This window comes from Curtobacterium flaccumfaciens UCD-AKU (assembly GCF_000349565.1).
Classification (GTDB): Bacteria; Actinomycetota; Actinomycetes; order Actinomycetales; family Microbacteriaceae; genus Curtobacterium; species Curtobacterium poinsettiae.
The window spans coordinates 75,195-116,687 of record NZ_KB714617.1; the positions used below are offsets into that span (position 1 = coordinate 75,195).

36 protein-coding genes are annotated in these 41,493 nt (G+C 71.1%); 17 read left to right on the plus strand and 19 right to left on the minus strand.

Going from position 1 to position 41,493, the window contains the following annotated elements; translation table 11 throughout:
- Window positions 1–42: 42 nt before the first annotated feature.
- Together H489_RS27850 and H489_RS27855 are read right to left on the minus strand one after the other, a co-directional pair.
- Window positions 43–3,297 carry an ATP-dependent DNA helicase gene (locus H489_RS27850; RefSeq protein WP_017887037.1) on the minus strand — a complete coding sequence of 1,085 codons (3,255 nt, stop codon included), beginning with the start codon at window positions 3,295–3,297 and terminating at the stop codon, window positions 43–45.
- Window positions 3,294–6,449, minus strand: coding sequence for a UrvD/REP family ATP-dependent DNA helicase (locus tag H489_RS27855; protein WP_017887038.1), 3,156 nt, complete (start codon window positions 6,447–6,449; stop codon window positions 3,294–3,296). The genes H489_RS27850 and H489_RS27855 overlap by 4 nt, the downstream gene beginning before the upstream one ends.
- A gap of 128 nt (window positions 6,450–6,577) precedes the next feature.
- On the opposite strand from H489_RS27855, the gene H489_RS27860 reads away from it, so the two are divergent.
- Together H489_RS27860 and H489_RS0118950 are read left to right on the plus strand one after the other, a co-directional pair.
- Window positions 6,578–6,802 (plus strand): DUF3107 domain-containing protein, encoded by a 225-nt coding sequence (locus H489_RS27860; RefSeq protein WP_031259670.1) that lies wholly within the window; start codon window positions 6,578–6,580, stop codon window positions 6,800–6,802.
- Window positions 6,803–6,806: 4 nt separating this feature from the next.
- Window positions 6,807–7,103: a hypothetical protein gene (locus H489_RS0118950; RefSeq protein ID WP_017887040.1), complete on the plus strand. Its 297-nt coding sequence runs from the start codon at window positions 6,807–6,809 to the stop codon at window positions 7,101–7,103.
- A gap of 87 nt (window positions 7,104–7,190) precedes the next feature.
- Here the strand turns inward: H489_RS0118950 and H489_RS27865 are convergent, their stop codons facing one another.
- Complete coding sequence (locus H489_RS27865) at window positions 7,191–7,904, minus strand: ferritin-like fold-containing protein (RefSeq protein ID WP_231564082.1); 714 nt, start codon at window positions 7,902–7,904, stop codon at window positions 7,191–7,193.
- A gap of 191 nt (window positions 7,905–8,095) precedes the next feature.
- Between H489_RS27865 and H489_RS27870 the strand changes: the two genes are divergently transcribed.
- Complete coding sequence (locus tag H489_RS27870) at window positions 8,096–9,601, plus strand: DEAD/DEAH box helicase (RefSeq protein WP_017887042.1); 1,506 nt, start codon at window positions 8,096–8,098, stop codon at window positions 9,599–9,601.
- Window positions 9,602–9,705: 104 nt separating this feature from the next.
- Here the strand turns inward: H489_RS27870 and H489_RS27875 are convergent, their stop codons facing one another.
- A complete protein-coding gene (locus H489_RS27875; RefSeq protein WP_017887043.1) occupies window positions 9,706–10,578 on the minus strand; it encodes a PHP domain-containing protein in 873 nt (290 codons plus the stop codon).
- Window positions 10,579–10,648: 70 nt separating this feature from the next.
- Here H489_RS27875 and H489_RS27880 point away from each other — a divergent pair, with 70 nt between their 5' ends.
- Both H489_RS27880 and H489_RS27885 read left to right on the plus strand, forming a co-directional pair.
- Window positions 10,649–12,133: an aminopeptidase P family protein gene (locus H489_RS27880; RefSeq protein ID WP_017887044.1), complete on the plus strand. Its 1,485-nt coding sequence runs from the start codon at window positions 10,649–10,651 to the stop codon at window positions 12,131–12,133.
- Window positions 12,134–12,142: 9 nt separating this feature from the next.
- A complete protein-coding gene (locus H489_RS27885) occupies window positions 12,143–12,619 on the plus strand; it encodes a GNAT family N-acetyltransferase (protein ID WP_017887045.1) in 477 nt (158 codons plus the stop codon).
- A gap of 399 nt (window positions 12,620–13,018) precedes the next feature.
- Here the strand turns inward: H489_RS27885 and H489_RS36825 are convergent, their stop codons facing one another.
- Complete coding sequence (locus H489_RS36825; RefSeq protein WP_017887046.1) at window positions 13,019–13,900, minus strand: general stress protein; 882 nt, start codon at window positions 13,898–13,900, stop codon at window positions 13,019–13,021.
- Window positions 13,901–14,004: 104 nt separating this feature from the next.
- Between H489_RS36825 and H489_RS27890 the strand changes: the two genes are divergently transcribed.
- From H489_RS27890 to H489_RS27905, 4 genes are read left to right on the plus strand one after another with little or no spacing between them, the layout of a single operon-like run.
- Window positions 14,005–15,324, plus strand: coding sequence for a magnesium transporter MgtE N-terminal domain-containing protein (locus H489_RS27890; protein WP_017887047.1), 1,320 nt, complete (start codon window positions 14,005–14,007; stop codon window positions 15,322–15,324).
- A 52-nt stretch (window positions 15,325–15,376) separates the two neighbouring features.
- A complete protein-coding gene (locus tag H489_RS27895; RefSeq protein WP_042539423.1) occupies window positions 15,377–15,874 on the plus strand; it encodes a DUF1003 domain-containing protein in 498 nt (165 codons plus the stop codon).
- The gene (locus H489_RS27900; RefSeq protein ID WP_017887049.1) at window positions 15,867–17,027 is read left to right on the plus strand and encodes a P-loop NTPase; all 1,161 of its coding nucleotides are present in this window, start codon (window positions 15,867–15,869) and stop codon (window positions 17,025–17,027) included. The genes H489_RS27895 and H489_RS27900 overlap by 8 nt, the downstream gene beginning before the upstream one ends.
- Before the next feature lie 10 nt (window positions 17,028–17,037).
- Window positions 17,038–17,886, plus strand: coding sequence for a class I SAM-dependent methyltransferase (locus H489_RS27905; RefSeq protein WP_017887050.1), 849 nt, complete (start codon window positions 17,038–17,040; stop codon window positions 17,884–17,886).
- A gap of 104 nt (window positions 17,887–17,990) precedes the next feature.
- On the opposite strand, the gene H489_RS27910 is transcribed toward H489_RS27905, so the two are convergent.
- The gene (locus H489_RS27910) at window positions 17,991–18,359 is read right to left on the minus strand and encodes a twin-arginine translocase TatA/TatE family subunit (protein WP_017887051.1); all 369 of its coding nucleotides are present in this window, start codon (window positions 18,357–18,359) and stop codon (window positions 17,991–17,993) included.
- Window positions 18,360–18,423: 64 nt separating this feature from the next.
- Here H489_RS27910 and H489_RS27915 point away from each other — a divergent pair, with 64 nt between their 5' ends.
- Window positions 18,424–19,056, plus strand: coding sequence for an O-methyltransferase (locus H489_RS27915; protein WP_017887052.1), 633 nt, complete (start codon window positions 18,424–18,426; stop codon window positions 19,054–19,056).
- Between the two features lie 27 nt (window positions 19,057–19,083).
- On the opposite strand, the gene H489_RS27920 is transcribed toward H489_RS27915, so the two are convergent.
- The 4 genes from H489_RS27920 to dapE form a co-directional block, all read right to left on the minus strand.
- Window positions 19,084–19,812: an AAA family ATPase gene (locus H489_RS27920; RefSeq protein WP_017887053.1), complete on the minus strand. Its 729-nt coding sequence runs from the start codon at window positions 19,810–19,812 to the stop codon at window positions 19,084–19,086.
- 113 nt (window positions 19,813–19,925) lie between these two features.
- Window positions 19,926–20,096, minus strand: a complete 171-nt coding sequence (locus H489_RS37355) for a DUF3117 domain-containing protein (RefSeq protein WP_017887054.1) — start codon at window positions 20,094–20,096, stop codon at window positions 19,926–19,928.
- A 148-nt stretch (window positions 20,097–20,244) separates the two neighbouring features.
- Window positions 20,245–21,489, minus strand: coding sequence for a hypothetical protein (locus H489_RS27925; protein WP_017887055.1), 1,245 nt, complete (start codon window positions 21,487–21,489; stop codon window positions 20,245–20,247).
- Window positions 21,474–22,556 (minus strand): succinyl-diaminopimelate desuccinylase, encoded by a 1,083-nt coding sequence (gene dapE, locus H489_RS27930; protein ID WP_017887056.1) that lies wholly within the window; start codon window positions 22,554–22,556, stop codon window positions 21,474–21,476. Before dapE ends, H489_RS27925 begins: the two co-directional genes overlap by 16 nt.
- Window positions 22,557–22,675: 119 nt before the next feature.
- Here dapE and dapD point away from each other — a divergent pair, with 119 nt between their 5' ends.
- Entirely contained in the window at window positions 22,676–23,641 is a 966-nt protein-coding gene (gene dapD, locus H489_RS27935; protein ID WP_017887057.1) for a 2,3,4,5-tetrahydropyridine-2,6-dicarboxylate N-succinyltransferase, read from the plus strand.
- Window positions 23,642–24,327: 686 nt separating this feature from the next.
- On the opposite strand, the gene H489_RS27940 is transcribed toward dapD, so the two are convergent.
- From H489_RS27940 to typA, 7 genes are all read right to left on the minus strand, one after another.
- The gene (locus H489_RS27940; RefSeq protein ID WP_017887058.1) at window positions 24,328–25,626 is read right to left on the minus strand and encodes a citrate synthase; all 1,299 of its coding nucleotides are present in this window, start codon (window positions 25,624–25,626) and stop codon (window positions 24,328–24,330) included.
- 164 nt (window positions 25,627–25,790) lie between these two features.
- Window positions 25,791–26,909: a succinyldiaminopimelate transaminase gene (gene dapC, locus H489_RS27945; RefSeq protein WP_017887059.1), complete on the minus strand. Its 1,119-nt coding sequence runs from the start codon at window positions 26,907–26,909 to the stop codon at window positions 25,791–25,793.
- 11 nt (window positions 26,910–26,920) lie between these two features.
- The gene (gene fdxA, locus H489_RS27950; RefSeq protein WP_017887060.1) at window positions 26,921–27,238 is read right to left on the minus strand and encodes a ferredoxin; all 318 of its coding nucleotides are present in this window, start codon (window positions 27,236–27,238) and stop codon (window positions 26,921–26,923) included.
- 35 nt (window positions 27,239–27,273) lie between these two features.
- Window positions 27,274–28,458 (minus strand): PIG-L family deacetylase, encoded by a 1,185-nt coding sequence (locus tag H489_RS36830; protein ID WP_017887061.1) that lies wholly within the window; start codon window positions 28,456–28,458, stop codon window positions 27,274–27,276.
- Between the two features lie 19 nt (window positions 28,459–28,477).
- On the minus strand, window positions 28,478–29,026 hold the full coding sequence (locus H489_RS36835; protein WP_017887062.1) for a hypothetical protein: 549 nt from the start codon (window positions 29,024–29,026) through the stop codon (window positions 28,478–28,480).
- Between the two features lie 117 nt (window positions 29,027–29,143).
- Complete coding sequence (locus H489_RS27960) at window positions 29,144–30,337, minus strand: amidohydrolase (RefSeq protein ID WP_031259685.1); 1,194 nt, start codon at window positions 30,335–30,337, stop codon at window positions 29,144–29,146.
- A 100-nt stretch (window positions 30,338–30,437) separates the two neighbouring features.
- Window positions 30,438–32,360, minus strand: coding sequence for a translational GTPase TypA (typA, locus tag H489_RS27965; RefSeq protein WP_017887064.1), 1,923 nt, complete (start codon window positions 32,358–32,360; stop codon window positions 30,438–30,440).
- Window positions 32,361–32,481: 121 nt separating this feature from the next.
- Between typA and H489_RS27970 the strand changes: the two genes are divergently transcribed.
- The 3 genes from H489_RS27970 (at window position 32,482) to H489_RS27980 (ending at window position 34,600) form a co-directional block, all read left to right on the plus strand.
- The gene (locus tag H489_RS27970) at window positions 32,482–33,231 is read left to right on the plus strand and encodes a CPBP family intramembrane glutamic endopeptidase (RefSeq protein ID WP_017887065.1); all 750 of its coding nucleotides are present in this window, start codon (window positions 32,482–32,484) and stop codon (window positions 33,229–33,231) included.
- Between the two features lie 145 nt (window positions 33,232–33,376).
- Window positions 33,377–33,856, plus strand: a complete 480-nt coding sequence (locus H489_RS27975; protein ID WP_017887066.1) for a peroxiredoxin — start codon at window positions 33,377–33,379, stop codon at window positions 33,854–33,856.
- A gap of 192 nt (window positions 33,857–34,048) precedes the next feature.
- A complete protein-coding gene (locus tag H489_RS27980) occupies window positions 34,049–34,600 on the plus strand; it encodes a PH domain-containing protein (protein WP_017887067.1) in 552 nt (183 codons plus the stop codon).
- A gap of 80 nt (window positions 34,601–34,680) precedes the next feature.
- On the opposite strand, the gene H489_RS27985 is transcribed toward H489_RS27980, so the two are convergent.
- Window positions 34,681–35,136, minus strand: coding sequence for a hypothetical protein (locus tag H489_RS27985; RefSeq protein ID WP_152427246.1), 456 nt, complete (start codon window positions 35,134–35,136; stop codon window positions 34,681–34,683).
- Window positions 35,137–35,326: 190 nt separating this feature from the next.
- Window positions 35,327–37,045 (minus strand): ABC transporter family substrate-binding protein, encoded by a 1,719-nt coding sequence (locus H489_RS27990; RefSeq protein WP_017887069.1) that lies wholly within the window; start codon window positions 37,043–37,045, stop codon window positions 35,327–35,329.
- Window positions 37,046–37,300: 255 nt separating this feature from the next.
- On the opposite strand from H489_RS27990, the gene H489_RS27995 reads away from it, so the two are divergent.
- Genes H489_RS27995 through H489_RS28005 form a run of 3 tightly spaced genes read left to right on the plus strand, consistent with a single transcriptional unit; the run spans window position 37,301 to window position 41,360 of the window.
- On the plus strand, window positions 37,301–38,281 hold the full coding sequence (locus H489_RS27995) for an ABC transporter permease (RefSeq protein ID WP_017887070.1): 981 nt from the start codon (window positions 37,301–37,303) through the stop codon (window positions 38,279–38,281).
- Between the two features lie 3 nt (window positions 38,282–38,284).
- Complete coding sequence (locus H489_RS28000) at window positions 38,285–39,223, plus strand: ABC transporter permease (protein ID WP_017887071.1); 939 nt, start codon at window positions 38,285–38,287, stop codon at window positions 39,221–39,223.
- Entirely contained in the window at window positions 39,216–41,360 is a 2,145-nt protein-coding gene (locus H489_RS28005) for an ABC transporter ATP-binding protein (protein WP_017887072.1), read from the plus strand. The genes H489_RS28000 and H489_RS28005 overlap by 8 nt, the downstream gene beginning before the upstream one ends.
- Window positions 41,361–41,493: the final 133 nt, after the last annotated feature.

The following is a 41,493-nucleotide window of genomic DNA, read 5'->3' on the forward strand; positions in this document are numbered from 1 at the left end:
GAGCCTGCCGTGTCGCGCGCGCCTTCCGCCCGCCGCGGGACGTCAGGTGCCGATGGCCTCGGACCACGCGCGCTCCAGGCCGGCGCGGTCCAGCAGCTCGGACGGACGGACCTCGAGGTCGTCGGCGACGAAGTAGAACACCGCGTCGACCTGGTCGAGCGGCCGTCCGGTGAACTCGGCGTACGCGACGCGGTACAACGCGAGCTGAAGGGTGCGACGAGCCAGGTCGTCTGCCCCCGAGGGAGCCTTGCCCGTCTTCCAGTCGACGACCTCGGCACGCCCGTCGATCTCGTAGACGGCGTCGAGCTTGCACACGACGCTGTGCCCGAGGAACGGGATGTGGATCTCGCGTTCGACCTCGATCGGTGTCAGCCCGGCCCACCGTGAGCGGGCGAACGTCGCCTGGAAGTCCGCGAGTCGGCGGGCGTCGTCGTCGGTGACCACGGCGTCCGGCGATGCGTCGACGAGGTCGTCGGCGTCGAGGTCGAGCTCGCCGTCCCAGACGTCGAGGGTCTCGAGCCTGCCACCGCTCCGCGCCCGTTGCTCCACCCACTGGTGGAAGAGCGTGCCGAGACGGGTGGCACGGTACGGTCGCTCGGGCATCGGCCGGCGGAGCCGCTCGGCCACGGAGTCGGGTTCGGTCAGGTAGTCCTTGAAGCCCGACGCCGGGACGCGGTGCGGGACGGCGACCGCGTGCTTCGTGTTCCGGGTGGCGTGCCGTTCGGCGAGCAGCAGGTCGATGTCGGCGGCGAAGCGCCCGGCGGCTCCGGGGTTCGCGTTCCGCACCCGCTCGGCCGCGGCCAGGACCCGCGGCGCCCGCTGCCCGAACGGCACGTGCGGCCAGGTCTGGGTCGCGCCGCTCTCCCCCATCGGGTTCTCGTCGTGCACCGTCGTCTCCGGGATCGCCGCGCCGTCGATGACGTCGGCGTCCACCAGGTCGCGCAGGTAGCGGCTCGGTTCAGTGGGTCGGACCCCGCCGGCCCAGAACGAGCCGGACACCAGCAGGTCGTGCTTGGCGCGGGTCAGGGCGACGTAGGTGAGCCGGCGTTCCTCGTCCTCGTTGCGGGCCTTCACCTGTTCCTTGAAGGCGTCGATCGCCGTGGTGACGTCCTTCTGGGTCTCCTGTCCGCGCCAGGCGAGCCGGGGCAGCTCCGCGGCGTCCCCGCGGAACTCGTACGGCAAACGGCCGAACCCGAGCCAGCCGGACGAGCCCTCCTGCGGACGCGCGGGCAGACCGCCCTCCACCATCCGGGGCACCGCGACGGCGTCCCACTCGAGCCCCTTGGACCCGTGGATCGTCAGGATCTGCACGGTGCCGGCCTCGGGCTCCTCGGAACGCGGGCCCATGTCGTCACGCCGGGCTGCGGCGTCGATCCAGCCGAGGAACGAGCCGAGGTCGGCGCGGTCGTCGGTCGACACGAAGCCGGCGAGCTCGTCGATGAAGGCGTCGAGGTACGCGCCGCTGCCCTGTTCGTGCGCGGCGACCTCGATGTCGAGTCGCATCTCCTGCACGACGAGCGTCACGAAGTCGACCAGGTCACTCCCCGCGCGTGAGCGGAGCATCGCGAGCTGCCCGCCGAGCGCGCGCATCCGGCTGCGACCGGCGGCGGTGATGCCCTCGAGCGCACCGTGCTCGTCGGGCGCGGTCGCGACGAAGTCGAGCGCGTCGACGATCGACCCGTGCTCCCCTGCGGCGACCGAGGCCCGGAACGCGGCGGTCAGGTCGTCGTCGAGACGCTGCTGGGTGTGGTCGCGCTGGAACAGCCACCGGGCGAGCTGGTGCAGGGCGACGATGTCCGCCGCCCCGACCCGCCACCGCGAGCCCGCGAGCAGCCGGATCAGGTCGTTGCCGGCCGCCGGGTCGTGCAGCACGCGCAGGCATGCCACCAGGTCGACGATCTCCGGGCGCTGGAGCAGTCCTCCGGTCCCGAGCACGTGGTACGGCACCCCGCGGGCACCGAGCGCCGCTGTGAACGCCGCGAGGTCCTTCCGGGCCCGCAGCAGCAGCGCCATCGAGCCCGCCGGGGCCCGCCGGCGGTGGTCCTGGAACCACGCCGCGACCTCGTCGGCCTCTTCCGGCAGGGTCTCGGGGAACACCACCCGCACGGTGCCGGCGTCGGCGCCCGGTCGCGGCGAGAGCCGTTCGACGTCGACCTCGGACGCCTCGGACAGCGGCGCCACGATCGCGTTCGCCCCCGCGAGCACGTCGACCGGGTTCCGCCAGCTCGTCGACAGCGCGAAGGTCACCGGCTCGGCCACGCCGGGTTCGTCGCCCCCGAAGTCGTGCGGGAACCGGGCGAGGTTCGCCGCACTCGCCCCACGGAACCCGTAGATCGACTGGTGTGGGTCGCCGACCGCCATCACCGAGTGCCCGCGGAACAGCCGGGCGAGGAACCGGGTCTGCACCACCGAGGTGTCCTGGTACTCGTCGAGGAGCACCACGCCGTACCGACTCCGCAGGTCGTCGACGACGCGCGGTGCCGACTCGGCCGCGGCGAGCGCCAGGGCGATCTGGTCGGAGAACTCCACGAACCCGCGGTCGACCTTCTGTCGACGGAACTCGGCGACCAGGTCGGCCAGGGGTTCGAGGGCGCCGATGGCGGCGACCGCGTCGGTGATCGCCTTGTACGGCTTGCCCCGGTTGCCGGGGAGTTCGAGCAGCTCGGAGAACTCGATGGCGAACCGGCGCAGGTCTTCTGGTTCGACGAGGTGTTCGGAGGTGGCGCCGGCGAGCGCGACCACGGCGGCGGTCAGGGTGTCGACGTCGCGGTCGAGTCCGGCGAGCCGGTCGTCGCGGGCGGCCACCACGACCCGACGGGCGAGCTGCCAGGCCGAGGGTTCGGTCAGCACCTGGGACTCGCCGTCGCGGCCGACGAGCAGGGCGTTCTCGCGGAAGACCGCGTTCGCGAAGGCGTTGTACGTCGAGACGGTGGGCGCTTCGAAGGCGTCCCCCGGGGTGATCAGCCCGACGTCCTCGAGCGCGCGGATGCGGTCGTTGATGCGGACCGACAGTTCGCCGGCGGCCTTGCGGGTGAAGGTCAGGCCGAGGACCTCGTCGGGGCGGACGAGCCCGTTGGCCAGCAGCCAGACCACGCGCGAGGCCATCGTCTCGGTCTTCCCGCTGCCCGCTCCGGCGACGACCAGCGCAGGCACGAGCGGCGACTCGATGACGGCGCGCTGCTGGGCGGTGGGACGGGGGCGGCCCAGCGCGTCGGCGATGGCGTCGGCACCGTGCCGGATGACGGGCGGCGCAGCAGCAGCAGCAGCCGTGTCGGTCGTCTCGGTCGGGTCGCTCACCAGGTCACCTCCGCCACCACGTGGATCCGGCACTCGACCCCGGTCCGGGCCTTCTCGCAGTGGTCGTCCACGTTCGCCACGAACGTCCGGCCGGCCATGCCCCGCGCCACACCGTGCAGGCGCTCGCGGTACGCCTCGCGCGCCTCGGCGTCGAACGCGTGCTGCGTCCGCTCCGAGAAAGCGTGGCCACCGCGGGGGTTCTGGACGAAGACCAGCCGCGCATCGGTCATCGGGGAGCCGGCGGGTACACCGTCGACCGCGCCGTCCTCGACCGCGAGTTGGTAGGCACCGAGCTGCGGGTGTTCCGGCATGTCGTTCTTCTCGCTGGGCATCGAGCGGCCGGTCTTCAGGTCGACGACGCTGACCCGGCCATCGGGGTCGACCTCGATGCGGTCGATGCTCCCCCGGATGCGTGCTGGACCGGTCACGAGCGCGAACGAGGTCTCGGCGCCGAGCAACTGGCGCCCGGCGCTGGCGAAGGTGCGGAGGTAGTCGCTCAGTCCCTCGATCATCCGCCGCGTCCGCGCGCGCTCGCGGTCGGCGACCCAGGGCGACTCGAACGTGAGCTCGTCCCACCGTGACTCGACCCGCTCCCACAGCGACTCGACGTCGATCTCGGTGGCGTGCTCCATCGCTTCGTGCACGATGGTGCCGATGCCCATCGCCGGGCTCGGGACACCGCCACCGAAGGTCTGCGCGAACCAGTGCACCGGGCACTCCTCGAAGGTGCCGATCCGTGACGGCGACACCGACACGGCCGGCGCGACGGGCTCCCCGCCCTCGACCTCGGGCACGGGCTCGGCGTCGAGGTCGACCAGGGGTTCGTCGGTGGTCGGCTCGGCGAGTCCGTACCACTCGTCCGGAGCCGCCCCGGGTACCTCTGCCTCGGCCAGGCGGGCCAACGCGGACGCGGCTTCGTGGTCGCCGGAGCCCACCACCCGTCGGCGCAGCGACCCGGCGAGCCCGCGCAGCGAGAGTGGATGAACGGTCGGCTGGCGGTCCGGCGGGACCGGGACGAGACGGACGAAGGGCGACGGTGACTCGTCGTCGTTCGCGACGGTGCCGATGACGACCTGCGTGGTCGCGCGGGACACCGCCCGGGCGAAGAGTCGGAGTTCGTCGGCGACGACGGCGGCGCGGTCGTCGATGGGCGAACGCTCGACACCGGCGGCCGCGCGCACCAGGCCGTCCGGGTCGAGCAGGCTGCCGCGCACCCGGGTGTTCGGCCAGACACCGTCCTGCAGGCCGAGCACCACGACCACGTCGCACTCGAGTCCGATCGTCGCCGAGGGGGTCAGCACCCGCACACGGCCGGCGGTCCGGTCGGGGCCGATCGAGTCCTCGGGCAGGTCGGCACCGAGCAGGTCGTCGACGAAGACCCGCGCGGGGGCGTCCGGCGTGCGCTCGACGAAGCGCTTGGCGGCGGTGAACAGGCCGACGACGGCGTCCAGGTGGCGGTCGGCCTCCCCCGCACCCACACCACCGGCGGCGGACTGGGCACCCCACGACTTCGCGAGGCCACTGCGTTCCCAGAGCCCCCAGAGGATCTCCTCGATGCTCGACCCCGCATCGGCGTCGGCACGCGCCTGTACCAGGCTCCGGGCAAGTCGGGTCGCACGCCGCGCGAACCCGGCGTCGACCGTCGCCAGTCGCTCCGGTGCGCCCAGCGCCTCGACCAGCAGTTCGTCGGCGGTGCGGCTGCCGTCGCCCGCGAGCTCCTCGCGCCGCAGTGCGAGCCGGAGTCTGCGCATCGCCAGGGTGTCGAGGCCGCCGAGGGGACCCGTGGCGAACGCGGTGGCCAGGGCGGCGTCGAGCGGCAGGACGTCGAGCGCCACCGCAGCCGCGTCGAGCAGCGCCCGCGCCGCGGAGTCGTCGCGCGGACGGACGGGCGCCGCGCCGGCGGTCGCCGGGACCTCGGCCACGGAGAGCGCCCGCACGAGTTCCGGGATGGCAGCGCCGCTCCGGGTGACCACGGCCATCCGGTGCCACGGCACGCCGTCCAGCAGGCGGTGTTCGCGGAGTCGACGAGCGATCGCGACCACGAGGGCGGACCGGCTGGCAGCCTCGAGGTGGACGACGGCGTCGGACCGCGCGTCCTGGTGGCTCGCCGCGGCGCTTCTCTGTCGCCCGGCCGCCGCGGTGCCGATGCGGCCCGTGATGCCGGAGACCAGGGCGCGGATCGGCGCGGGGTGCCGGTGCACGGCGCCGAGGAACAGCTCGTCGACGCGGTCCACCCCGAGTCGCACGGCGAGCCGTCCGAGCACGTCCGGTTCGGCGCCGCGGAACGCCGAGGCAGCGATGTCCGGGTCGCCGAACGCGACGATCTGCACCCCGGAACGCGCGAGGGCTCCGAGCAGGGCGATCTCGCCCTCCACCAGTTCTTGCGTGTCGTCGACGACGACCAGCCGCAGGGCGGCGATGCTCGCGGGGAGCTCGTGCCGCAGCACCGCGGCGGTGGCGTACGCCACGAGCTCGCCGGAGTCGAGTCCGGTCGGCCGGAACGCGGTGACCGAGGCGCGGTAGTCGTCGACGAAGTCACCCACGGCGTGCCACTCGGGTCGACCGAGCTCGTCGCCGAGTTCGCGCATGTCGTCGGGCTCGACACCAGCGGCGACAGCGCGCATCATCACGTCGCGGAGTGCGGTGCGGAACCCGGCGCGTTCACGGACGACCGCGGTGATCGGGTCGGGCCAGGCCGGACCGGCTGCGTCGAGTTCGTGCCCGGCGAGCAGGTCCGCGATGATCCGGTCCTGCTCGCCACCGGTCAGCAGCGTCGGGGGTTCCTGCCCCTGCACCGCCGCCGCGTGCGTGACGATCTGGAACGCCAGGGAGTTCACGGTGCGTGCGAGGGCCCCGGGAACGACCCGGTCGACCGTCCGCGCCAGTCGGTCGCGCAGCGCCGTCGCCGCTGTGCGTGCAGAGGTCAGTGCCAGGACCGTCGCGTGCCCGTCCGGGGTGATCGCATCGCGGCGGTGCAGGCGGTCGGCGACCAGGCGAGCGAGCGTGGTCGTCTTGCCGCTGCCCGGGGCGCCGATCACCGCACCGTGGCGGCCGTCCGGCAAGGCGAGCACCGCAGCCTGCGAGGGGTCGTCGACCAGTGCGCGCGCGAACCCGGTGTCTTCGGGAGCGGGCATCAGCGTGGTCTGCGGCACGCTCGTACGGTACCGAGGACCGCCGACAGCACCGCCCCGGACGCGCGGGGCACCGGTCGTCCGACCGCCCGAGTGCGCCCGCGGCGAACGGCCGATGCCGCACGGGACCGCTCGGATACGCTGTGCTCGTGGACATCAAGATCGGCATCATCAACAGCCCGCGCGAGATCGCGTTCGAGACCGCCCAGACCGCGGACGAGGTCGAGAAGGCCGTGTCCGAGGCGCTCACCGCGAAGTCGACGCACCTGTCGCTGCAGGACGACAAGGGCCGTCGCTTCATCGTCCCCGTCTCGGCCCTGGCGTACGTCGAGGTCGGCGCGGAAGAGGCACGGCGCATCGGCTTCGTCGCCTGACGACGTGGAACTGCTCTTCGCCGTCCTCGGCGGCATCATCATCGGCGCGGTCGCGCACGTGATCCTGCCGTGGCGGTCGAACCGCGGCGTGCTCGTCGGTCCCGCTGCCGGCGGCATCGCCGCAGCCGTCCTGTGGGAAGCGCTGACCTGGGCCGGGTGGCGGTACGACGGCACCTGGATCTGGGTCGTGGCCCTCGTGGGGGCCGGCGTGGTCTCGGTCATGGTCGAGTGGCTCCTCGGAACCCGGCGCGACAAGGGCGACGCCGCGTACTACGAGCAGCTCAAGACGCGCGGCGCCTGACACCCGAGCAAGCCCGACACCCGAGCAAGCCAACGATCGAGCAAGCGTGACGCTCGATCAAGCGTGAAGCTCGAGCGAGCCTGCCGCTCAAGCCGTCAGGCCGAGCGCGTCCATCCGTCGGGTGTGCGCGGCGATGAGCTCGGTCCAGACCGGCTCCAGTCGCTCCTGGTCCTCACGGGCGTGCGACGCCAGGGCGGACCGGGCGACGAGCAGGGTGTCGCCCACCAGACGCCGTCCCCACATCGCCAGGCGCGATCCGATCTGCGGGTCGTCCTCGATGTGGGCAGTGAGCTCCTCGACGACCGCCGCTTCCTCGCGCGCGTCGAACACCGAACGCAGCCGCTGCCGCACGTCGATCGGCAGCGAGCGGAGCAGGTTGCCGAACAGGTCGTTCAGGATGCCTGCCGTCACGTAGCCGGTGAGCATCGACTCGTACCAGTCGGCACCGCTCGTCCGTTCGAGGAACAGGTCGATCGCCTCGCGGTGCGGTGCCATCAGCGCCGCCGGGTCCCCGCCGGTCCGCTCGATCTCGGCCACGATCGTGCGGTGCCGCTCGAGCGCCGTAGTCGCGAGCACCCCGGTGACCAGACGGCCGGAGAGCGTCGGTGCCGAAGCACCGGCTCGTCCCATCGTCTCGTAGACGGAGAGCTGCAGGTAGGCAGCCTGCCCCAGGTAGACGTCGAGCTCCGGGGTGACGTCGTCGAGCGCGAGCCGCTTGACCTGTGCTGCTCCGCGCGGGTTCCGCGACGCGAGCCATGCGGCAGCGAGCTGCGCCGCGCGCTTCCGGTTCCACCACGACACCACCCGACCAGCATAGAGGGCACCCGCCGGTCACCCGCCCGACGCCCAGCGGCGCCAGCCGGTCACCCGCCCCGACGCCCAGCGGCACCCGCCGGGTGCCCGCGCCGACGTCCAGCGGCACCCCGGAGTGCCCCGGACCACGCGCCCGTCGGTAGACTGGCCCGGACTTCCACCAGAACTAAGGTGATTCTTTGACTTTCTCAGACCTCAACATCGACCAGGACATCGTCGATGCACTGGCCGGCAAGGGCATCATCGAGCCCTTCCCGATCCAGGAACAGACCATCCCGCTCGGCCTGACCGGCCAGGACATCATCGGCCAGGCCAAGACGGGTACCGGCAAGACCCTCGGGTTCGGCCTGCCGCTGATCCAGCGACTCGGTGCCGACCCGGCCCACGGTGTGAAGGCGCTCGTCGTCGTCCCGACCCGTGAACTCGCGGTCCAGGTCACCGAGGACCTCGAGCTCGCGGCGTCCAACCGCCCGACCACGGTCGTCTCGATCTACGGCGGCAAGGCCTACGAAGGCCAGGTCGAACAGCTCAAGGCCGGCGCCCAGATCGTCGTCGGCACGCCCGGGCGACTCATCGACCTGCAGCGGCAGCGTCTGCTCGACCTCTCCCACGTGCAAGAGGTCGTGCTCGACGAGGCCGACCGCATGCTCGACCTCGGGTTCCTGTCGGACATCGAGCGGATCTTCCAGGCGGTCCCCGAGGTGCGGCACACGATGCTGTTCTCGGCGACGATGCCCGCGCCGATCGTCGCGCTCGCACGACGGTTCATGAGCCGTCCGGTGCACATCCGGGCGACCGACCCGGACGAGGGCCTCATGCAGGCCAACATCAAGCACCTCATCTACCGCGCGCACTCGCTGGACAAGGACGAGGTCATCGCCCGCATCCTGCAGGCCGAGGGTCGCGGCAAGACCGTGATCTTCACGCGCACGAAGCGTGCCGCGGCGAAGCTGGTCGAGGAACTCAAGGACCGCGGGTTCAACGCGGCAGCGGTGCACGGTGACCTCAACCAGGAGCAGCGCGAGCGCGCCATGGCGGCGTTCAAGGCCGGCAAGCGCGACGTGCTCATCGCCACCGACGTCGCCGCCCGCGGCATCGACGTCGACGACGTCACGCACGTGATCAACCACACGATCCCGGACGACCCGGACACGTACCTGCACCGCGCTGGCCGCACCGGCCGCGCCGGCAAGACCGGCATCGCGGTCACGTTCGTCGACTGGGACGACCTGCACAAGTGGACGCTGATCGACAAGGCCCTCGAGTTCGGTATCCCCGAGCCCGTCGAGACCTACTCGTCGTCGCCCCACCTGTTCGAGGAACTCGACATCCCCAAGGGCACCAAGGGCCGTCTGCCCGGCTCGTCGTCGCACGCGGCTTCTGCCGGTGCCCCCGCCGAGAAGCGCAGCAGCGACCGCCCGGCGACGGGTTCACGTGACGCGTCGCGTTCGCGGTCGCGCAGCCGCACCCGGTCAGGAGGCTCGGAGCAGTCCGCCCCGCAGGCTCCGGCAACCGAGTCGGTCGCCCCCACGGCCGTGGCTGGCACCGAGGACGGCTCCGCCGCCGAGGGTGGTTCCACCGACGGCGCCGCGAAGCGTCGCCGCCGTCGCCGCCGTCGCGGCGCCGGCACCGGCGATGCCTCGGCGACCGCCTCGGCACCGCAGGGCACGTCGGACGGCGAGTAGCGCCTCCAGACCGAAGGGCCCGTCGCTGACGCGACGGGCCCTTCGTCGTCCCCACCTGCCCCCCCCCGAGCGAGGTGTGTCGCTTCGGTGAGACGAGCCTCGGGTCAGGACAGGCGCGAGCCGGAGCCGACCACGGGGGCGCTGCCCGTGGCCTGGGCGACGATGGCGTCGAAGGACACGCGCGCGGTCCGGTGCTCCCCCAGCCGGTTCGGCTTGCCGGTGCCGTGGTAGTCGCTCGAACCGGTGACGAACAGGTCGTAGCGGGTCGCCCAGTCGAGCAGGGTGCGCTTGCCGTGCGCCAGGTTCTCGCGGTGGTCGACCTCGAGACCGCCGAGCCCGGCGTCGACCAGGGAGCGGAGCATCGGTTCGTCGATGACGATCCCGCGCGACGACGCCGCCGGGTGCGCGATGACGGGCACGCCGCCTGCCTGCCGGATGAGCTCGACGCCCCGCAGGGGCGACGGTGCCTCGTGGGGTTCGTAGTAGCCGGACGCCGGGTGCAGGATGCCGCGGAACGCCGCCGACCGGTCGGACTCGAGCCCACGGGCGACCAGGGCGTCCGCGATGTGCGGGCGGCCGATCGTGGCGCCGGGGCTGGACTGGGCCAGGACGTCGGCCCAGGTGATCGGGTGGTCCTCGGCGATGCGGTCGACCATGCGGTGCGCGCGCGAGAGCCGACCGTCGCGGATGCGGGTCGTCTCCTCGACCAGACCGGGGTGCTCGGGGTCGACCAGGTAGCCGAGCACGTGCACGCTCCGGTACCCGATCCGCGTGCTCAGCTCGAGCCCCGGCAGCAGGGTCAGGGGCAGCTCGAGTGCCGCGGTCGTGGCGTCCGCCCACCCGGCCGTCGTGTCGTGGTCGGTCAGCGCGACGGCGTCGAGTCCGGCGGCCGCGGCTGCTCGCACGAGCTCCGCGGGACGCTCGGTGCCGTCGGAGACACTGGAGTGCGCGTGCAGGTCGATGAACGGGTCTGGCACGTGGCCAATGCTATCCACAGGTGAGCGGCCGCACAGGCCGGGTGTCGTCCGGCGGTGCGATGATGGACGCATGGCCGACACGACTCCCCGCGCGACGAGCAACCGATCCACGACCCCCGGGTCCTCGACCTTCAAGGACTTCATCGGGTCGCAGTGGGCCGAGCGCGACGAAGCGCAGCCCGAACCCCGCGAGCAGGCCGCGTTCGCCGCCGAACGTCGCGCCCGCATCTCCGAGCTGCACCCGGGCCGCACGATCGTGGTGCCCGCCGGACAGGCCAAGGTCCGCTCGAACGACTGCGACTACCCGTTCCGCCCGCACTCCACCTTCGCGCACCTGACCGGCTGGGGCACCGACACCGTCGTCGGCTCCGTGCTCGTGATGACGCCGAACGGCTCCGGGCACGACGCCACGCTGTACTTCCGCGCCACCGCGGGCCGCGACTCGGAAGAGTTCTACGCCAATCCCGAGATCGGCGAGTTCTGGGTCGGGCCGCGCCCCTCGCTCGACGCCGTCGCCGCCGACCTGGGGCTGGCCACGGCCGACCTCGGTGCGTTCACCCCCGTCGCCGACGCGCTCGACGCCTCGGCGCTGCTGGTGCGCGAAGCAGACGACGACCTGACCCGGTCGCTCGACACCCGCATCGGTGCGGCGATCGGTGGCGTCGACGAGACCGACGACTCCCCGGCGACCGACGACCTGCTCGCCCGCGACCTGTCCGAGCTCCGACTGGTCAAGGACGCGTACGAAGTCCGTGAACTCCGCAAGGCCGTCGACGCCACGAAGCACGGGTTCGACGACGTCATCGCCGACTTCGACGCCGTGCTCGCCCACCCGCGCGGGGAGCGCATCGTCGAGGGGACGTTCAACCGGCGGGCCCGCGCCGACGGCAACACCGTGGGCTACGACACCATCGCCGCTTCGGGCCACCACGCCTGCATCCTGCACTGGACCCGCAACGACGGCGCCGTGCAGCCCGGCGACCTCATCCTCATCGACGCGGGGGTCGAGGTCGACTCGTTCTACACCGCCGACATCACCCGCACGCTGCCGGTGAGCGGCACGTTCTCGCCCGTGCAGCGCATGGTCTACGAAGCCGTGCTCGAAGCCGCCGACGCCGCCTTCGCGATCGTCAAGCCGGGCATCACGTTCCGCCAGGTGCACGCCACCGCGATGCAGGTCATCGCGCGGAAGACCGCCGAGTGGGGCTTCCTGCCGGTCTCGGCCGCCGAGTCGCTCGAGCCGGACAACCAGTTCCACCGCCGCTACATGGTGCACGGCACGAGCCACCACCTCGGCCTCGACGTGCACGACTGCGCGAAGGCCCGCCGCGAGATGTACCTCGACGGCACCGTGCAGGCCGGCATGGTCTTCACGATCGAGCCCGGGCTGTACTTCCAGCAGGACGACCTGACCGTGCCCGAGGAGTTCCGCGGCATCGGCGTCCGCATCGAGGACGACATCCTGGTCACCGAGGACGGCGCCGAGAACCTGTCCGTCGGCATCCCCCGGACCCCCTCGGAAGTGGAGGGGTGGATCGCCCGTTCCGGCCGCTAGCGTGAGCGGGTGACGACGCCCGAGGTCTCCCCGAACACCTTCTCGATCGAGGTCGAGCACTTCGACTCACCTGACGCCCAACGGCTCCGCGCCGCACAGCGACTGGAGATCGACCGGGCGCACGGCGGCGACACCGAACCGGGCGAGAAGCCGACCGCCGACTCGGTCTCTGTGTTCTTCGTCGCGCGGGACGAGTCCGGCACCCCCCTGGCGTGTGGGGGCCTGCGCGTGGTCGACGACGGCATCGCCGAGATCAAGCGGATGTACGTCCGGCCGGAGTCACGCGGGTCGGGTGTCGCCGCCGAACTGTTGCGTCGGCTGGAAGAGGCCGCGCTCGACCTGGGCTCTCCGGCGCTCGTGCTCGAGACGGGCACGGAGCAGCAGCGCGCCGTCGGGTTCTACCAGCGCGAGGGGTTCCGGCGGATCGCGAACTTCGGGCCCTACGTCGGTGCGCCCCTGTCGGTCCGCTATTCGAAGGTCCTCTAGCGCGGCGACGCCGACCGGGCCTGCCCGGACCGCGCCGCGCGAAAGCCCGGCTCGCGCGCGCCCGAGCCCGCTCGGCTCTCGGTCACGACGTGCCGTCGGCCCGAGGCCGAGCGGTCGCGAACCGTCGTCTGGGCCGGCGCCGAACGACGATCTCCGACCGCTCGAGGCCTCGCGTGCGGGGTGTTGCGACCGCCCGGACCGCCCGACCGTCCGGACTCAGGCAGCGAGGTCGCACGAAGTGCCGCCCGTGCAGCTCGGCGGCGACAGTTCGTGCGACCTCGGCGGACGTGAACGGCGTGTCGAGCGATCTCGCACGACCCGAACTCGCACGACCCGAACTCGCGCGACCCGACCTCGCGCGACCCGAGGACGACGCCGGTCGCGCCAGCCGGAGCCCGGCTAGCGGCGGTCGCTGTTCCCGTCGCCATCGCCGTCACGCTGGGCGTCCGGCGAGGACGAGGGCTCCGGCGGCGTCGCACCGGCCACCCGCTCGCCGTAGCGCGGCGGCTCCTCGGGCCGACGCTCCGGCACCGGCGGGGCCGTGGGGGCGGCAGCGGTCTCCGGGGTCTCGCCGTACCGGGGCCCGTCGTTCGTGCCGTAGCGCGGCGGGCCCGAAGGCGCGGCCGTCTGCGCGCCGGGGGCCGACGTACCGGGGTGCTGCGGGCCTCCTGGCTGCTGGTGCGGGGTGGCGTGCCCGCCGTACGGCGACTGCTGCTGCGGCGGGACCCCACCGGGGCCCGGGCGCCACTGCTGCTGCTGCTGCTGGGGAGCGTCGTTCCAGTGCGTGGACGGGGTCGCCCCGTGCTCACCGAGGATCCGCTGCGCCTGCCCGGTCAGCTGCGGGTTGACGACGATCTGGTAGTTCGTGGCGAGCACCTGGTGGACGCTGGTGAAGTCACGCTGCCGCTTGGTGATGGCGAACGAGGCGATGCCGTAGAGCATGCCGAACGCGGCACCGATGATCGCCGCGGCGAGGATCAGGCCGCCGGCGCTCGGCGAGAAGAGGGTGAGCACGATTCCGAAGAAGATGCCGAGCCACAGACCGGACAGCGCGCCGGCGATGGCGGCGCGGCCGTAGGTCATCTTGCCGGTGACCCGTTCGACCGTCTTCAGGTCGTTGCCGACGATGGAGAGCTGGTTGACGGGGAAGTCGGCCTCGGCCAGCTTCGCCACCACGCGCTGCGCGTCGGGGTAGCTGTCGTACGTTCCCAGGACGTCGCCCTTGGGCAGCGTCGGGAACGCCTGGGCGGTCCTGCCGGCGAAGGGGCTCTGATTGCTCACCCAGCCATCATTCACCGCACACCTTGCAATCGCACGTGCACTCTCAGGGAAGCCGCCGACCGGCGCGGGCGAACGCGCACACCCGAGCGACTACGCTGGGTCGGGTGAGCGCCACGAAGGTCTTCGTCGCCCGCCTCGCCGGGTGCTCCGTCTTCGACCCCGCGGGCGACCGCGTCGGACGGGTCCGGGACGTCCTGGTCGTCTACCGCCGGGCCGATCCCCCGCACGTCGTCGGGCTCATCGTCGAGGTGCCCGGCAAGCGCCGCATCTTCGTGAGCATCGGCCGCATCACCTCGATCGGTGCCGGGCAGGTCATCACGACCGGCCTGGTGAACATGCGCCGCTTCGAGCAGCGCGGCGGCGAGGTCCGCGTCATCGCCGAGATGCTCGGCCGCAAGGTGCTCATCAAGAACCAGCGGATCCGCGCCACCATCGAGGACGTCGCGATCGAGGACCGCGGGCAGGGCGACTGGGAGGTCGCGCAGCTCTTCCTCCGCAAGCCGAAGACCACGCCGTCGCCGTTCGGCAAGGGCCCGACGACCTTCGCGACGTGGAACGAGGTCACCGAGGACGAGCTCCCCGGCGAGGCCCAGTCCGCCGAGCACGTCATCGCCGCGTACTCCGACCTGCTGCCCGCCGACCTGGCGTCGACGCTCCTCGACCTGCCCGCCGAGCGTCGGTTCGAGGTCTCCGAGGAACTGCCGGACGACCGCCTCGCCGACGTGCTCGAGGAGATGCCGGACCAGGAACGCATCGAGATCCTCACCCGGCTGACGGACGCCCGTGCCGCCGACGTCCTCGACCAGATGCAGCCCGACGACGCGGCCGACGTCCTGGCCCAGTTCTCCGATGAGCGGAGCGAAGCCCTCCTGCAGCTCATGGAGCCGGAAGAGGCGCAGGACGTCCGCATGCTCCTGGAGTACGAGCCGGACACCGCCGGTGGTCTGATGACCACCGAACCGGTGATCGTCTCGGCCGACGCCACCGTGGCCGAGGGCCTGGCCCTGGTCCGCCGCCACGAGCTCGCGCCGGTGCTCGGCGCCGCCGTCTGCGTCACCCTGCCGCCGTACGAGCCGCCGACCGGTCGGTTCCTCGGGCTCGTGCACTTCCAGCGGATGCTCCGCTACCCGCCGAACGAGCGGCTCGGCACGCTCATCGACCAGCAGACCGAACCGGTCCGGGTCGACGCGAGCGCCGCCGAGGTCACCCGCATCATGGCGACCTACAACCTGCTCTCCGTCCCCGTGGTCGACGACGCCCACCGTCTCGTCGGGGTGGTGACGATCGACGATGTCCTCGACCACGTCCTGCCGGACGACTGGCGAAGTCAGGGCGAGGGGGAACCCTCACCGCTTCCACGCCAACGCCCGCGCAGGACACCCGTGACGACGGGAAGGAGGACCACCCGTGGCCCGAACGGATGACACCCGTCGCGACCGTGACCGGCAAGAGGTCCGGCTCGACTCCCCCAAGGGCATGCGTACGCGCGTGCTCCCCAGCCGGCGCCGTGGTCGCGGGGACACCTTCGGTCGCGCGACCGAGGGCATCGCCCGGGGTATGGGTACGCCGTGGTTCCTCATCGGCCTCACGCTGTTCTGCGTGGTCTGGATGGGCTACAACACCCTGGCGCCGAAGCCGTGGCAGTTCGACTCGGCCGCGATCGGCTTCACGGCGCTGACCCTCGTGCTCTCGCTGCAGGCCTCGTACGCGGCCCCGCTGATCCTGCTCGCGCAGAACCGGCAGGACGACCGCGACCGCGTGCAGTTCGAACAGGACCGCCAGCGTGCCGAGCGCAACCTGGCCGACACGGAGTACCTGGCCCGCGAGGTCGTGGCCCTGCGCCTGGCGATGCGGGACATGGCGTCCAAGGACTTCATCCGTGCCGAGCTCCGCTCCCTGCTCGAGGAACTCGACCGCCGCGACGCCGACGAGGCCGGCTACGCGGACGAACACGACAGCTCCACCCGTGGCTGAACCCGTCCCCACCGACGATCAGCTCGGCACGGCGGTCCTCGCTGCGCTCGGCCGCGTCATCGACCCCGAGATCCGTCGCCCCGTCACGGAGCTCGACATGATCCGTGGTGTCGACGTGCAGCCTGGAGGCTCGGTGCGCGTCGACCTGCAGCTCACGATCGTGGGGTGCCCCGCCGCCGACACCATCGAGCGCGACGTCCGCGTCGCCGCCGCGTCCGTCCCGGGGGTCGCCGCCGTCGACGTCGACGTGTCCGTGATGGACCCGGCGACACGCGCCGCGCTGACCGAGCGGCTCCGCGCCGGCCGGCCGAAGGGCGTGCAGTTCACGGCGGACTCCCTCACCCGCGTCATCGCCGTCACGAGTGGCAAGGGCGGCGTCGGCAAGTCCACCGTCACCGTGAACCTCGCCGTCGCGCTCGCCCGCCGGGGCCTGCGCGTCGGGGTCGTCGACGTCGACGTGCACGGCTTCAGCGTGCCCGGGCTGATGGGCCTGACCGACGAGCACGGGGTCGCGCCGCGTCCGACGCGTGTGGACAGCATGATCCTGCCGCCGGTGGCCCACGACGTGAAGGTCGTGTCGATCGGCATGTTCGTCGACGACGTCTCGACCGCGGTGTCGTGGCGCGGACCGATGCTGCACCGCACCGTGAACCAGTTCCTGACCGACGTGTTCTTCGGCGACCTCGACGTCCTGCTGCTCGACCTGCCCCCAGGGACCGGCGACGTCGCGATCTCGGTGGGGCAGCTCCTGCCGCACGCCGAGGTGCTGGTCGTCACGACCCCGCAGGCCGCCGCCGCCGACGTCGCCGAGCGCAGCGGGATCGTCGCCCGGCAGACCGGGCAGCGGGTCATCGGCGTGGTCGAGAACATGTCCGGGCTCGTGCAGCCGGACGGGTCGGTCCTGCACCTGTTCGGCGAGGGCGGTGGTGCGGAGACCGCATCGCGGCTCTCCCGCGGGCAGGACGCCCCCGTCCCGGTGCTCGGCAGCGTGCCGCTGTCGGTGCCGCTGCGCGAGGGCGGCGACGCAGGGGTACCGGTGGTGCTCGGCAGCCCGGAGGACCCGGCCGCGGTGGCCCTGACCGCGATCGCCGACCGGATCACCACGATGGGACGCGGGCTCGCCGGCCGGAAGCTCGGGCTCTCGCTGTCCTAGGCTCGGGGGCATGAGCACGGATCACGTCGACGTCGACTGGAAGCACGCACGCGCCACGAACCAGGCGAACTGGGACGACCGGGTGCCGATCCACGAGCGCGCGTACGCGATCGACGCCCTCACCGACCCCGGCCACCGCTCCGACGTCGTCCGCGAGGACCTGCCGGCGCTGACGCCGTGGCTGCCGAACGGCTCGCTCGCGGGCCTCGACGTCTGTCACCTGCAGTGCCACATCGGCACCGACACGGTGTCGCTCGCCCGCGAGGGTGCCCGGCTGACCGGCGTCGACTTCTCCCCCGCCGCCCTCGCCTCGGCCGCCGGACTCGCGTCACGCCTCGGCCTCGACATCACCTGGGTCGAGACCGACGTCCTCGATGCCCGGGACGCCGTCACCGGTGACTTCGACGTCGTGTACACGAGCATCGGTACGATCTGCTGGCTCCCAGACCTGGATCGCTGGGCTGCGCAGGTCGCCGGCCTGCTCCGCCCGGGCGGCCTGTTCTTCATCCGCGACGGCCACCCGGCCCTGTACGCCCTCGACGAGGACGCGGACGAGCTCGTCACCCGGTACCGGTACTTCCCCGACGGCACGGCCCAGCAGTGGGACGACGCGGGCACCTACGCCGGCGACGGCACGGTGGCGAACACCCGCACCTTCGAGTGGCCGCACCCGCTGTCCGAGATCGTGAACGCCCTGCTCGGCGCCGGGCTGCGGCTCCGCCGGCTCGACGAGGGCCGCACGCTGCCGTGGCGCTTCAGCGCGCGCATGGTCGAGACCGGCACCGGTTCGTGGGCCTGGCCGGAGCACGACCGCGACCGCATCCCCACGACCTACACGATCGTCGCCACCCGCGACTGACGACGCGACCCCATGGCGGACCGGAGGCCCGTGGCGGATCCGCTACGGGCCTCCAGTCCGTCAGGTGGTGACGCGACGAGCGTCAGGTGGTGCTGTGACGAGCGTCAGGTCGCCTCGGCGTCGAAGGGCGCGGCTTCACCGGCGGCCAGGGGCACGACGGGAGCCGTCGCACGCACCTTGGACGCGGAGACCTGTGCGGTCTGCACGGCTGCGGCACTGGAACCGGAGTCGAGCAGGGCGTCACGGATGATGCGTCGTGGGTCGTACTGGCGCGGGTCGAGCTTCTGCCACTCGATGTCGTCGAACTCGGGGCCCATCTCGTCGCGCATCCGCTCCTTGGCGGTGTCGGCGAACCGGCGGACGGCCTTGACGAACTCGGCCAGCTTCTGGGCGTACATCGGCAGGCGCTGCGGCCCGAGCAAGAGGACGCCGATGACCCCGATGATCAGGATCTTGTCGAGCGGGATGTCCACGCGAGCGAGCCTAACGCGTGCTGCTGCGTTGCACCTCTAGAGTTGTCTCCCGAACGGAGTGTGCGTGTCAGAGAAAGAGTCGAACTGGAAGTTCGCCGAGGACATCGTCTCGGAGACCGAGGCGATCGCCCGTGCTCGTGAGCACTCCCTGGAACTCGGGGTCGAAGCGATCTCGCCCGCGATCGGTGCACAGATCGGGGTCATCGCCGCAGCCTCGCGAGCCACGAGCATCATCGAGATCGGCACCGGTCTCGGCGTCTCCGGCCTGTACCTGCTCGCCGGTGCCCCGAACGCGACCCTGACCACGATCGACGTCGAGGTCGACCACCAGCAGTTCGCCCGTGACGCCTACATCAGCGCCGGCACCGCCCCCGCACGGATCCGGCTCATCCCCGGTCGGGCCAACCAGGTGCTCCCCCGCATGAACGAGGCCTCGTACGACGTCGTCCTCGTCGACGCCGACCCGGAGCACGTCATCGAGTACGTCGAGCACGGGCTGCGCCTCGCACGCCTGGGCGGCACCGTCCTGGTACCGCACGCCCTGTGGCGCGGACGCGTGGCCGACCCGGTCAAGCGCGACCGTGCCACCACGGACTTCCGGCTGCTGCTGACCGAGGTGTCGACGTCGGGTGCGGTGCGCAGCGCGCTGTCGCCGGCCGGTGACGGGCTGCTGCAGCTGACGAAGGTCACCAACTAGTCCTCGGCCCGCCGGCGCTCGCGCGGGTCAGTCGAGGTGCCGCAGGTACCGCTCCGGGGACTCGAGGAACGCCCGCTGGTTCCGCACCAGGTCGAGCTCACTCCACTCGGCGCGCCGCAGGCCCCATTCGCCGACCTCGTGGATCGTCGCGCCCGGGAACGCGGCCAGCACGGGTGAGTGCGTCGAGAGCACGACCTGTCCGACACCGCTCTCGACGATCGACCGCAGCAGGGCGATCAGGGTGAGGCAGCCCGAGAACGACAGGGCTGACTCCGGCTCGTCGAGGATCCAGAGCCCGGGCCAGCGCGCCCGGTCGATGACGAAGTCCAGGAACGCCTCACCGTGGCTGCGCTCGTGGAAGACCGGTTCGGGGCGACTGCGGTTCGGGTGCTCCTCGAGGTAGGTGAAGAAGCCGTGCATGGTCTCAGCACGCAGGAAGAAGCCGCCACGGGGCGCACCGAAGTCCCGTCGCAGGACGATGTGCTGCCACAGGTCCGACTCGGACGGCCGGGTCGAGTGGTGCGCCCCGGTCGAGCCGCCCTCCGGGGACATGCCGAACGCGAGCGCGATCGCCTCGATCAGGGTCGACTTGCCGACACCGTTGTCCCCGACGAACACCGTCACCGGGTCCAGGTCGAGCCCTTCGTCGAGCAGCTGCCGGATCGGCGGGAGCGTGGCCGGCCAGGCGTCGCGCGGCATCGGGTCCGGGTCGCGGTACTCGTCGACGCGGCGGATGGGCAGGTGGGTCCTCGGCACGTCCTCATCCTGCCGGAGCCGACCGACACCACGGGGGCTGCCCGCCGCCGGCAGACAGACGGGAAGCCCGGAGCGTACACGCTCCGGGCTTCCCGTTCTGGTGCTTCGACGTACTAGGCCGAGACGACCTCGGCGAGTGCGTCGTGGAGTTCCTTGGCCTCGGCATCGTTGACCGAGACGACCAGGCGGCCTCCACCTTCGAGCGGAACCCGCACGATGATGAGTCGACCCTCCTTAACAGCCTCCATCGGCCCGTCACCGGTCCTCGGCTTCATGGCTGCCATCAGATGTCCCCTTTCGTGCAGTAAATGCTGTCCCATTATCCCGTATGGAGGGGGCAACTGCGAAACCGCCCAGGTTGGGGGTGTCGGATGTGGCGTTCCGGTGCTCCGCAGAACGCAGATCCACGGGCCTTCCGGTGCTCCGCGTCGATCACGGCGGGGTCCAGTCGTAGCCGTCGATCCACCACGTGTAGTACAGCCAGACCCACTGCAGCCCGACGAACGCGACGACGACGGCCACGCGGTACACCCGCGACCGCGGCAGCGCGACGATGCCGAGCAGCGGCGCGATCGGCACGAGGATCCGCCAGGTGCTCGACTGCGGGAAGAACACCGCGAGCAGGTACACCAGGTACGCCACACCCCACAGTCGCAGCTCGATCCCGATCCGGCGCGCGGCGGGCATGCTCACGAACGCGGCGAAGCCGACGAGCACGACGACGAGCAACAGCGCCCCGGCCGGCTGCCCGAACCACCACCCGAACCCCTGCACCCACGGCGCGAAGGGCACGAGCTCCTTCCACCCGATGTACGACGAGCGCCAGGCGAGCTCGGTGTCCGTGTACGCCTTCGGCACCCCGGTGACGGCCCACGCGATCGCCGGCCACGCCAGACCGACCAGGCCGGACACCGTGGCGACGACCGCGGGCGGCACGAGGCGGCGGACGGTCAGCGGCTCCGACGACCGCACCCAGGCGGGGCGGATCGCCCACGCGACCACGAAGAGCACGACGAGGAACGCGAAGGCGAGCCCGGTCGGCCGGGTCATGCCGAGCAGCAGCACGACGGGGAGCATCGCCCACCAGCGTCGGTCCACCATGAGCAGCAGCGCGACGAGCAGCAGGAACAGGCCCATCGACTCCGCGTAGGCCACCTGGAACACCGCCGACACCGGTGCGACGCAGAACAGCACCGTGGCGAACGTCGCCCGCGCGGGGTCGAGGAACCGGCCCATCAGCCGGCGGAACACCAGTGCGGCGCCGAGGCCGGCGAGCAACGACACCGAGACCGCGACGAACTCGAACGGCGCTCCGGTGAGCAGCATGAACCCGCGCACCAGGAACGGGTAGGCGGGCATGAACGCCCACGCGTTCTCGGTCACGTGTCCCGCGGCGTCGACCGGCAACGTCGACGGGTACCCACCCGTGGCGATCACGCGGTACCAGGCGCCGTCCCAGATGGACGCGAACGACAGGTAGCCGGGGCTCTGGACGGTGAACGAGTTCGCCGCCTGCACGCCGGCGAAGACGAGCATCATCGCGCCGGTGACGAGCCGCGCCAGCACGTAGACGACGGTGATGCGCACCCACCAGGGCACGACCCGGTACCGGGCCCGCCAGCGGTTCCGAGCAGGGGTCCTCCGGGTGGCCCCCGCCGTCGTCAGGCCGTCAGCCACCGACGCAGCCCGGCCTCGACCGCGGTGATCTGCGCGACCGGGACCTGCTCGTCGTCGTGGTGGGCGAAGACCGGTTCGCCGGGGCCGTAGTTGACCGCGGGGACGCCGAGGCCCGAGAACCGTGCGACGTCGGTCCAGCCGTACTTCGGGCGGGGTGCCGCTCCACCGACGGCAGCCACGAAGTCCTGCGCGAGCGGGGCGTCGAGCCCGGGACGTGCACCGGCGGCGAGGTCGACGATCGTGACCTCGTAGCCGTCGAACAGCTCGCGGATGTGGGCGACGGCCTCGTCGTCCGAACGGGACGGGGCGAACCGGTAGTTCACGTGCACCATCGCCTCGTCCGGGATGATGTTGCCCGCGATGCCGCCGCTGATGCCGACGGCGTTCAGACCCTCGCGGTACTCGAGCCCGTCGACCGTGACGGTGCGGGGCTCGTACGCGGCCAGGGTGGCCAGGATCGGGGCGGTCTTGTGGATGGCGTTGTCGCCGATCCAGCTCCGGGCGCTGTGCGAGCGCTTGCCGAACGTGCGGATCTCGGCGCGGAGGTTGCCGTTGCAGCCACCCTCGATCTGCGCCCCGGACGGCTCACCGAGGATCGCGAAGTCGGCGGCGAGGAGCTCGGGCCGCGTGCGGGCCAGACGACCGAGGCCGTTCAGGGCGTCGCTGACCTCCTCGTGGTCGTACCAGACCCACGTGACGTCGACCGAGGGGTCGGCCAGGTCGTACGCGAGCTTGAGCTGCACCGCGCAGCCGGCCTTCATGTCGACGGTGCCGCGGCCCCAGAGGATCTCGGTGCCGTCCTCGGTGGTGCGGAACTCGGTCGGCAGGTTGTCGTTGAGCGGGACGGTGTCGATGTGCCCCGCGATGACCACCCGGCGGTCGCGGCCCAGGTTCGTCCGCGCGACGATCGCGTCGCCGTCGCGGATGACCTCGAGGTGCGGCAGCGGGGCGAGCACGGCCTCGATCGCGTCGGCGAGGGCCTGCTCGTTGCCGGACACCGACTCGATGTCGCAGATGGCACGGGTGATGTCGATGGACGAGGCGGTGAGGTCGAGGTGCTCCGGCATGCGGGCAGCCTACCGGCCGACCCTCGCACCGCCCCGGCCGTCCGGCCGGACGGGATCCCCGCCGCCCCGGCCGTCCGGCCGGACGGTGCCCTCCGACGGCCGCTCGGTACCCTGGAGCCGTGACCGACACGACTGCCTCCGACCGCCCGACCCACGCCTGGGGCCACGGCCTCGCGACGATCGCCGCCGACGGCACGACGCTCGACACCTGGTACCCGGAGACCCACCTCGGCGCCCTGCCCGCCGACGCCGTGTTCCCCGCCGAGCTGCAGGCGCACGTCGGGGACGACCCCCGCCGCGAGGTCCGGATCGAGGCCGTCACCACCGAGATCACGATCGACGCGAGCCCGACGAGCACCCCGGACGCGTACCTCCGCCTGCACCTGCTGAGCCACCTGCACGTCCGCCCGAACGAGGTCTCCCTGGACGGCGTCTTCGGCCACCTGCCGATCGTCGCGTGGACGAACGCCGGCCCCGTGCACCCCGAGTCGCTGACGCGCCTGCGCCCCGCGCTGCAGCGCGCCGGCATCGCCGTGCACGGCATCGACAAGTTCCCGCGCCTGCTCGACTACGTCGTGCCGGACCGCGTCCGGATCGCCGACGCGAGCCGCGTCCGCCTCGGCGCACACCTGGCACCAGGTACGACGGTCATGCACGAGGGCTTCGTCAACTTCAACGCCGGCACCCTCGGTGACGCCATGATCGAGGGCCGCGTCTCGCAGGGCGTCGTCGTCGGGCACGGCACCGACGTCGGCGGTGGCTCCTCGATCATGGGCACCCTGTCCGGCGGCGGCACACACCGTGTCTCCCTCGGCGAACGTGCGCTCCTCGGCGCGAACGCGGGCCTCGGCATCTCGCTCGGTGACGACTCCGTCGTCGAGGCCGGCCTCTACGTGACGGCCGGCACGAAGGTGGTCCTCGTCGGTGCGGCCCCGAACCCCGACGGCACCCCGAAGACCGTCAAGGCCGCCGAGCTCTCCGGCACCCCGAACATCCTGTTCCGCCGCAACAGCGTCAGCGGCGCCGTCGAAGCCCTGCAGCGCAAGGGCGAGGGCATCCAGCTGAACACCGCGCTGCACGCGTAGCGCCCCGCCCGGCGAGCGGTCACGACACGTCGCCGGCGGGTGCCGAGGGCGCACGAACCGTCGCTCCGGCACCCGCCAGACGACAGTTCGCGACCACCCGGCGCAGGTGAGCGGCGCGTCCCACGATCGCGCACCCACCGACGCACCCGCCTGGAGGCCCGGAGCCGGCCCACGAGACCGGCACCGGGCCTCCAGGTCGTCGCCTCCAGTGCCCCGCGAGTGGTCACAACACGCCGTCCGCGTGCGCCGAGGGCGCACGAACCGTCGTTTCGACGCCCGCCGGACGACCGTTCGCGACCACCCGGCGCAGGTGAGCGGCGCGTCCCACGGTCGCCCACCCACCGACGCACGCACAGGAGGCCCGGAGCCGGCCCACGAGACCGGCACCGGGCCTCCATGCCCTCCCGTCCAGCGCTCCCCCGCCCCGCCCGCGAGCGGGCGAAATGCCGGGGTGCGCCGTCGGCCCCACCGTGGCATTCCGCCCGTTCGATCCGCAGCAGCGCACCCCGCCGCCCCTCCGGCCCCTCCCCCGGCTCGACCCGACACGACGCGACGCGACGAGCGGGCGGAATGCCGGCGTGCGCACGCCGCGCCACCCGGGTGTTCCGCCCGATCGATGTGGCGGCGGGCGCAGACACACGAACGCCCCGCACCACGGGTTCGTGGGGCGGGGCGTTCGGAGTCGGTCAGCGCTCGGGGACGTCGCGCTCGGGCGCACCCACGTAGAGCTGCTGCGGGCGACCGATCTTGTTGAGCGGGTCGTTGTTCAGCTCGCGCCACTGGGCGATCCAGCCCGGCAGACGACCGATCGCGAACAGGACGGTGAACATCCGCGGCGGGAAGCCCATCGCCTTGTAGATGATGCCGGTGTAGAAGTCGACGTTCGGGTAGAGCTTGCGGCTGACGAAGTACTCGTCCTCGAGTGCGATCTGCTCGAGCTCCATCGCGATGTCGAGCAGGTCGTCCTGCACGCCGAGGGACTCGAGGACCTCGTGCGCGGACTCCTTGACGAGCTTGGCGCGCGGGTCGTAGTTCTTGTAGACGCGGTGCCCGAAGCCCATGAGCTTGACACCCTGCTCCTTGTTCTTCACCCGCTCGACGAACCGCGTGACGGGCTCGCCCGAGTCCTTGATCTGCTGGAGCATCTCGAGCACGGCTTCGTTCGCGCCGCCGTGCAGCGGGCCGTACAGGGCGTTGATGCCGGCCGAGATCGAGGCGAACATGTTCGCCTTCGTCGAGCCGACCATGCGCACCGTCGAGGTCGAGGCATTCTGCTCGTGGTCCTCGTGCAGGATGAGGAGCCGCTCGAGCGCCTTCGAGAGCACCGGGTTGGGCTTGTAGGTCTCGGCCATGGTGCCGAAGTTCAGCCGCAGGAAGTTGTCGACGAACGACAGCGAGTTGTCCGGGTACAGGAACGCCTGCCCGATGGCCTTCTTGTGGGCGTAGGCCGCGATCACCGGGAGCTTGGCGAGGAGCCGGACGGTCTGCAGCTCGACCTTCTCGGGGTCGTCGACGTCCATGTCGTCCTCGTAGTACGTGGACAGGGCGCTCACGGCGCTCGACAGCACCGACATCGGGTGCGCCGAGTGCGGCAGGGCGTCGAACAGGCGACGGAGGTCCTCGTGCAGCAGGGTGTGCCGACGGATGCGGGCGTCGAACTGCTCGAGCTCGGTGGGGGTCGGCAGCTCGCCGTAGATCAGGAGCCACGCGACCTCGAGGAAGGTGCAGTTCGCGGCGATCTGGTCGATCGGGTACCCGCGGTAGCGCAGGATCCCCTGGTCGCCGTCGATGTAGGTGATCGCGCTCTTCGTCGCACCGGTGTTCACGAACCCGTAGTCGAGCGTGTTCATCCCGGTCTGCTTCTTGAAGGTCGAGATGTCGATCGCGGACGCGCCGTCGACGCTCTGCAGGATCGGGAACTCCGCCGTGCCACCCGGGAACGTCAGCGTCGCGGTCGCGCCCTGCTGTTCGGCGGCGGGACTCACGGGGACGGGCGTGGTGGGCGGTGTGGCCGTCTTCTGAGCGTCATTGGCAGTGTCAGTCACGAGGACAGCCTAATCGCGGCACCTGTCGGTCGTGCACACATCCCAGGTGACGATTTGGTGGTTCCCAGGGATTGCGGGCGCCGGCGGGAGTGCTCGTGTCCGTGCTACGCGGTGCCGAGGCGCCGGCTGCTCGCCAGTCGCTGGGAGGCTGCGGCGATCCGTTCGTCGGTCGACGTCAGGGCCACGCGGACGTGTTCGCCCCCGGCTGCACCGTAGAACGTGCCCGGTGCGACGAGGATCCCGCGGTCGGCGAGCCAGGCGACGGTGTCGAGCGCCGGCTCGCCGCGGGTCGCCCAGAGGTAGAGCCCGGCTTCGCTGTGGTCGATGCGGAAGCCCGCGCCCTCGAGTGCCTGCCGGAGCATGTTCCGACGGGCACGGTAGCGGGCCTTCTGCTGCTGCACGTGGGTCTCGTCCTGCAGCGCGACGACCATCGCCTGCTGCACGGGCAGCGGTGGCATCAGCCCGGCGTGCTTGCGGACGGCCAGCACGTCGGCCAAGATCGCGGCGTCACCGGCGACGAAGGCCGCACGGTAGCCGGCGAGGTTCGACTGCTTCGACAGCGAGTACACGCTGAGCACGCCGTCGAGCGAGTCGCCGACGACCCGGGGGTCGAGGATCGTGGGGGTCGGGGTGGTGGCGTACTCCGGGTCCCAGCCGAGCTCGGCGTAGCACTCGTCGCCGACGATGACGGCCCCGAGCTCGCGGGCGCGCACCACGGCGGCACGGAGCTCGCCGATGGTGAGCACGCGGCCGTCCGGGTTGCCCGGGGAGTTCAGCCAGACGAGCTTCGTGGTGGACGGCCACTCGGCCGGGTCGTCCGAGGCGAGGGCGTCGGCCCGGACCAGCGCGGCACCGAGCTCGTACGTCGGGTACGCCGCTGCCGGGAACACCACGGTGTCGCCGGGGCCGATGCCGAGCCAGAGCGCCAGGCCCGCGATGAACTCCTTGGAGCCGATCGTCGGCAGCGCGTTCGCCTCGGTCAGGGCGACACCGTGCCGGCGGCCGTACCAGTCGGCGATGGCCTGCCGGAGCGCCGGGGTGCCGGCGACCTGCGGGTAGGCGTGCGCGTCGGTTGCGGTGGCCAGGGCGGTGCGGACGACCTCGGGCGTGGGGTCGACGGGCGAGCCGACGCTGAGGTCGACGATCCCGCCCTCGTACGCCGCGGCGCGCTGCTTGAACGGGACGAGCTGGTCCCAGGGGAAGTCGGGGAGGTCGAGCGCCACGAGGGGTCCGGTCAGCCGCGGACGGGCTCGGCAGCGACGACGGGGTGGTCCTTGTGGATCACGCCGACCTTCGCGGCGCCACCGGGCGACCCGACCTCGTCGAAGAACTCGACGTTGGCCTTGTAGTAGTCGGCCCACTGGTCGGGCAGGTCGTCCTCGTAGTAGATGGCCTCGACGGGGCAGACCGGCTCACACGCACCGCAGTCGACGCACTCGTCGGGGTGGATGTACAGCGAGCGGTCACCCTCGTAGATGCAGTCGACCGGGCATTCGTCGATGCAGGCGCGGTCCTTGACGTCGACACACGGCTGGGCGATCACGTAGGTCACGGTTCGGGTGCTCCCTTCGACGAGCGGGTTCGAGTCTACTCGTGGCCCGCGGCCGTCCGGGACCGCAGCCCCGACAGGTCCGGCCACGCGAGGACGAGGGCGGTGATGGCCGCGGGGGCGAAGGTCCACACGTACCCGGCCGCGTTGGCGAGGACGAGCGGCGAGCTCTCGCCACCGACCGACACGAGCACCTGCGTCGCGACGAGGATGCCGATGCCGATCGCGGCGACCATCGTCCGCGAGCGGTAGACGAGCCGCACGCCCACGGTCAGGCCGAGCACGATGAGGGTGGTGACGACGAGTCCGACCGGGAACGCGCCGAGCGTCTGCTGGTGCGTCACCGTGCCGAGGCCGCCGGCGAGCAGCCCGACCAGCAGCGACACCACGACCGCCGCGGCCTTGCCCTGACCGGACATCTCGCCGTAGGTCTGCGGCGCCCCCGGCTGCGGGGCCGCGTCGTGCCGGAACGCCTCCACCGCAGGGGCGTGCTGTCGGACGCCGTGCGGCATCACCCACGACAGCGCGGCCGGGTCGGCGGGGTCGACGGGGTCGACGGCGACCTGGGAGCGGTACTGCTCGACGGCCGCCCGCACCTTGGCCCGGACCGGCAAGACGTCGACGGTGACGTCGGCCTGCCCACTGTCGGGGTCGACGATCATCGAGAACGGGACCTCTTCGGCACGGGCCGCGTACTGCGCCGCGTGGTGCATCCGCACGTGGTCGGGGTGTCCGTAGCCGCCGTCGTCGGCGTAGCTGATCACCGCGTCGGCTCCGGTGGAACGGATGGCGGCGCGCACGTCGTCGACCAGCTCGCCCAGGTCAGCCGCGGTCAGCGAGTCGGTCGGGGCGTCGGCCGCAGCGGTGGCCCGGCCGTCCGGGCCCCACTGCATGCCGGAGTCGACGTACCGACGCTCGGGCAGGTCGGTCGGCCGCGCGCCGCGCCCACCGAGCCACAGGTGCTGCGGCCCGCCGAGGGCGGCGAGGGCCGCGGCGATCTCGGTCTCCCGGTGCCGCGCCACCCGCGCGGGGTCGCCCGCGAGCGGAGCCAGCTGCTCCGTGAGCATCTCGCCGCGCTCGCCCCGGGTCGCGGTGAGCACGGTCACCTCGGCACCGCGCTCGAGCAGGGTGGCGATGGTCCCACCCGACGAGAGCGTCTCGTCGTCGGGGTGGGCGTGCACGATCAGGACGCGCTCCGGGCGCGTGGCGGGGGCCTTGGACATCGTCCCCAAGGGTACGGGACTAGCGGGGCGTGACGATGTAGGTCGCCGTGACGCCACCGCTGTCCTTGCTGTCCGAGAACGTCAGCACGACGCGGTACCCGTCGCTCCGGAACATGCCGAACGCGCTGGACGAGTCCGCGCGCTTCGCTGACTCGGTGTACCCGGCATCCGTGAGCTGCTGCGCGGCCGTCCGGAAGTCGTCGACGGAGGCCGCCCGGACCTGGGCGACCCACCCGGAGCCGTTCGGTCCGGCTCCGCCGCCCAGCACCGTGCCGTCGACGAGCGGGACGTCTGCCGACGGGAACCCGTCCGGCACCTTGCCGTCGGAGGTCACGTCGGCGCCCTTGAGCGCCGTGTCGAGCGCGCCGTCGATGCCACCGGCGACCGAGGACATGCCGTCCTGGATCGCCTTGCCGTCGATGCCGGCGACCCCGTCGGCCACGTTCGACGCGACGGAGGACCCGAGGTCGGTGGCCTGCTGCACGGCCTCGGTCGAGCAGCCGGTGAGTCCGGCCAGGGCGATGCCGGCAGCGACGGCGGCGATCAGCGGGGTACGGAGGGAACGCATGGCGTGACCGTAACGGACGAGCCGGGAGGCGCGGCGCGAGTTGGCTGTGAACGTGCCGTCCCCGGGGCGGTCACCTGCGCGGCGGGGCCGCCCCGGGCCTCCGTGCCGACGGACGGTTCAGGCGACGTAGGCGCGCGTCGCCGCCACCAGGGCGTCGACACCCACCGGGATCGCCGTCTCGGCCTGCGGCGCGTAGAACGGCGAGTGGTTGCTCGGGATCTCCTCGCCACGGCGGAAGCGCTCCGGGTCGGTGATGCCCGTGAACCAGTACACGAGCGGCGCGCCGGCGGCGGTGGCCAGCTGTCCGACGTCCTCCGACGCCATGGCGAGCCCGATCTCGAGGTCGCGAGCACCCGGCACCTCGGCGCGGATGGCGTCGAGCACGGTGGCGGCGGCCTCGGCGTCGTTCACGGTGACCTCGGCACCCGGAGCCCGCACGATCGTCGGCTCGGACAGCCCACCGGCCGCGCTCTCGGCACGGACGATGCGTTCGATCGAGGCGATGATGCGCTGGCGGGTCTCCTCGTTGCGGGCACGGGTCGAGATCTCGATCACGGCCTCGTCGGGGATGATGTTCGCCCGCGTGCCGGCGTGGAAGCTGCCGACGGTGACGACACCCGCGTCGCTCGGCGAGACCTCGCGCGCGACGACGGTCTGCAGTCGCACGACGGCCGACGCCGCGGTGACGACCGGGTCGAGCGAGGCCTGCGGCGCCGAGCCGTGCGCCCCACGGCCGTTGAACGTCACCGTCAGCCGGTCGCTCGACGCCATCACCGGGCCGGTGCCGACGGCGACGATGCCGACCGGTGCGGGCGCGGAGTGCTGCCCGAGCACGACGTCCGGCTTCGGGAACCGCTCGACCAGGCCGTCCTCGACCATCGCGCGTGCGCCGGAGATGACCTCTTCAGCAGGCTGGAAGACGGCGACGACCGTGCCGCGCCAGTCCCCCGTGGTCGCGACGAGGCGCTCGAGGGTGCCGAGCAGCCACGTGACGTGGATGTCGTGGCCACAGGCGTGCATGGTCGGGACGTCCCGGCCCTCGTCGTCGGTGCCGACGTGCTCGCTGGCGTACGACAGGCCGGTGCGCTCCTGCACCGGCAGGCCGTCCATGTCGGCGCGGAGCCACACCACGGGGCCCTCGCCGTTCGCGACGACACCGACGACGCCGGTGCCGCCGACGCCCGTCGTCACGTCGATCCCCCCGATCTCGGCGAGCTTCGCGGCGATGACACCGGCGGTGCGGTGCTCCTGGAAGCCGAGCTCCGGGTGGGCGTGCAGGTCCTGGTAGATCGAGAGCAGGTCGAGAGTCACGCTGACCACGGTACAACCGCGAACGGCCCGACCACCTGTTGCAGGTGACCGGGCCGTCGGACGGAGGACGGGCCTCCGGGGGTGTTGCTCGTGCTGGTGCTTACGCGTCCTGGCGCTTCAGGCGGGCGTACGAGCGCTGGCGGGCCTGCGCGTCGAGCTCCACCTTGCGGATGCGGACGACGGCCGGGGTGACCTCGACGCACTCGTCCTCGCGCGCGAACTCCAGGCACTCCTCGAGCGAGAGCTGGCGCGACGGCGTCATCGACTCGAAGGAGTCGGCGTTCGCCGAACGCATGTTCGTGAGCTTCTTCTCCTTCGTGATGTTGACGTCCATGTCGTCGGCGCGCGAGTTCTCGCCGATGACCATGCCCTCGTAGACCTCTTCGGTCGGGTTGACGAAGAACGTCATCCGCTCCTGGAGGTTCGTGATGGCGAACGGCGTGACGACACCCGAGCGGTCGGAGACGATCGAGCCGTTGATGCGGGTCTGGATCGGGCCGGCCCACTCGTCGTAGCCGTGCGAGATCGCGTTGGCGATGCCGGTGCCGCGGGTCTCGGTCAGGAACGACGTGCGGAAGCCGATCAGGCCACGCGACGGGACGATGAACTCCATGCGCACCCAGCCGGTGCCGTGGTTCGTCATGTTCTCCATGCGCCCCTTGCGAGCGGCCATGAGCTGCGTGATCGCGCCGAGGTACTCCTCCGGCGTGTCGATCGTCATGTGCTCGTACGGCTCCTGCAGCTTGCCGTTCTCGTCACGCTTGGTGACGACCTGCGGCTTGCCGACGGTGAGCTCGAAGCCCTCACGACGCATCTGCTCGACGAGGATGGCCAGTGCGAGCTCGCCGCGACCCTGGACCTCCCACGCGTCCGGACGACCGATGTCGAGGACCTTGAGCGAGACGTTGCCGATGAGCTCGCGGTCGAGGCGCTCCTTGACCATGCGGGCGGTCAGCTTGTGGCCCTTGACCTTGCCGACGAGCGGGCTGGTGTTCGTGCCGATCGTCATCGAGATCGCCGGGTCGTCGACCGTGATGGTCGGCAGCGGGCGGACGTCCTCGGGGTCGGACAGGGTCTCACCGATGGTGATCGTGTCGAACCCGGCGACGGCGACGATGTCACCGGGGCCGGCCGACTCGGCCGGGTAGCGCTCGAGCGCCTTGGTGATGAGGAGCTCGGTGATGCGGGCGTTGACGACGGTGCCGTCGTGCTTGACCCACGCGACCGTCTGGCCCTTCTTCATCGTGCCGTGGAAGATGCGCAGCAGCGCGAGACGACCGAGGAACGGCGACGCGTCGAGGTTGGTGACGTGGGCCTGCAGCGGGTGCTGGTCGTCGTACTTCGGCGCCGGGACGTGCTGCAGGATGGCCTCGAACAGGGGCTCGAGGTCGTCGTTGTCGGGCAGCTCGCCGTCGTTCGGCTTGTTGCGCGACGCGGCACCGTTGCGGCCCGAGGCGTAGACCACCGGGACGTCGAGGATCGCGTCGAGGTCGAGGTCGTCGACCTCGTCCGACAGGTCGGAGGCCAGGCCGAGCAGCAGGTCCTGCGACTCGGAGACGACCTCGTCGATGCGGGAGTCGGGGCGGTCCGTCTTGTTGACGAGCAGGATCACCGGGAGCTTCGCGGCGAGCGCCTTGCGGAGCACGAAGCGGGTCTGGGGCAGCGGGCCCTCGGACGCGTCGACCAGCAGGACGACACCGTCGACCATGGACAGACCGCGCTCGACTTCGCCACCGAAGTCGGCGTGACCCGGGGTGTCGATCACGTTGATGGTGATGGGGCCGTCCGAGCCGAACTCGGTCGCGTGCTTGCCGTTGTAGAGCACCGACGTGTTCTTCGCGAGGATCGTGATGCCCTTCTCGCGCTCGAGGTCGTTCGAGTCCATCATGCGGTCTTCGCCCTCGAAGTGGGCGTCGAACGAGTTGGTCTGCGTGAGCATCGCGTCGACGAGGGTGGTCTTGCCGTGGTCGACGTGTGCCACGATGGCGACGTTGCGCAGGTCGGACCGGGTGGCGAGCGCCATACAGGACATCCTTCAATTTCTGGGAGAGTGTCGGGCCAGTGTCTTCACAGCACCGCACCCGCGGGCAGAACGCCCGACACGCCAGTCTACCGGTAGTTCGCAACAGACAGGAGTACTGACGATGAGCCGTCGGCGAACGTGGGTCGAGATCACCATCGTCCTGCTGCTCTCGCTCGGCGCCAGCGCCCTGTACTCGATCCTGCAGATCATCGACGACCTGTCGCAGACGACGCCGCTCGGCGAGCAGTCGACGGCCCTGAACACCTCGTCGACGACGGTGCAGTACGTCGACCTCGCCCGGCAGCTCCTGGGCATCGCGGTGGACCTGGCCCCGGTGGCACTCGTCTGCTACCTGCTGTGGAGCACCTCGCGACCGCACCTCGGCCGGCTCGGCATCGACCGGTTCCGGGCGAAGCCGGACCTGGGCGGCCCGGCCCTGATCGCGCTCTGCATCGGGATCCCGGGGCTCGCGCTGTACTTCGCCGGACGTGCGCTCGGCATCACGGTCGCCGTCGACCCCGCCGCACTGAACTCGTACTGGTGGACGATCCCGGTCCTGCTGCTGTCCGCGATCCGCTCGGGGCTGCAGGAGGAGGTGATCGTGATCGGGTACCTCTACGCCCGGCTCGGGGACCTCGGGTGGGGCCGCTGGCAGATGATCCTGTCGACCGCACTGCTGCGTGGCAGCTACCACCTGTACCAGGGCTTCGGGGCGTTCATCGGCAACGCGGTGATGGGCGTCGTGTTCGGCTGGATCTACACGAAGTGGGGTCGGCTGCTGCCGCTCGTGATCACGCACGCCCTGCTCGACGCGGTGGTCTTCGTCGGGTACCCCTGGGTGGCGCACGCGTTCCCGCAGTTGTTCGCGTAGGCCGCGGGGCCGCTGGCGGAACGCCGCGTCGCGGGGCCGCCGGCTCGCTGTCCCGTCGGCCGTTCAGCGCGCCACCGGGCGCATCCACAGCCCCAGCACAGCGCGCCGAGGTCCGAGGGCCGAACCGCAGCCCTACGGTGAGCGCATGAGCATCCCCGCGATCGGCGAGTCCGCACCGTCGTTCACCCTGCCGGGGATGGTCGTGCGCCGTGGCGTCCGCTCCGACGACGAGTACGACCTGTCCGCCGAGATCGGCCGGACGGTCGTGCTGGCCTTCTACCCGGGCGACGCGACGGCGGTCTGCACGGCCCAGCTCTGCAGCTACCAGGCCGAACTCGACGAGTTCACCGACCTCGGTGCCACGGTGTGGGGCATCAGCCCCCAGGCGCTCGACTCGCACGAGGAGTTCGCCCGCGGCTCCTCGCTCGCGTTCCCCCTGCTCAGCGACACCGCGGGCTCGGTCATCCGCGCCTACGGCGTCCAGGCACCGGGGATCGGCCTGCGACGATCCGTGTTCGTGATCGGCCCCGACGGCGTGCTCCGATGGCGCCACATCGGCCTGGTCGGCCTGCGGTTCCCGAAGGCCGAGACGATCCGCCAACAGATCGAACTGCTCGTTTCGTAGCCCCGGCGTGGGAGTCCGCTGAACTCGTCGAAACGGGGTGTTGACACCCCAACCGGGGGCGACGACCATGGACGGCACGAGGGTCCGTCAAGGATCTGCCTCCCCGGGGAATCGGGTCGTCCGGAGATACGCGCCGGTGTGTCACACCCGCTCCCCGGGCGTCTCCGGGGAGGCATCTCGTACCCTCGTCCGGTGCACACCACCATCGTCGCCCCGGGCCTGCGCGCCCTCGCCCTCGTCCTCTGGGTCGTGGCCGTCGTGCTCGTCCCGCTGGCCCTGATCGGCGGCGGAACCCCGTGGCTCGTGCCGATCCCGAGCATCGCCGTCGCCTTCGTCGCGTGGGCGGTGCTGTGGCGGCCGCGGTTCGAGCTGACGCCCGAGCACCTGCGCATCGTCGACGTCCGGCGCACCAGCACCTACACCTGGTCGCGCGTCAGCGAGGTGCGCACGAAGTACGGCATCGAGGTGGTCACCAGCGAGGGCGTCCGCCGCGTCTGGATCGCGACCCGCCCGACGGCGCGTCTCGCCGCGCACACCGGTGACCGGCCAGGAGGCCCGGATCGCCTGGACGTCGACGCTGCGGCCTCGCTGATGCTGGCCCACGTGCCCGCTCCGGTGACGCAGGACGGCCCGCCCCCGTCGTCCGTGACGGCTGCGCCGATCACGCACCGCACCCACGGCTGGACGATCCTGGCGCTCGTGGTCCTCGGGTTCGCCGCGTCGCTGGCGGCGGCACAGTTCTGACTCGCCCCGACGCAGAACGACACCCCCGACGTCGTGCGACGTCGGGGGTGTCGTTGAAGGTTCTCCGTCCGGAGCCGGTCTCAGCGGTAGAAACCGACGGTCTCCTCGCGGTTCGGCGTGATGCGGTTCACAACTCGGACGATCTCACCGTTGCTCTGCTTCTTGTACACCTTGTTCGGCTTGTAGGTGTAGCAGGTCCCGGACGTGATCACCTTGTACACCCCGGAGTCCCAGAAGTTCCCGTTGACGTTCCGCGTGTACGGCGACAGCGTCGCTTGGCCCCCACCAGTCCGGCTGTAGCAGACCTGGAAGCTGACAAGCCTTGCACTTTTCGCCTTCACCTGGCTGAAGGTCGCCGTGGTGCGGTAGACATTCGTCTTGCCGTCGTTGTCCTTGAAAGTGTTGGAACCGCCGACGACCGTGGTCCCGCCGATGTGCACGATGACGACCTCGGCAGCGCTCGCCGAAGTGGCGGTGAATCCCAAGAACGCGAGCGTCATCGCTGCGACGCCCATCATCATCTTCTTCTTACGCATGGATCTGCCCCTTGTTTCACAGAGGCGGTAGCCCCTACCGCCCTCGGCAACAGTTGCAGGGCACAACATCGGATGTCAACTGAAGGTCTGGGCAGTTGCGTCGTCAACGGGCCGCACACGAACGACACCCCCGACGTCGTGCGACGTCGGGGGTGTCGTTCGTGTGCGGTGTCGTTCTCGTGCGGTGTGGCTACTTCTTGTAGCCGACGTCCTGCCACTTGACCGACGACTGCTGGAACTGCGCCGGACCGTAGTTCACCAGGTCCTTGCGAACGCCCCAGGCGTACGGCTCGGCGAACAGCGGGATGGTGCCGGCGACCGCGACGATCTTCTTGCCGATGGCCTGCGCGTCCTTGATGCGGGCATCCGCGTCGAGTTCGCCGTTCGCCTTGTCCCAGGCGGCGCCGAGCGAGTCGTCCGTCACGCCGCTGTAGTTCTGGCCGGCGTCGGCGGGGTAGTAGATCGACTTCAGCGACGAGATCGGGAACGGGGTGCCCTGCCACGCGAAGTACGTGGCGTCGAAGTCACGCGTCGACGTGGTGACGTACTTCGTGAAGAAGTCGTCGGTCGGGACGGTGTCGATGGTGACCTTGAAGCCGGCGAGCTTCGTCTGCTGCTGCACGAGCTGCGCGACGTTCGCCGAGTTCGGGTTGTCCGAGGGGATCACGAAGCGGACGTCGAGTTCCTTGCCGCCCTTGGTCGCGTAGCCGTCCGAACCGATCTTCCAGCCGGCGTCCTCGAGCTTCGACTTCGCCTTGTCGGTGCTGTAGCCGTAGACGCTCGACGCGTCGTCCTCGTAGCCCTGCTGACCGGGCAGGTAGACGAGGTTGTTGAGCACGTCGCCCGGGCTCTTCACCGGCGACAGGATCGCCTGGGCCACGACCTTGCGGTTGATGGCCTGTGCGAACGCCTGGCGCACGTCCTGGTCCTTGAAGACGTCCGAGGTGCCGTTCAGCGTGATCTGACGCTGCGTGGTGCCGAGCGAGCGCTCGATCTTCGAGTCGGACCGCGAGTTCGCCGTCTTGAGGTTGTCGGCGCTGCCGTTCAGGTTGAACGCGTCGAGCTCCTTGTTGCCGTACGCCTGGGCGACGCCGTCACGCGAGACCGTCTTGAAGACGATCGTGTCGAGCTTGCCCGGGTCGCCCCACCACTTGGAGTTCTTCTCGAAGGTCACGACGCCACCGTTGGCGTCGAAGGACTTCAGGATGTAGGGACCACCGGAGACGTAGGTCTTGCCGTCGGCGGCGTACGGACCCTTGGCCCAGGCCTTGTTGAAGTGGTCCGGGGTGTCGACGGCCCAGTACGGGTAGATCGCGCCGAGGACGCTCGCCCAGTCGGCGTTGGTCTTCGAGAACGTCATGATGACGTCACGCTCGTCGGAGCCTTGCTTGACCGAGTCCACGTCCTCCCACACGTTGGTGGCGAGGGGCGCGAAGGCCTTGTTCGTGCCGTTCAGCGCCTTCCAGTTCGCGATGACGTCCTTTGCGCTGATCGGGGTGCCGTCCGACCAGACGGCCTTCGGGTTGATCTTGATCTCGACGGTCTGGGGCGAGTCCTTGGTCAGCTCGACGGAGGTCGCGTAGTCCTTGTTCGCCTCCCACTCGCCGTTCTCCTTGAACTGGATGAACCCCGGCAGGTAGGTCTGCGAGATCGTCGTGTCGTCGACCGTCCCCGAGTCAAGGTTGGCCAGCTGCCAGTTCGCCGGAGCTGTGTCGATCGGCAGGGTGATCGACCCGCCGTCCTTGACGTCGGCGCGGTCCGCGACGGTCCAGCCGGTCGACTTCAGTGACGACTCGGCGACCGCGGAGTTGTCGCCGCCCGCTTCTCCGCCGCCGGAGCAGCCCGCCAGCACGACGGCAGCTGCCGCAGCGGTGGCCAGGACCGCGATGCCCTTGATCCTCTTTCGCATGGCGAGGATTCCCTTTCGTTGTGGTTCGCGCAGTTCGCGCTGGACCGCGGCGGCCCCGCCGTCGCGTCTGTTGGTTGAGAACCCTAGCCACATCCGAAGGCTGCACAAGGGTCTCTGCGAGGAATCGAAACACGCTCGTAACGAATGTTGCATAACGTCACTTCCGTTGTCCCACCCCGCCGTCCGGACCGGCTAGCCTGTCGCCACCGACAACGCCGTCCGGACGGACGGCCGCACCCAGAGGTCACCAACCACATGCTCGCCTTCATCGCAAAGCGGATCGTCAACTACATCGTCCTGACGATCGTGGCGACCACGCTCGGGTACATCCTCGCCAGCACGACGCTCAACCCGGCCGCCCGGTTCCTCGGGCGCAACCCGGCCGTGCCGCAGGGCACCATCGACGCGTCGCTCCGCAAGCTCGGCGCCGATCCGAACACCCCCATCCTCGTCCGCACCTGGGACTGGTGGGTCGGCCTGGTCACGCACGGGTCGCTCGGCATGAGTTCGCGCGGCACCGAGGTGACGGCCGACATCATCGCCCGGTCCGGGACGAGCCTGCGGCTGCTCGTGATCGGCACGCTGCTCGGTGCGCTCTTCGGCGTGCTGCTCGGCGTCTGGAACGCGGTCCGGCAGTACAAGGTGTCCGACCAGGTCTCGACCTACGCGTCGTTCACGGTGCTCGCGACCCCGCCGTTCGTGATCGCGGTCGTGCTGATGATCCTGGCGACCTCCCTCAACCAGGGCGTCGGCGCACAGGTGATCAGCTTCACCGGTGAGTACACGCCGGGGGTGAGCGGGTTCTTCCCGGTGCTCGGCGACCGACTCGTGCACCTGTTGTTACCCACGATCTCGCTGACGGTCGGCGCCGTCGCGTCGTACTCGCGCTACCAGCGCTCCGCGATGCTCGACGTGCTGTCGAACGACTTCATCCGGACCGCCCGGTCGAAGGGCCGCACGCGCGGATCGGCGATCATGCGCCACGGCGTGCGGGTCGCCCTCATCCCGATGTCGACCTTCTTCGCCTACTCGTTCGGGTTGATCCTGACGGGTGCGAGCATCACCGAGCTGGTCTTCAGCTGGCACGGCATGGGTGAGTACTTCATCCAGAGCATCACGAACAACGACATCAACGCGGCAGCGGGCACGATCCTCTTCACGGCGATCCTCGTGCTCATCGCAGGGACCCTCGCGGACCTGCTGTACGCCGCGCTCGACCCGCGAGTGAGGGTGTGACCCGTGTCTGTTCTCGACCCCACGACCACGACCACCGCCGGTGACCCCGGCGACGGCAACGCCGGGACGCCGGCGCACGTCATCGAGGTGAAGGGCGGCCGCACCCCGCTCTGGCGCAAGGTGTTCGGCACCTGGCGCGCGCGCATCGGCGGCGGTGCGCTGCTGCTCATCATCCTCTGGGCGTTCGTCGGCCCGCACCTGTACCACTGGAACGCCTCCGACTCCGACGGGCTCGCGTTCGGCATGCCGCCGAGCGCCGCGCACTGGTTCGGCACGAACGACATCGGCCAGGACATCTACGCGCAGACCCTGGTCGGCCTGCAGAAGTCGCTGCTCATCGGACTCATCGCCGGACCGGCCGCGACCCTCATCGCCGGCATCGTCGGCGCCGTCGCCGGGTACTTCGGTGGGTTCGTCGACCGTGCGCTCGTCTGGGGCATCGACCTGCTCCTGGTGATCCCGTCGTTCTACGCGCTCGTGCTCCTCAGCCCGCTGTTCAAGAACCTCAGCTGGCTCGCACTCATCGTGGGGCTGGCGATCTTCGGCTGGATGATCATGGCCCGGGTGATCCGGGGGCAGACGATGTCCCTGCGCGAGCGCGACTACGTCAAGGCCGCCCGGTTCATGGGTGTGCCCTCGTTCACCATCATCCGACGGCACATCCTGCCCAACGTGGCATCGCTGCTCATCATCGACGCGACGCTGGGTGTCGGGGCGATGATCCTCTCCGAGAGCGCCCTCAGCTACTTCGGCTTCGGCATCCAGATCCCCGACGTCTCGCTCGGCACCCTGCTCGCCGCCGGCAGCCAGTCGGCCGTCACCCGCCCGTGGCTCTTCGTCCTGCCCGCAGCGACCCTCGTCGCGACCGTGCTCTCGACCAGCCTGCTCGGCGACGCCCTGCGCGACGCCATCGACCCCACCTCCGGAGCCAACCGTGACTGAGCCGCTGCTCACCGTGTCCGACCTGTCGGTCACGTTCAACCCGAAGACCAAGCCCGTCTACGCGGTCCGGGGTGTCGACTACTCGGTCGCCCCCGGCGAGTTCCTCGGGATCGTCGGTGAATCGGGGTCCGGCAAGTCGGTGTCCTCGATGGCCGTGATGGGCCTGCTGCCGTCGTCCGCCCAGGTGCAGGGCAGCATCCGCTTCGACGGGCAGGAGCTCGTCGGCAAGAACGACCGTGAGATGTCGGCGCTGCGCGGTCGTGACATCGCGATGGTGTTCCAGGACCCGCTGTCCGCCCTGACGCCGGTGTACACGATCGGGCAGCAGATCGTCGAGGGCCTGCGCCTGCACGACCGGTCGCTGACCGCACACGCCGCGCGCACCCGCGCCGAGGAACTGCTGCGCATCGTCGGCATCCCGAACCCGGCGCGACGGCTCGACGCGTTCCCGCACGAGTTCTCCGGCGGCATGCGGCAGCGCGCGATGATCGCGATCGCCATCGCGAACGACCCGAAGCTGATCATCGCCGACGAGCCGACCACCGCCCTCGACGTGACGATCCAGGCGCAGATCCTCGACGTGCTGCAGACCGCGAAGGACATGACCGGTGCGGCCGTCGTGCTCATCACGCACGACCTGGGCGTCGTCGCCGGCAACGCCGACCGCGTCGCCGTGATGTACGCCGGCCGGATCGTCGAGACGGCACCGGTCCTGCCGCTGTTCCGCGAGCCGGTGATGCCGTACACGATCGGGCTGCTCCGCTCGATGCCGAACATGACCTCCGCCCGCACCGAGCGGCTCGTCCCGCTCGACGGCCGCCCGCCCCTGCTGACGCAGAAGCCGACGGGCTGCCCGTTCGCCGACCGCTGCCCCGCCGTCCTCGACGCCTGCCGCGACGGCGAACCCGCCCTCGTCGCGACGACGGTGCCGCAGAGCGCCGACAACCCGGTCATGACCGGCGCCGTGCAGACGATCGGCAACGGCACCCTGCTCGACGAGCACACCGCCGCGTGCATCCGCCGCGACGAGATCGCCGCGGGCACCCTCGAGCGCTCGGAGATCTTCCCCCGCCCCGAGGACGTCCCCGAGGCCAGCGTCGACCACGGCGACGACGTCGTGCTCGAACTGGACGACGTGGTCAAGACGTTCCCGCTCACCAAGGGCGCACTGTTCCGCCGGCAGATCGGCGAGGTGCACGCGGTGGACGGCATCTCCCTGACGCTCAAGCGCGGGCAGGTGCTCGGCCTGGTCGGCGAGTCCGGCTGCGGCAAGACGACGACGATCATGGAGATCCTCGAACTCGCCGGCGCCCAGCACGGCACCATCCGGGTGAACGGCGTCGACACCGCCTCGCTCTCCAAGAAGGACCGTCTGGCCCTGCGCCGCGACATCCAGGTGGTCTTCCAGGACCCGATGGCGTCGATCGACCCGCGCCTCGACATCGGTTCGGTGATCGGCGAACCCCTCACGGTGCACGGCGTCGCGAAGGACGAGATCCGTCGGCGCGTGCGCGAGGTGCTCGAGCTGGTCGGCCTCGAGCCGACCTACATCGACCGGTACCCGCACGAGTTCTCGGGTGGCCAGCGGCAGCGCATCGGCATCGCCCGCGCGCTGATCGTGGAGCCGAAGATCCTGGTGCTCGACGAGCCGGTGTCCGCACTCGACGTCTCGGTGCAGGCCGGTGTGATCAACCTGCTCGAGGACCTCAAGCACCGTCTCGGCCTGTCCTACCTGTTCGTGGCGCACGACCTGTCCGTCGTCCGGCACATCGCCGACGACGTCGCCGTCATGTACCTCGGCCGCATCGTCGAGTACGGCGACGGGGACGCGGTCTTCTCGGACCCGCAACACCCGTACACGCGGGCCCTGCTGTCGGCTGTCCCGGTGCCGGACCCGATGGCCGAGGCCGCCCGCGGGCGCATCCTGCTCGAGGGCGACCTGCCCTCCCCCACGGAGCGCATCGACGGCTGCCGGTTCCGCACGCGCTGCCCGCTCTACCAGCTCCTCGACGAGGGCCGGCAGGAGCAGTGCCGCACCATCGACCCGGGCCTCGAGCCCGTGCACGGCCGTGGCGTCGCCTGCATCCAGACCGACCAGGAGCACCTGCTCACCGAGCGGGTCGGCGCGGTCGTCTGACGACGACGGTCACGTTCACCGCTCCGCATGGTGAGCAGGAATGGTCGGGTCCCACCCGCGGACCCGACCATTTCTGCTCACCAAGCGCGGCAGCGGTCGTGACCAGCAGACGGACGGGAGGTGGGCCCATCCC

Bases quoted from the DNA above. Each gene is read 5' to 3' on its own strand.
- typA (WP_017887064.1), bottom strand. From the start codon at position 32,360: ATGGCGCTCGCCACCCGGTCCGACCTGCGCAACGTCGCCATCGTGGCA.
- H489_RS37355 (WP_017887054.1), bottom strand. From the start codon at position 20,096: ATGGCAGCCATGAAGCCGAGGACCGGTGACGGGCCGATGGAGGCTGTT.
- H489_RS27975 (WP_017887066.1), top strand. From the start codon at position 33,377: ATGAGCATCCCCGCGATCGGCGAGTCCGCACCGTCGTTCACCCTGCCG.
- H489_RS27880 (WP_017887044.1), top strand. From the start codon at position 10,649: ATGGCCGACACGACTCCCCGCGCGACGAGCAACCGATCCACGACCCCC.
- H489_RS27895 (WP_042539423.1), top strand. From the start codon at position 15,377: ATGCGTACGCGCGTGCTCCCCAGCCGGCGCCGTGGTCGCGGGGACACC.
- H489_RS36835 (WP_017887062.1), bottom strand. From the start codon at position 29,026: ATGCGTTCCCTCCGTACCCCGCTGATCGCCGCCGTCGCTGCCGGCATC.
- H489_RS27970 (WP_017887065.1), top strand. From the start codon at position 32,482: ATGAGCCGTCGGCGAACGTGGGTCGAGATCACCATCGTCCTGCTGCTC.
- H489_RS27985 (WP_152427246.1), bottom strand. From the start codon at position 35,136: ATGCGTAAGAAGAAGATGATGATGGGCGTCGCAGCGATGACGCTCGCG.
- dapE (WP_017887056.1), bottom strand. From the start codon at position 22,556: ATGCCGGAGCACCTCGACCTCACCGCCTCGTCCATCGACATCACCCGT.
- H489_RS36830 (WP_017887061.1), bottom strand. From the start codon at position 28,458: ATGTCCAAGGCCCCCGCCACGCGCCCGGAGCGCGTCCTGATCGTGCAC.
- H489_RS27990 (WP_017887069.1), bottom strand. From the start codon at position 37,045: ATGCGAAAGAGGATCAAGGGCATCGCGGTCCTGGCCACCGCTGCGGCA.
- H489_RS27905 (WP_017887050.1), top strand. From the start codon at position 17,038: ATGAGCACGGATCACGTCGACGTCGACTGGAAGCACGCACGCGCCACG.
- H489_RS27995 (WP_017887070.1), top strand. From the start codon at position 37,301: ATGCTCGCCTTCATCGCAAAGCGGATCGTCAACTACATCGTCCTGACG.